Origin of the sequence: Rhodococcoides kyotonense, assembly GCF_001645385.1 — a bacterium.
GTDB lineage: Bacteria > Actinomycetota > Actinomycetes > Mycobacteriales > Mycobacteriaceae > Rhodococcoides > Rhodococcoides kyotonensis_B.
Genome location: NZ_LVHI01000002.1, coordinates 1 through 57,671 on the forward strand (window position 1 = coordinate 1; position 57,671 = coordinate 57,671).

Annotated in this window: 45 protein-coding genes, 2 tRNA genes and 1 rRNA gene (1 of these 48 running past the window's edge); 26 read left to right on the forward strand and 22 right to left on the reverse strand. The window is 65.0% G+C overall.

Going from position 1 to position 57,671, the window contains the following annotated elements; all coding sequences use genetic code 11:
• Positions 1 to 46 precede the first annotated feature (46 nt).
• Positions 47 to 160: ribosomal RNA gene (gene rrf, locus A3K89_RS01695) — 5S ribosomal RNA — on the forward strand.
• A gap of 1,144 nt (positions 161 to 1,304) precedes the next feature.
• Positions 1,305 to 2,288: a glycoside hydrolase family 19 protein gene (locus A3K89_RS01700; protein ID WP_068420986.1), complete on the forward strand. Its 984-nt coding sequence runs from the start codon at positions 1,305 to 1,307 to the stop codon at positions 2,286 to 2,288.
• A 31-nt stretch (positions 2,289 to 2,319) separates the two neighbouring features.
• Here the strand turns inward: A3K89_RS01700 and A3K89_RS01705 are convergent, their stop codons facing one another.
• The gene (locus A3K89_RS01705; protein WP_068420987.1) at positions 2,320 to 3,873 is read right to left on the reverse strand and encodes an adenylate/guanylate cyclase domain-containing protein; all 1,554 of its coding nucleotides are present in this window, start codon (positions 3,871 to 3,873) and stop codon (positions 2,320 to 2,322) included.
• A 42-nt stretch (positions 3,874 to 3,915) separates the two neighbouring features.
• Between A3K89_RS01705 and nucS the strand changes: the two genes are divergently transcribed.
• Positions 3,916 to 4,587, forward strand: a complete 672-nt coding sequence (nucS, locus tag A3K89_RS01710) for an endonuclease NucS (RefSeq protein ID WP_068420989.1) — start codon at positions 3,916 to 3,918, stop codon at positions 4,585 to 4,587.
• A 23-nt stretch (positions 4,588 to 4,610) separates the two neighbouring features.
• Entirely contained in the window at positions 4,611 to 4,937 is a 327-nt protein-coding gene (locus A3K89_RS01715) for an ATP/GTP-binding protein (RefSeq protein WP_068420991.1), read from the forward strand.
• A gap of 19 nt (positions 4,938 to 4,956) precedes the next feature.
• Here the strand turns inward: A3K89_RS01715 and A3K89_RS01720 are convergent, their stop codons facing one another.
• Together A3K89_RS01720 and mce are read right to left on the reverse strand one after the other, a co-directional pair.
• Positions 4,957 to 5,904, reverse strand: a complete 948-nt coding sequence (locus A3K89_RS01720; protein ID WP_068420993.1) for a hypothetical protein — start codon at positions 5,902 to 5,904, stop codon at positions 4,957 to 4,959.
• A 45-nt stretch (positions 5,905 to 5,949) separates the two neighbouring features.
• Positions 5,950 to 6,429, reverse strand: a complete 480-nt coding sequence (gene mce / locus A3K89_RS01725; protein WP_068420995.1) for a methylmalonyl-CoA epimerase — start codon at positions 6,427 to 6,429, stop codon at positions 5,950 to 5,952.
• Between the two features lie 91 nt (positions 6,430 to 6,520).
• On the opposite strand from mce, the gene A3K89_RS01730 reads away from it, so the two are divergent.
• Positions 6,521 to 6,895: a DUF3817 domain-containing protein gene (locus A3K89_RS01730; protein ID WP_174551342.1), complete on the forward strand. Its 375-nt coding sequence runs from the start codon at positions 6,521 to 6,523 to the stop codon at positions 6,893 to 6,895.
• Positions 6,896 to 6,944: 49 nt separating this feature from the next.
• Positions 6,945 to 7,889, forward strand: a complete 945-nt coding sequence (locus tag A3K89_RS01735; protein WP_254303375.1) for a tetratricopeptide repeat protein — start codon at positions 6,945 to 6,947, stop codon at positions 7,887 to 7,889.
• Between the two features lie 3 nt (positions 7,890 to 7,892).
• On the opposite strand, the gene A3K89_RS01740 is transcribed toward A3K89_RS01735, so the two are convergent.
• The 3 genes from A3K89_RS01740 to A3K89_RS01750 are packed head-to-tail and all read right to left on the reverse strand — an operon-like array spanning position 7,893 to position 13,569.
• Positions 7,893 to 9,350: a metallopeptidase gene (locus tag A3K89_RS01740; protein ID WP_068420999.1), complete on the reverse strand. Its 1,458-nt coding sequence runs from the start codon at positions 9,348 to 9,350 to the stop codon at positions 7,893 to 7,895.
• Positions 9,351 to 11,546 carry a 1,4-alpha-glucan branching protein GlgB gene (glgB, locus tag A3K89_RS01745; protein ID WP_068421000.1) on the reverse strand — a complete coding sequence of 732 codons (2,196 nt, stop codon included), beginning with the start codon at positions 11,544 to 11,546 and terminating at the stop codon, positions 9,351 to 9,353.
• A 13-nt stretch (positions 11,547 to 11,559) separates the two neighbouring features.
• Entirely contained in the window at positions 11,560 to 13,569 is a 2,010-nt protein-coding gene (locus tag A3K89_RS01750) for a maltotransferase domain-containing protein (protein WP_068421001.1), read from the reverse strand.
• Between the two features lie 195 nt (positions 13,570 to 13,764).
• Between A3K89_RS01750 and glgP the strand changes: the two genes are divergently transcribed.
• Positions 13,765 to 16,347: an alpha-glucan family phosphorylase gene (glgP, locus tag A3K89_RS01755; RefSeq protein WP_068421003.1), complete on the forward strand. Its 2,583-nt coding sequence runs from the start codon at positions 13,765 to 13,767 to the stop codon at positions 16,345 to 16,347.
• A gap of 94 nt (positions 16,348 to 16,441) precedes the next feature.
• Here the strand turns inward: glgP and A3K89_RS01760 are convergent, their stop codons facing one another.
• Together A3K89_RS01760 and A3K89_RS01765 are read right to left on the reverse strand one after the other, a co-directional pair.
• Positions 16,442 to 18,493, reverse strand: coding sequence for an ATP-dependent DNA helicase (locus A3K89_RS01760; protein ID WP_068421004.1), 2,052 nt, complete (start codon positions 18,491 to 18,493; stop codon positions 16,442 to 16,444).
• 94 nt (positions 18,494 to 18,587) lie between these two features.
• Positions 18,588 to 20,024 carry a nicotinate phosphoribosyltransferase gene (locus A3K89_RS01765; protein WP_261768822.1) on the reverse strand — a complete coding sequence of 479 codons (1,437 nt, stop codon included), beginning with the start codon at positions 20,022 to 20,024 and terminating at the stop codon, positions 18,588 to 18,590.
• On the opposite strand from A3K89_RS01765, the gene clpS reads away from it, so the two are divergent.
• From clpS to rdgB, 7 genes are all read left to right on the forward strand, one after another.
• On the forward strand, positions 19,990 to 20,340 hold the full coding sequence (gene clpS, locus A3K89_RS01770; protein ID WP_174551339.1) for an ATP-dependent Clp protease adapter ClpS: 351 nt from the start codon (positions 19,990 to 19,992) through the stop codon (positions 20,338 to 20,340). The two genes, A3K89_RS01765 and clpS, sit on opposite strands and share 35 nt — an antisense overlap.
• A 54-nt stretch (positions 20,341 to 20,394) precedes the next feature.
• On the forward strand, positions 20,395 to 20,958 hold the full coding sequence (gene aosR / locus A3K89_RS01775) for an oxidative stress transcriptional regulator AosR (RefSeq protein ID WP_068421005.1): 564 nt from the start codon (positions 20,395 to 20,397) through the stop codon (positions 20,956 to 20,958).
• Positions 20,959 to 20,967: 9 nt separating this feature from the next.
• Positions 20,968 to 22,029 (forward strand): P1 family peptidase, encoded by a 1,062-nt coding sequence (locus A3K89_RS01780; protein ID WP_068421006.1) that lies wholly within the window; start codon positions 20,968 to 20,970, stop codon positions 22,027 to 22,029.
• A 67-nt stretch (positions 22,030 to 22,096) separates the two neighbouring features.
• Positions 22,097 to 22,714, forward strand: a complete 618-nt coding sequence (locus tag A3K89_RS01785; RefSeq protein WP_068421007.1) for a rhomboid family intramembrane serine protease — start codon at positions 22,097 to 22,099, stop codon at positions 22,712 to 22,714.
• Positions 22,715 to 22,842: 128 nt separating this feature from the next.
• Positions 22,843 to 23,601, forward strand: coding sequence for a cyclic nucleotide-degrading phosphodiesterase (locus A3K89_RS01790; RefSeq protein WP_174551340.1), 759 nt, complete (start codon positions 22,843 to 22,845; stop codon positions 23,599 to 23,601).
• Positions 23,602 to 23,681: 80 nt separating this feature from the next.
• Positions 23,682 to 24,467, forward strand: a complete 786-nt coding sequence (rph, locus tag A3K89_RS01795) for a ribonuclease PH (protein ID WP_068421010.1) — start codon at positions 23,682 to 23,684, stop codon at positions 24,465 to 24,467.
• Positions 24,460 to 25,071, forward strand: coding sequence for an RdgB/HAM1 family non-canonical purine NTP pyrophosphatase (rdgB, locus tag A3K89_RS01800; protein WP_068421013.1), 612 nt, complete (start codon positions 24,460 to 24,462; stop codon positions 25,069 to 25,071). Before rph ends, rdgB begins: the two co-directional genes overlap by 8 nt.
• A 42-nt stretch (positions 25,072 to 25,113) precedes the next feature.
• Here the strand turns inward: rdgB and A3K89_RS01805 are convergent, their stop codons facing one another.
• The 3 genes from A3K89_RS01805 to A3K89_RS01815 all read right to left on the reverse strand — a co-directional run bounded on the left by A3K89_RS01805 (position 25,114) and on the right by A3K89_RS01815 (position 26,008).
• Positions 25,114 to 25,464 carry a DUF3817 domain-containing protein gene (locus A3K89_RS01805; protein WP_068421014.1) on the reverse strand — a complete coding sequence of 117 codons (351 nt, stop codon included), beginning with the start codon at positions 25,462 to 25,464 and terminating at the stop codon, positions 25,114 to 25,116.
• Entirely contained in the window at positions 25,461 to 25,868 is a 408-nt protein-coding gene (locus A3K89_RS01810) for a transcriptional regulator (protein ID WP_068421015.1), read from the reverse strand. The genes A3K89_RS01805 and A3K89_RS01810 overlap by 4 nt, the downstream gene beginning before the upstream one ends.
• Positions 25,869 to 25,926: 58 nt before the next feature.
• Positions 25,927 to 26,008 (reverse strand) — tRNA-Leu (locus A3K89_RS01815).
• Positions 26,009 to 26,102: 94 nt separating this feature from the next.
• On the opposite strand from A3K89_RS01815, the gene A3K89_RS01820 reads away from it, so the two are divergent.
• The gene (locus tag A3K89_RS01820) at positions 26,103 to 26,864 is read left to right on the forward strand and encodes a TetR/AcrR family transcriptional regulator (protein ID WP_068421234.1); all 762 of its coding nucleotides are present in this window, start codon (positions 26,103 to 26,105) and stop codon (positions 26,862 to 26,864) included.
• On the opposite strand, the gene A3K89_RS01825 is transcribed toward A3K89_RS01820, so the two are convergent.
• On the reverse strand, positions 26,861 to 27,586 hold the full coding sequence (locus A3K89_RS01825; protein WP_068421017.1) for a hypothetical protein: 726 nt from the start codon (positions 27,584 to 27,586) through the stop codon (positions 26,861 to 26,863). The genes A3K89_RS01820 and A3K89_RS01825 overlap by 4 nt on opposite strands.
• Positions 27,587 to 28,015: 429 nt before the next feature.
• Here A3K89_RS01825 and A3K89_RS01830 point away from each other — a divergent pair, with 429 nt between their 5' ends.
• Complete coding sequence (locus A3K89_RS01830) at positions 28,016 to 37,297, forward strand: type I polyketide synthase (protein WP_068421019.1); 9,282 nt, start codon at positions 28,016 to 28,018, stop codon at positions 37,295 to 37,297.
• On the forward strand, positions 37,298 to 37,690 hold the full coding sequence (gene acpS, locus A3K89_RS01835) for a holo-ACP synthase AcpS (protein WP_068421023.1): 393 nt from the start codon (positions 37,298 to 37,300) through the stop codon (positions 37,688 to 37,690).
• A 276-nt stretch (positions 37,691 to 37,966) separates the two neighbouring features.
• Here the strand turns inward: acpS and A3K89_RS01840 are convergent, their stop codons facing one another.
• On the reverse strand, positions 37,967 to 38,596 hold the full coding sequence (locus A3K89_RS01840; protein WP_084423531.1) for a TetR/AcrR family transcriptional regulator: 630 nt from the start codon (positions 38,594 to 38,596) through the stop codon (positions 37,967 to 37,969).
• Between the two features lie 350 nt (positions 38,597 to 38,946).
• On the opposite strand from A3K89_RS01840, the gene A3K89_RS01845 reads away from it, so the two are divergent.
• A complete protein-coding gene (locus tag A3K89_RS01845) occupies positions 38,947 to 40,269 on the forward strand; it encodes a hypothetical protein (protein ID WP_254303376.1) in 1,323 nt (440 codons plus the stop codon).
• Between the two features lie 60 nt (positions 40,270 to 40,329).
• Positions 40,330 to 41,676, forward strand: a complete 1,347-nt coding sequence (locus A3K89_RS01850; RefSeq protein ID WP_068421029.1) for a dipeptidase — start codon at positions 40,330 to 40,332, stop codon at positions 41,674 to 41,676.
• On the opposite strand, the gene bcp is transcribed toward A3K89_RS01850, so the two are convergent.
• The gene (gene bcp / locus A3K89_RS01855) at positions 41,665 to 42,138 is read right to left on the reverse strand and encodes a thioredoxin-dependent thiol peroxidase (RefSeq protein ID WP_068421031.1); all 474 of its coding nucleotides are present in this window, start codon (positions 42,136 to 42,138) and stop codon (positions 41,665 to 41,667) included. The genes A3K89_RS01850 and bcp overlap by 12 nt on opposite strands.
• Positions 42,139 to 42,215: 77 nt before the next feature.
• On the opposite strand from bcp, the gene A3K89_RS01860 reads away from it, so the two are divergent.
• The gene (locus tag A3K89_RS01860) at positions 42,216 to 42,437 is read left to right on the forward strand and encodes a DUF3618 domain-containing protein (protein ID WP_068421038.1); all 222 of its coding nucleotides are present in this window, start codon (positions 42,216 to 42,218) and stop codon (positions 42,435 to 42,437) included.
• A 92-nt stretch (positions 42,438 to 42,529) separates the two neighbouring features.
• A tRNA-Lys gene (locus A3K89_RS01865) sits at positions 42,530 to 42,603 on the forward strand.
• A gap of 32 nt (positions 42,604 to 42,635) precedes the next feature.
• Here A3K89_RS01865 and A3K89_RS01870 read toward each other — a convergent pair.
• The 6 genes from A3K89_RS01870 to A3K89_RS01905 form a co-directional block, all read right to left on the reverse strand.
• Positions 42,636 to 43,673: an SDR family NAD(P)-dependent oxidoreductase gene (locus A3K89_RS01870; RefSeq protein WP_084423532.1), complete on the reverse strand. Its 1,038-nt coding sequence runs from the start codon at positions 43,671 to 43,673 to the stop codon at positions 42,636 to 42,638.
• Positions 43,674 to 44,720: 1,047 nt separating this feature from the next.
• Complete coding sequence (locus tag A3K89_RS01885) at positions 44,721 to 46,337, reverse strand: tannase/feruloyl esterase family alpha/beta hydrolase (RefSeq protein WP_167674215.1); 1,617 nt, start codon at positions 46,335 to 46,337, stop codon at positions 44,721 to 44,723.
• A gap of 96 nt (positions 46,338 to 46,433) precedes the next feature.
• Complete coding sequence (locus tag A3K89_RS01890; RefSeq protein ID WP_084423522.1) at positions 46,434 to 47,801, reverse strand: MFS transporter; 1,368 nt, start codon at positions 47,799 to 47,801, stop codon at positions 46,434 to 46,436.
• A gap of 215 nt (positions 47,802 to 48,016) precedes the next feature.
• On the reverse strand, positions 48,017 to 48,781 hold the full coding sequence (locus A3K89_RS01895) for an enoyl-CoA hydratase-related protein (protein ID WP_068421046.1): 765 nt from the start codon (positions 48,779 to 48,781) through the stop codon (positions 48,017 to 48,019).
• Entirely contained in the window at positions 48,778 to 49,482 is a 705-nt protein-coding gene (locus A3K89_RS01900) for a nitroreductase (protein WP_068421049.1), read from the reverse strand. The genes A3K89_RS01895 and A3K89_RS01900 overlap by 4 nt, the downstream gene beginning before the upstream one ends.
• Positions 49,479 to 50,639, reverse strand: a complete 1,161-nt coding sequence (locus A3K89_RS01905; RefSeq protein WP_068421242.1) for an acyl-CoA dehydrogenase family protein — start codon at positions 50,637 to 50,639, stop codon at positions 49,479 to 49,481. Before A3K89_RS01905 ends, A3K89_RS01900 begins: the two co-directional genes overlap by 4 nt.
• Before the next feature lie 164 nt (positions 50,640 to 50,803).
• On the opposite strand from A3K89_RS01905, the gene A3K89_RS01910 reads away from it, so the two are divergent.
• Both A3K89_RS01910 and A3K89_RS01915 read left to right on the forward strand, forming a co-directional pair.
• The gene (locus tag A3K89_RS01910; RefSeq protein WP_068421050.1) at positions 50,804 to 51,790 is read left to right on the forward strand and encodes an NADPH:quinone oxidoreductase family protein; all 987 of its coding nucleotides are present in this window, start codon (positions 50,804 to 50,806) and stop codon (positions 51,788 to 51,790) included.
• A gap of 37 nt (positions 51,791 to 51,827) precedes the next feature.
• Positions 51,828 to 52,469 (forward strand): TetR/AcrR family transcriptional regulator, encoded by a 642-nt coding sequence (locus A3K89_RS01915; protein ID WP_084423523.1) that lies wholly within the window; start codon positions 51,828 to 51,830, stop codon positions 52,467 to 52,469.
• Positions 52,470 to 52,538: 69 nt separating this feature from the next.
• Here the strand turns inward: A3K89_RS01915 and A3K89_RS01920 are convergent, their stop codons facing one another.
• Both A3K89_RS01920 and A3K89_RS01925 read right to left on the reverse strand, forming a co-directional pair.
• Positions 52,539 to 53,024, reverse strand: coding sequence for a MarR family winged helix-turn-helix transcriptional regulator (locus tag A3K89_RS01920; protein WP_068421052.1), 486 nt, complete (start codon positions 53,022 to 53,024; stop codon positions 52,539 to 52,541).
• Positions 53,025 to 53,049: 25 nt separating this feature from the next.
• Positions 53,050 to 54,597 carry an acyl-CoA synthetase gene (locus A3K89_RS01925; protein WP_068421053.1) on the reverse strand — a complete coding sequence of 516 codons (1,548 nt, stop codon included), beginning with the start codon at positions 54,595 to 54,597 and terminating at the stop codon, positions 53,050 to 53,052.
• Positions 54,598 to 54,862: 265 nt separating this feature from the next.
• Between A3K89_RS01925 and A3K89_RS01930 the strand changes: the two genes are divergently transcribed.
• The 3 genes in view from A3K89_RS01930 to A3K89_RS01940 are tightly spaced (at most 36 nt apart) and all read left to right on the forward strand, a layout consistent with a single transcriptional unit that may run on beyond the window.
• Complete coding sequence (locus A3K89_RS01930) at positions 54,863 to 56,260, forward strand: 4-hydroxyphenylacetate 3-hydroxylase N-terminal domain-containing protein (protein ID WP_068421055.1); 1,398 nt, start codon at positions 54,863 to 54,865, stop codon at positions 56,258 to 56,260.
• Positions 56,261 to 56,296: 36 nt separating this feature from the next.
• Positions 56,297 to 57,487 carry a thiolase family protein gene (locus A3K89_RS01935; protein WP_068421057.1) on the forward strand — a complete coding sequence of 397 codons (1,191 nt, stop codon included), beginning with the start codon at positions 56,297 to 56,299 and terminating at the stop codon, positions 57,485 to 57,487.
• Positions 57,488 to 57,501: 14 nt separating this feature from the next.
• Positions 57,502 to 57,671 carry the start of an SDR family oxidoreductase gene (locus A3K89_RS01940; RefSeq protein WP_068421061.1) on the forward strand. 661 nt of this gene lie beyond the right edge of the window, so 170 of the gene's 831 nt are visible here — the first part of the coding sequence; it begins with the start codon at positions 57,502 to 57,504; its stop codon lies off the right edge, out of view.

Sequence of the window (57,671 nt, forward strand, 5' to 3'; positions counted from 1 at the left end):
CGGAGGGGAAACGCCCGGTCCCATTCCGAACCCGGAAGCTAAGCCCTCCAGCGCCGACGGAGGGGAAACGCCCGGTCCCATTCCGAACCCGGAAGCTAAGCCCTCCAGCGCCGATGGTACTGCACCCGACAGGGTGTGGGAGAGTAGGACACCGCCGTGCACAACATCACAGAACACCCCGCAACCCACGGTTGCGGGGTGTTCTGTATTCCACACCCAAACACAAAACCTGCCGGCGAACGGCATCAATGAACCATCCACGCTGACAGATCGTATGAATGCACCATTCACGCGAACACCCCCGCCGGCGAACGGCATGAATGAACCATCCACCCCGTCTACCCGCTGCCACGGACCATCGATGCGCGACTTCGGTTGCGCTGCAGAGCAATCGGCGAGCAAACCTCGTTCTGCATCTCCTCCGAGCGCCTTTTGCAACAACTCGTCGACCGTGTTCTTATATCTCTGGTAATTCGACCGTCAGGTCTCGTAGCGAGTACGGGGAGCGATCGTGTTCCCCTCCACGCGCGCAAGATCTGCTGTGCCGCAACGAATTCAAGTTGCTTGCTGCGGGTTTGCCGCGTCGGTTTCAAGTCGGCCCGTCCGTCGTACACACGTTTGTCGACCGAGTTCGGCAACACTGAGGGTCGCCGGTTCCGGGAGAGCGAACTTTCAGCATCCGGCATCGGCATGAATGGACCATCCAACCTGTCCAGAGGCTCCTGCGGGCCATCGATGCCTAAATCCGCTAACTTCCGACGCCGTAAAGGCTCCATAACGTCGAACCACCACGTCACGAAGCCTCGTGATCCAAACGTGATCTGTGCCATCTCGGCCAGGTGATCCCGCACTTATTTTCGGCGGCACACGACCGTCTTCGGACCCTGTGTCTCCGGTCCGCGTGGTCCGTCCCTGAGTCTCTACGGGCCGTGCTACCGGGGCTGTGTGCGCACATCGCGACACCAGCAGTGTGGCGAAATACCGTTGCGGCACAGAGGAATTGCGATCTGCTGACAGGTTCGGGGTTCTCCATTCCGATCAACTTGGTACTGCGAGGCGTCCTGGTTCCGGCAGGCGGCGTTGCGGCGTCGGGGAGCTGGTTTCGGTCGTGACTTACATCCATGTTGTTTTCATTAAGTCAACGTGGGGCTGATCACTTCTGCTTGAAACATGTCGAGATGCGCCGTTACCTGGATGTGACCTTTTTGCGACGCGTTGGTGACCACCGCGGGTTTTACCCGACAGCACCCGCATCTCAGTCACGTACGGGCCGAAGACCTCGGCCGAAGTTTTGGAGCAGGACCTTGCACGTTTCCACATATGCACGTCGAGTCGGTTTCGCCGCCACGACGACCACCGCACTCACCTCTACATATGCACAACGAATTCGTTCGGCCGCAGCAGCGACCGGTACGCTCGCGTCGTCGCACGCACGTCGAATCGGTATTGCCGCTGCGACGACGACCGTTCTCGCCACGAGCGTCGTCGGCGTCGCGCAAGCCGGCGACACTACCGCGATCCCCAGAGTCACGACGTCGGCGATCACAGAAGAGGTTGCCAAGAGCTTTCCGGTGGGAACTGTGCGGCTCGACGAGCCTCAGGGTTCGAGTTCCGACGAGCCAGCACAGCAACCACAGGAAGCCGATCAGTCGCAAGCAGCGCACGTCGATGCCCAGACCGTAGCGACCGACGGCAATACCGCCCAGATCCAGGCCGCAGTCGTGCCGGAGGTGGCGGTCGTCCCGCCGCCGCCCCCGACGTTCATCACCGCGGCGCAGCTCGATGCGATCGCCCCACAGGCCCCGGCGGACAAGTTGGCCACCTACGTCGCCCCGCTCAATGCGGCAATGGTCAACGGCGGAATCGACAACCCCATTCGGAAAGCTGCGTTCGTCGCTCAATTGCTCGTCGAGTCCGACGGGTTCCGCACGTTCGAGGAGTATGCGTCGGGTCGCGCCTACGAAGGGCGTTCCGACCTCGGCAACACCCAGCCTGGTGACGGAGTGCGTTATAAAGGCCGCGGCGCCATCCAGGTGACCGGCCGACACAACTACGAGCTCATGAGTCAAGCGACCGGCATCGACTTCGTTGCGAACCCCGACCTGGCGGCAGCGCCGGAGTACGCCTTCACCACCGCGGTCTGGTACTGGTCTTCGCGCAACCTCAACAATGCGGCCGACATCTCGGGGATCGTGCGGGTGTCCGAGCTCGTCAACGGCGGACACAACGGACTCCCGGAGCGCCTTGCTGCCTTCGGCCGTGGTCTGGACGCATTCACGCGGTTGTGACGTCGGGCTGCGGAGACGCGTGAGTTCGAGGTCAGGACTTCGGACAGGCCAGGACGGTTTCCGCCGAACGGCCGCGGAGGGTGACGCTGTCGCCGAACTTCCACCGCGCGGCCTCGGAGGCCGATGCGTGGTCGACGGTGTTCTTGGAGGCGAGGATCGCGCCGGGGGAGTTCTTGGCGAGTTCGGAAAGCCGTGCGGCCTCGTTGACCGGATCTCCGATGACCGTGTATTCGAACCGAGATTTCGCGCCGACGTTGCCGGCCACTGCGCGACCCGACGCCACACCGACGGCCGCGCTGCACTCCGGGACCTCGTCGAGCAACCGAGTGCTGATCGTGCGGGCTGCTGCCAATGCGGATCCGCAGTGGTCCTCGAGGTCGCCGGGTGCACCGAAGATGGCCAGGGCGGCGTCGCCTTCGAACTTGTTGATGAAGCCGCCGTGCTCGTCGACCTCATCGACGACGACGTCGAAGAACCGGTTCAGCAGTTCGACGACCTCGGTCGGTGGACGTGATGCCGCGAGTTCCGTCGACCCCACGAGGTCGATGAAGAACACCGCGATCTCGCGTTCCTCGCCGCCCAGCTCGGGATTCTTGGTCAGTGCGGCCTCGGCGACTTCTTGGCCGACGTGGCGTCCGAACAGGTCGCGAATCTTCTCGCGGTCCCGGACTCCTTCGGCCATGCGATTGAAGCCACTCTGCAGTTCACCGAGCTCCGTCCCGTCGTACACAGCGAGTTGGACGTCGAGGTTGCCCCGTTCGACCTCGGCCATGCCGGATCGAACGTTGTTGATGGGTGCCGTCGTCGCGAAACCGCCCAGCAGGGTCAGCAAGAGCCCGAAGACCAGCGTGATACCGCCGAGCGACAGGATCGCGATTGCCAACTGTGTTCCGTCGGACGCGTACGGGCGGATGAAGCTGAAGATCGCGATGATCATGAGCCCGGAGACAGGTACTCCGGTTCCGAGAATCCACGACAGGATCGATCGCCCCATCACCCCGGCGATGCGGATGCGTCGGGGATCGCCGGCTTCCAGTGCACGCGCAGCTGCCGGCCGAAGAGCGAATTCGCTGAGCAGATAGCTGAAGGCACATACGACGGTTCCGCCTGCGCCGATCGTGAACGCCACTTTGGGGATGGACTGCGGGTCGATGATGCCGTCGATGGTCGTGATGAGGGCAAGACCGCACGTCCACAGCACAATCTGCATCTTGGTCAGCTGCCATGGCATGGACAGGGTCGTGACCTGCTCCTGCCGCGTGGGTGTGCGGTCCTCGATAGCCCATCGAAGTGCGCGCAATGCGCGCGTCGTGCCCCACAGAACACCGACGGCGAACGCGCACGCGACATAAACGGGGATCACGATGAAGTTGACCCACCAATAACGGTCCAGGCGAAGCACATCCGGCCCGGGAACGACGACGGACACGAGCACTCCGACGATCAGAGCACCGATGAGATTCGCGGCGAGCAGAAATATCGTCAGCAGTATCTGAACGCGCACGCGTCGACGACGCGGGGACTCGGATGTGTCGCCGAGAAGGCGTGATCCTAGAGGCGCTACGGATCGACTCAGTTGCGGCATGGTTGTCACAGACTACTGGTCGGTCTGGCTTAGGGTGGGCGAGTGCGTCTCGTAATTGCTCGTTGCCAAGTGGACTATGTCGGCCGTCTGACCGCCCATCTTCCGTCGGCCCGCCGATTGCTCCTCGTCAAGTCCGACGGGTCGGTCAGCGTTCACGCCGACGACCGCGCATACAAGCCGTTGAACTGGATGAGTCCGCCGTGCTGGCTGACCGAGACGACCGACGACGGCACCGTCAACTGGGTCGTGACGAACAAGGCGGGCGAAGAACTCCGCATCACGATCGACGACGTCGAACTGGACTCGAGCCACGAGCTCGGCGTCGACCCGGGTCTGGTGAAGGACGGCGTGGAAGCGCACCTTCAGGAATTGTTGGCCGAACATGTCGAGACGCTCGGGGAGGGGTACACGCTCGTCCGTCGTGAATACATGACGGCGATCGGCCCCGTGGATCTGTTGTGCCGCAACGCAGATGGTGGCACGGTGGCGGTGGAGATCAAGCGTCGCGGGGAGATCGACGGCGTCGAGCAGCTGACGCGCTACTTGGAACTACTCAATCGAGATCCGGTTCTGGCGCCGGTCAGTGGTGTGTTCGCGGCCCAGGTCATCAAGCCACAGGCGAAGACGCTCGCTACCGATCGAGGCATCCGATGCCTCACGTTGGACTACGAAGCCCTGCGCGGAACCGACAGCACCGAGTTCCGTCTGTTCTGATCTTCTCTCCTACACTCGACTACGTGCCCCGACGCAATCACGACCGTAAATCGAGCCGGAAGAACTTCGGTTCGCGTGATTCGCGACCCGATTCGCTGATGGGCGGCGCCCGCGTCGAGAGCGGGCCTGCAGGCTGGTCCGACGAAGAGTTCACGACCAGGACCGTGCCGGGCAATCGCGCGACGAAGACCTATCGCTGCCCGGGCTGTGATCACGAGGTTCGCCCCGGCGTCTCCCACATAGTCGCGTGGCCGACCGCGGATCTGGGTGGACCGGAGAACCGTCGACATTGGCATACGGGGTGCTGGTCCGGTCGAGCGACCCGCGGACTGACGCGGCGCTGGTCGTAGACCAACGCCGCGCCACCCCCTACGACGACGCGTCGGCCTTCTCCTTGTCGAGCACGACGGTGACGTCGGTCGACGAGTCGTCCTTGCTCGGTGCGCCGTTCGACTCGGGTGCATCGAGCAATTCGCTTTCGCGGTTGACCGAGGCAAGCATCGCGGGCACGGAGTCGAGCTGACCACGAATTCCCAAGAGCTGCGCGAGGACACGACTACGCAGCACGCGTAGTTCCTCGGCCAGCTCCTTCGAGTGGGCGATTCGACGTTCGGACTGCTCGGTCGCGGCCTGCAGGCGTCGGGCCGCTTCGGTCGTCGCCTCTTCGATGCGGTGAGCCGCGTCGGCCTTGCTCGACGACTCCAGGTCCTCGAGTGCGGCGAGGATCTTGGTGCGACGCTCGGCCATCGTGATCTCGAAGTCTTCCTGGACCTTCGACCGCTTGGCCTCGGACTCGGCCGCCAACTGGTCGCGCTCGGCCTGTGCTGCCTCGACGATGCGTGCTGCCTCGGTGCGGGCCTGTGCCATCGTCTGCTCGTGCTCGGTCTCGAGTGCGGAGCGACGATCTTCGAGCTCGACGACGAGAGCCTCGTGACGGCCGCGCAGTCGCGCGCTCTCCTGCTCGGCGACCGACACCATTTCCTCGGCCTCGGCGTGAGCCTTTGCGCGGACCTCGGATGCCTCGTCGGAAGCCAGGCGCAGCATGCGAGAGATGCGGTCGCTCATGCCCTCCGCGGTGGTCGGCGGAACCGACAAGCGGTCGATGTCCTTACGGAGCTCGTCGATTTCGTCCCGCGCGTCGTCGAGTTGCTTTGCCAGATCGCGAGCCTGGGCCGCGGCGGCGTCACGATCGGCGGTGGTCAGCCGAAGCTCGGCGTCGAACCGCTCGAAATAGTTCGTGACCTCGTCACGGTCGAATCCTTTTCGGACTACGGAAAAGGGAAGTTGCACCCCGGTGCGCTCTTGCTCGTTGGCCATGGCGGTCAATTTACCGGTGCGTAGGTAGGAGAGCCATATGACAAGTCAGTGAATCGAGTTCGCAGCCGGCTCCACGAGTTCGACGAGCACACCACCTGCGTCTTTCGGGTGGATGAAGTTGATACGAGAGTCGGCGGTGCCGCGTCGGGGAGCGTCGTACAGCAGTCGGACGCCGCGGCCGCGAAGTTCGGACGAGATCTCGTCGATGTCGGTGACCCGGTAGGCGAGCTGCTGCAGACCGGGCCCGTTGCGGTCGATGAACTTGGCGATCGTCGACGACTGGTTCAGAGGTGCCAACAACTGAAGGGCAGCGGCGTCGGACGACGCGCCGGGCAGCGACAGCATTGCCTCGCGAACACCTTGTTCCTCGTTGACTTCCTCGTGCGTCGACACCATTCCCAGGTGCTCGGTGTACCAGGCGATTGCGGCGTCGAGGTCCGGCACCGCGATGCCGACGTGATCGATGGCAGTGACGAGGTCGGACCGCAGGGAAGGTCCGGCAGGAGCAGGCGTGGTGGAGGTCATACGACGACGTTAGCGTCAGCTGCATCTCGTCGCGCAGCGGCCCTGGCAGTGAGACCAGAGCCACTACGCCGCGTCGTAGATCTCGGGCACAATAGTCGCCATGCTGAACTTCTTCGACCTGAGCACGACGGCCAAGCGTTTTCGATTCGTCGCGGTTCTCGAGGCCTTCACCTGGCTGGGACTGCTGATCGGAATGGCGTTCAAGTACATCCCCGCCGACGGCAACGAGATCGGCGTGAAGATCTTCGGACCGATCCACGGTGCGGTTTTCGTGATCTATGTTCTCATCGCGATCGTCACCGCCGTCAAGCTGAAGTGGAACGTCGTGACGACGCTGCTCGCGCTGGTTGCGAGCATCCCGCCCTTCGGCACCGTCGTGTTCGAGGTGTGGGCCGCACGGACGGGCCGCCTGGCCGAATCGATCACGTCGCAGCCCGCGATCTCGAAGGGTGCGGGAGTCGCATAGCCGACCTCGCCGGTAGTGACCGAACCGGGTTAGTGACAAACTGTAGGACGTGACTCGACCCGGTTCCCGCTCGTCAGCCCGTCCGCCTGCAGCCGTACCGGCCTCCATCGCCGGCGCCGTCGATCTCTCGGGACTGAAGGATCGTCCCGCACCGCCGCCCACGGCCGACAACACCGATGGTGGGAGCGGACTGGCTCCCATCGTCGACGTGACCGCCGCGACGTTCGAGGCAGAAGTTCTGCAACGTTCCATGCAGGTTCCGGTCGTCGTCGACCTGGGTTCTTCTCGCTCACCGCAGTCGGTGGCGCTGACGCGTCAGCTCGGGCAATTGGCCGTCGAAGCGAACGGCACGTGGGTGCATGCCCGCGTCGACGTCGACAGCACCCCACAGGTCGCGCAGGCGTTCGGCGTCCAGGCCATTCCGACGGTCGTCGCCGTGGCAGGTGGGCAGCCGCTCGCCGATTTCCAGGGTTCGCAGCCGGAGGAACAACTGCGCCGGTGGCTCGACGCCATTCTGCAGGCCACGGAAGGCAAGCTCAGCGGACCTCCCGGAGCGACGTCCGAGGAGGACGAACCCGAGCCCGAGGATCCCCGCTTCGTCGCAGCCGAGAAAGCGCTCGACGAGGGCGATTTCGACAAGGCGATCGCCGCGTATCAGGCGATCGTCGACGCCGAGCCGTCGAACACCGACGCGAAAGCTGCACTGCGTCAGGTGAAATTCCTGGCTCGGGTGCAGCACCTCGACGCCGATGCGGTCACCAAGGCCGACGCCGACCCGTCGGACGTGGCTGCGCAGATCGAGGCCGCGGACGTCGAGCTGTCCGAGCAGAACGCCGAGGCGGCGTTCGACCGGTTGATCGCCGGCATCAAGCGGACCGCGGGCGACGAGCGCACGCAGTTGCGGACGCGTCTGCTGGAGCTGTTCGAACTGTTCGACTCGGGTGATGCCGTCGTGGTCTCGGCGCGCCGGAAGTTGGCCGCCGCGCTGTACTGATGCTCAGCGGTAGCGGACGTTGCACGCCTCGCGTCCGCCGAGGACTCCCGAGCGAAACGCGTCGACTCGGGAGAAGCCGCTCGGCAGCGTGACGCCGTCGATGTCACTGGCGGTCAGGCCGTCGCTCAGCAGACCCGACACTGCCTCGTCGAGGTCGCCCGGGGAAAGCCACACTTCGAGATCCGTCGCCGCGTCGATGTTCTCGGCGCTGAGACCCGCGGTGATGACGCCGGACAAGCACGCGGAACGCAGTGCCGTCTGCGGGTTGTCCAGAGGTTGTCCGGCCTCTTTCTGCACCGCAAGGGTGTAGCGCGACGCGAAGAGTACGTACGCGCTGTAGTCGCCCGACACGTTGAGTGGGATGACGTCGCCCCGCCGCGGCCGCTCGGCGGTGCCGACTTCGGCCAGCGCATCGACGTCGACGCCGATCGTGTTGGTCGACGCGCAGTACGACACCGGCTCAGTCGTCGTACCCTCGGGACAGCCGGTGTCGGTGCCGTCGTAGTCGACCATCGGCGGGTTCTGCAACGCGAGCAGCTTCTCGAACGACCGCACGAACGCTTGCAGCGTCTCGGTCGTGACCGGCAGTTCGCCGTCGTCGTCGGTGTTGCTGAACTTCTGCGGCAGGTCGGCTCGCCGCGCGTCGATCTCGGCCTCGTCGATCGCGGTGCACGCCGCGGCACCGTCGGTGAATCCGATCTGAACCGCGGTCACACGCTCGAATGCCGATCCGTGCACGGAATCCGGATCGTTGGGGTCGACGTCGCGCACGGCCACTGTCGCCGCGAGGACTCCGTTCAGGCCGTCGGACGTATTGATCGTGAAGTGCGGAGCATCGTTCTCGGCGACGTGCCGGATGAACGCGCCGGCGAAACAGTCGGCTTGCTGCTCGGCGACGATGGTCGGAGTGTCGTCCCCGACGAGAGCCGACTGGTACTGAATGGCGTGGCCGTACTCGTGCGCGATGACCATGACGACCGACATCGGGCCGAACGCGTCGATCAACGCAGGAAGCAGAATGGTGCGATCCCACCCGATGGTGCGGTCGCGTGAGCAGTACGCCGCATTGGGCACACCGCCGGTTCGCGTTCCACAGAACCGTAGGCCGCTGCCCTCGTCCTCACTCGCGTCCCATGAAATCAGTTGGGACACCGGAGTGAACTTCTGGCCCTGGAACAACTCGGGATAGGTGTCGGTCCAGTAGCGCTGGATGTCGTCGATGGCGTTGGTGGCGATGAGATCGGAGTCGGTGCCCTCCGAGCCTCGGACCTCGAGCGTCGAGTCGGGTACTCCGGGACGCGGACCGCTGGGGCCGTCGGTGACCGGCAGACCGGCGACGGTGAACGGATTCTCGTAGATGGAGACCGCTCGGCCGTCGACGGATTGGCTGCACCCGGTGACGAGTGCAAGAGCTACGAGGGCGGTCGCCCACAGTGTGTGTCGGGTGCGACCGCCACTCATCTAACGCTCCAGTTTGATCCAGATCGCGCCGTTGGCGGGAAGCGCGACCTGTGCAGACGACGGTCGGCCATGCCACGAGTGCGATGTAGCCGTTACCTCTCCGAGATTGCCCACACCCGAACCGCCGTACGAGGTTGCATCGGTGTTCAAGATCTCGATCCAACGACCGGGCTCGGGTAGACCGACACGATAGTTGTCGTGTGTGACACCCGAGAAGTTGAAGATACACGCGACGACGGAACCATCCGTTCCGTACCTCAAGAAGCTGAGAACGTTGTTCTCCGTGTCGTTGGCATCGATCCACGAGTAGCCGCTCGGCGACGTGTCGAGCGTCCACAGTGACGGGTGCTCGCGGTAGACGGCATTGAGGTCACTGACCAATGTCAGCACGCCGCGGTGCAGTGGACCTTCGTCGAGTTGGTGCCAGTCGAGACTGCGCTCCTCCGACCACTCCCTGGTCTGCCCGAACTCCTGGCCCATGAACAACAACTGCTTGCCGGGGTGCGCCCACATGTAGGCGAGCATGCCGCGCATGCCTGCCGCCTTGGCGTGGTCGTCGCCCGGCATACGGGTCCACAACGTGCCTTTGCCGTGGACGACCTCGTCGTGACTGATCGGCAGGACGTAGTTCTCACTCCACGCGTACACCAGCGAGAACGTGATCTCGTGGTGGTGGAAGCTTCGGTGAATCGGATCGCGTCCGAGGAATCCCAGGGTGTCGTGCATCCACCCCATGTTCCATTTCATGTTGAATCCGAGTCCGCCGACGTTGGTAGGACGTGTGACGCCGGGCCACGCCGTCGACTCCTCGGCGACGGTGACGACGCCCTGGAACTTCTTGTGGACCGTCGCGTTCATCTCCTGCAGGAACGACACGGCCTCGAGGTTCTCGCGGCCACCGTAGATGTTGGGAGTCCAGCCGCCTTCCGGGCGTGAGTAGTCCAGGTAGAGCATCGAGGCCACCGCGTCGACGCGCAGACCGTCGATGTGGAACTCGTCGAGCCAGTAGAGCGCGTTGGCGACGAGGAAGTTGCGTACCTCCCGGCGACCGAAGTCGAAAACCAGTGTGCCCCAGTCGAGTTGCTCACCGCGTCGAGGATCGCCGTGTTCGTAGAGCGGCCCGCCGTCGAACCGCGCGAGCGCCCACTCGTCCTTGGGGAAATGCGCGGGCACCCAGTCGACGATGACGCCGATGCCCTTGTCGTGCAGATGGTCGACGAAGTAACGAAAGTCGTCGGGACTGCCGAAGCGCGACGTCGGCGCATAGTACGACGTCACCTGATAACCCCACGACCCACCGAACGGGTGCTCGGCGACAGGGAGTAGTTCGACGTGGGTGAAGCCGGTCTCGAGCACGTAGTCGGCCAACTGCTCGGCCATTTCGCGGTATCCGAGTCCGGCACGCCACGACCCGAGATGCACCTCGTACACCGACATCGGGGCCTGCGTGGGTTCGATTCCGGCGCGGGTGTCCAGCCACTCGTCGTCGGACCATTCGAACGTCGAACTCGTCACGACCGAGGCGGTTGCAGGCGGAATCTCCGTGGCGAATGCCATCGGATCGGCCTTGTCACGGACGACGCCGTCCGAGCCGTGCACGCGGTACTTGTAGATCGTGCCGGGGCCGATGTCGGGAACGAACAGCTCCCACACGCCGGTCGAACCGAGTGCGCGCATCGGGAAGCTCTGTCCGGTCCAGCCGTCGAAGTCACCGATCACGGTGACGCCCGAGGCGGCAGGCGCCCACACCGCGAACGACGTGCCGCTGACGTCGCCGTCGGGCGTCGTGTAGTTCTGCTGGTGCGCGCCGAGGATGTCCCACAGGCGTTCGTGACGGCCTTCGCCGAACAGGTGCAGATCCAGCTCACCCAGGGTGGGGAGGAAGCGGTAGCCGTCCGCCGATTCCGTCACGTGACCGCCAGGCCACGTGACGACGAGCCGATAGTCCATCAAGTTCTCGAACGGCACGAGGACGCTGAAGACTCCGTGGGCGACGTGCGTCAGCGGGTGGTCGACGCCACCGATGCGCGCGACGACGGATTCGGCGTTCGGTTTGAGCGCGCGAATGGCGGTGCCGCCCGGAACCGCGTGCGCACCGAGAATCGAATGCGGATCGTAGTGCCGCCCTTGGGCGATCAGCTCGAGATCGCCTGTGTCGGGAGGTGCGATGTCTGGATTCGTCGGATTGTCGGTCATGTAGGCTCCCCACTCATTTCCGGTTGCCGCGGTATGCCAGCTCGAGTCGCGCCGGGTAGGGGATGGGCGGAAGCGTCAATATGTGCGCCACCGCCTTCCATGGCTCCAACCTGACGAAATTCGTTTGCCCCCAGTTGAACTGCTGGCCGCTGACCTCGTCGGTGACGGTCATCGTGTCGTGCCAGTCGTGTCCGAGCTGCGGCATGTCGAGCCAGATCGTTCCCTCTTCCGGGCCGAACGGATTCAGGTTGACGACGACGAGAACCGAATCGCCCGTGCCCGGATCGAACTTGGAGTAGGCGATGAGGGCGTCGTTGTCGACGGCGTGAAAGTGGATGTTGCGCAACTGTTGTAGCGCTGGATGCGCCCGTCGGATGGCGTTCAGCGAGGTGAGCCACGGCTCGAGCGATTCACCTCGGGCCAACGCTCCTTCGAAGTCACGCGGACGCAGTTGGTATTTCTCGGAGTCGAGGTACTCCTCGCTGCCGGGGCGCACCGCCTGATGCTCGAACAGTTCGTATCCGGAGTACACACCCCACGTCGGCGACAGTGTCGCAGCGAGTGCGGCCCGCAGCGCGAACATGCCGGGACCGCCGTGCTGCAGACTCTCGTGCAGGATGTCCGGGGTGTTGACGAACAGGTTGGGCCGGGCGTCGTCGGCGCGTCGTGCATGCTCCTGCGCGAACTCGGTCAGTTCCCACTTCGCGGTCCGCCACGTGAAATACGTGTAGGACTGGGTGAATCCGCGCATCGCCAAGCCGTACATACGAGCCGGTCTCGTGAACGCCTCGGCCAGGAAGAGAACGTCGGGATCGCTCTTCTTGACCTCGGCGATCAGCCACTCCCAGAAGTCCGGTGGCTTCGTGTGTGGATTGTCGACTCGAAAGACCTTGACTCCCAACGAGATCCAGTACCTGACGACGCGAAGAACCTCGTTGTAGATCCCTCGGCGGTCGTTGTCGAAGTTGACAGGGTAGATGTCCTGGTACTTCTTCGGTGGGTTCTCCGCGTAGGCGATGGTGCCGTCGGGCAGAACGGTGAACCACTCGGGATGCTTCGCAGCCCAGGGATGATCGGGAGCCGCCTGCAACGCCAAGTCCAATGCGACCTCGAGATCCAGCCCCCGTGCTGCGTCGACGAACGCGCGGAAGTCGGCTTCGGTACCCAACTCCGGGTGGATGGCGTCGTGCCCACCGTCCTTCGACCCGATGGCCCACGGTGAGCCGACATCCTCCGGGCCCGGGGTCAGAGTGTTGTTCGGACCCTTGCGGTTGACGGTGCCGATCGGGTGGATCGGCGGCAGGTAGACGATGTCGAAGCCCATTCGCGCGATGCGGGGCAACTGCTCGATCGAGGTCGCGAACGTGCCGTGACGCGGACTGCCGTCCTCGTTCCATCCGCCGGTCGAGCGGGGGAAGAACTCGTACCACGAGCCGTTGAGTGCGCGGGCACGATCGACCCAGATATTGATGGCGTTCGAGCGCGTGATCAGTTCGCGAAGGGGATACTCGTGCAGTAATTCGACGACACCGGGCGCGAACGCGGGGGCGACGCGTGCCGGCAACTGACGGTCGGTATCGCGCAACGCCGCGGACACATCCTGCAGCAGGGACCTGTCCCCGCGCGGAACACCTTTCGCGGCACGCTCGAAGATCTGAGCGCCGACCTCGAGATCGTTCGCGAGATCCGCGGCGCTCTGGCCGACGCCCAGTTTCGCTTCCACCGCGTGCCGCCATGTGGCGACGGGATCGCTCCACGCCTCGATGCGACAGATCCAGTAACCGGGTGTCGTGGGTGTGAACACCGCATCGAACGTGTCGGGCTCCCGGCCGGGCGTCATCGTGATGCGCAGGGGAGTGCGTATCCCCGGCCCGCGCACGGCAAGCGTTGCCGCCACCGCGTCGTGGCCTTCTCTCCATACGTCCGCCGACACCGGAAATGCTTCGCCTACCACCGCTTTCGCGGGGTACTTTCCGGTAGTCGTGTCCGGAAGGACATTGTCGATACCGAGTCGACCTGTCACTTCACGCTCCGTTCTTGGCTAGGGGCTGAGCCACACTCGGTGCGGCCGTTCGAGTAACTGTTGGTCGGCGTGTTCTCAGAGACAACCGTAGTGCAGTGACCTCGCCTTCGCTCTCGTCGCACGGACAGGCCGACCGTGCAAAGAGGCGTCGACAAGTCGGTGCACGGTCGCCTCGGGGTGGGTAGGGTTCGACCCGTGAAAGCTTTGCGTCGGTTCACTGTCCGAGCCCACCTGCCCGAGCGCCTGAATGCCCTGGCCGAGTTGTCGACAAACCTTCGCTGGTCATGGCACCCGCCGACGCAGCGGCTGTTCGAGGACATCGACCCGAAGCTGTGGTCCGAGCTGGATCGCGATCCCGTCGGGCTGCTGGGTGCCGTCGGACCGTCGAGGCTGGAGGAACTGGCGTCGGACGCGGAGTTCGTCGAGCGACTCGGTGCATTGGACGCCGACTTGCGTGACTACCTCTCGCGTCCGCTCTGGTATCAGAAACTGCAGCAGTCCGACGCGTCGATGCCGTCGAGTATCGGCTACTTCTCCATGGAGTTCGGCGTCAGCGAAGTGCTGCCCAATTATTCGGGTGGACTCGGCATCCTTGCGGGTGATCATCTCAAGGCTGCGTCGGATCTCGGCCTTCCGCTCATCGGTGTCGGTCTGCTGTATCGCTCGGGATATTTCCGTCAATCCCTGACGGCGGACGGTTGGCAGGCCGAGCGGTATCCGTCGCTCGATCCGCAGGGGCTGCCCTTGCGATTGCTGACCGATGCGTCGGATGCGCCGGTTCTGATCCACGTATCGATGCCGGGTGGACGCGTGCTCCGGGCGCGAGTCTGGATCGCCCAGGTCGGTCGAGTCCCGCTGCTGCTGCTCGACTCCGACATCGCCGACAACGACCCGGAGTTGCGAGGAGTGACCGACCGTCTGTACGGCGGCGACCAGGACCACCGCATCAAGCAGGAGATTCTCGCCGGGATCGGCGGCGTGCGCGCTATCCGCGCCTACACGAACGCACACGGGCTGCCCGATCCCGAGGTGTTCCACATGAACGAGGGACACGCAGGCTTCCTCGGTGCCGAACGCATCCGCGAACTCGTCACCGGTGGAGGGCTCGATTTCGACGCGGCGCTGGCGTCGGTGCGGGCAGGGACCGTGTTCACGACGCATACTCCCGTCCCGGCCGGCATCGACCGGTTCCCGGCCGACCTCGTGCGTCACTATTTCGGCAGCGACGACGGCAGCGCGGAGTCGGCTCTGCTGCCCGGGCTGCCGATGGATCGCATTCTCGCGCTGGGCGCCGAGGCGGACCGTTCGGTCTTCAACATGGCGCACATGGGGCTGCGGCTCGGCCAGCGCGCCAACGGTGTGTCGAAGCTGCACGGCATCGTCAGCCGCGAGATGTTCAACGATCTGTGGCGCGGATTCGACGCTGTCGAGGTGCCGATCGGTTCGGTCACCAACGGTGTCCATGCGCCGACGTGGGCCGCGCGGGAATGGCTCGAACTCGCGCAGGAGACGGTCGGGGAGCAAGCCCTGCAGGAGGCGCGCGGCTGGGAACAGCTCGAGAACGTGTCGTCGGCAACGCTGTGGAACACGCGGAATGCGTTGCGCGCTCAGCTCGTCGACGAGGTGCGTCGACGCGTCCGCCGTTCGGCGCTCGAACGAGGATCGACCGAGGCCGAAATAGGCTGGACCGCAGGTGTTTTCGATCCCGATGTGTTGACGGTCGGCTTCGCCCGACGGGTGCCGACCTACAAGCGGCTGACGCTCATGCTGCGCGAGCCCGAGCGGCTGCGCCGGTTGCTTCTCGACCCCGACCGCCCGGTTCAGCTCGTCGTGGCCGGCAAGTCGCACCCGGCCGACGACGGCGGCAAGGCTCTCATCCAACAGATCGTCCGCTTCGCCGACCAGCACGACGTTCGTCATCGCATCGTGTTCCTGCCGGACTACGACATGTCGATGGCCAAGTTCCTGTACTGGGGATGCGACGTCTGGCTCAACAACCCGCTGCGTCCGCTCGAGGCGTGCGGCACGTCGGGGATGAAGTCCGCGCTCAACGGTGGGCTGAACCTGTCCATCCGCGACGGGTGGTGGGACGAGATGTACGACGGCGAGAACGGTTGGGCCATACCGACTGCCGACGGCGTCACCGACGAGAACCGTCGCGACGACCTCGAAGCCGCCGCGCTGTACGAACTGCTCGAGCAGTCGGTGTTGCCGAAGTTCTACGACCGTACCGACGGCATCCCGACGCGGTGGATCGAGATGGTGCGTCACACGCTGGAACATCTCGGACCGCAGGTGTTGGCCTCGCGTATGGTGCGCGACTACACGCTCGGGTACTACGGACCTGCCGCGCGTGCGGCGCGCACCGTCGACGCCGACGGGCACGTGGGTGCGAAAGACGTTGCGGCATACCGTCGTCGCGTGGAAGCGGAATGGGATGCGGTCGACGTCGTTCAGGTGGACAGCGAGGGGCTGCCGGACACGCCGGTGATCGGTGCGAAACTCACTCTGCGAGCGTACGTTCGGCTCGGCGCGCTCGAGCCGTCGGACGTCGTGGTGCAGGCCGCGATCGGCTGCGTCGACGCCGAGGACGAACTCACCGACGTACGGTACGTGGAGATGGTGCACACCGGTACCGATGCGCTCGGCGAGGCCTTCACGGTCGACACCGAGCTGCCACTGAGTGGTGCCGTCGGCTACACCGTCCGGGTTCTGCCGCACCACGAGCTACTGGCGAGCGACTCCGAACTCGGCCTCGTGAATTCGGCTCGGCCCTGACGGGCCGTTCCTGATGGGTCGTTCCTGCAGGCTCCACTCCCGGCCCTGACGGGCCTTTCCTGATGGGTCGTTCCTGCAGGCTCCACTCCCGGCATCAACGGCTTTGGGCCAGCCGGGTCAGAGCCCTGCGCACCACCTCGGGGTCCGACGTCTCCCAGAACGGTGGGAGCGAGGCCCTGAGGTAACCGCCGTAGCGGGCGGTGACGAGGCGTGAATCGAGCATCGCGACGACGCCTCGGTCGTCGACGCTGCGCAGCAGTCGACCCACACCCTGGGCGAGCAGCAATGCGGCATGATTCGCGGCGACCGCGAGAAAGCCGTTGCCGCCACGGGATTGGACGGCTTGCTGCCGCGCCACGAGCAGGGGGTCGTCGGGCCGCGGGAACGGAATGCGGTCGAGGATGACCAGGCTCAGTGACGGACCGGGCACGTCGACGCCCTGCCAGAGCGACAGCGTGCCGAACAGCGACGTGGCTTCGTCGTCCGCGAACTTCTTCACGAGCGCGCCCGTCGAGTCGTCGCCCTGACACAGCACCGGGGTGTCGAGGCGTTCGCGCATCTCCTCGGCTGCTGCTTTCGCCGCGCGCATCGACGAGAACAGCCCGAGCGTCCGGCCACCGGCTGCGGTGACGAGTTGTTCGATCTCGTCGAGGTACTGCGGTGACAGGCCGTCACGCCCGGGTGGCGAAAGATGTTGCGCCACATATAGAATTCCGGCTTTCGCGTGGTCGAACGGAGAGCCGACGTCGAGTGAGTTCCAATGGATCGACCCCGTGTCCGACGGCGCCTCGGTGCCCGTCGCCGTCGCCGTGTCGCTGCGTCCGGAGTTCTCGGCGGGTAGCCCCCAGTTGACGGCCAGGCCGTCGAAGGAACCGCCGACGGTGAGCGTCGCCGACGTCAGGACGACGGTGGATTCCGCGAACAGGCGGCTGCGCAACAACCCGCCCACGGACAGCGGCGCCATGCGCACGGTCCGTTTGACCGACCCGCGAAAGTCGTCGACCGCGTGCCAGACGACGTCCTTGCGCTTGGCCGGATCCGGCTCGTCGAATGCGGTGAGTACGCGCACGGCGCTGTCGTGCACCTCGTCGACGGCCACCAGTGCCGCGTTGCGAGCCGCGGCTGCCTCGGGATCCATCGTGGCCTGTCCACCGCGGCTCGGGCCGATCGCCGTCCGCACTGCCCACGCCGAGTCGCGAATCGATGCGAGCGCTGCGTCGACGCCCTCCGGCAGCGCCGCCCACCGTCCGGGTGGCATGTCCTCGAGTACGGCAGCCCAGTTCTCGGCAGCCCCCTCGAGCGCGTCAACGATCTCTTCCTCGATCAGCTTGTTGCTGCGGCGGGCCGCGGCGGTGATGGTAGAGGCGGACAGTTCGGACGTGGCGACTCCGGTGACACGGTCGACGAGTTCGTGTGCCTCGTCGATGACCACGACGTCGTGCTCGGGGAGTATCTGGATGCCGGTGATGGCGTCGATGGCCAGAAGCGCGTGATTCGTGACGACCACATCGACCTGCGACGCCTCGGCGCGGGCGCGTTCGGCGAAGCAGTCCTCGCCGACCGGACACCGGGATTTGCCGAGGCATTCGCGTGCGCTGACGCTGACCTGCCGCCACGCTTGGTCGCTGACGCCCGGAGTCAGATCGTCACGGTCCCCGGTGTCGGTGTTCGACGACCACTCGGTCAACCGGACGACTTCACGGCTGAGCCGCGACACGGCGAACGCGTCGAACAGTTCGGCTTCCGGTGCTTCCTCGGACGCGCCGGTGTGAATCTTGTTCATGCACAGATAGTTGTTGCGGCCCTTGAGGATCGCGAACCTCGGCCGGCGTCCGACGGCGTCCTTCAACGCGTCGGCGAGCCGGGGGAGGTCGCGGTCGACGAGCTGACGCTGCAGCGCGATCGTCGCCGTCGAGACCACGACGGTGCGTCCCGACTCGACCGCGTGTCGAATGCTCGGCACCAGATACGCGAGCGACTTGCCCGTGCCCGTGCCTGCCTGCACCGCGAGATGTTGCCCGGTGTCGATGGAATGCGCGACGGCCGACGCCATCGTCAGCTGGTTGGTCCGCTCCTTGCCTCCCAGCGCGTGCACCGCGGTCTTCAGCAATGCGGGCACGGTGGGGAGTTCGGTCGAAGACGGCACCGGAGCAGACTACTGCCCCACGAGTGCGGCTGCGCCGCCCGTGCGTGCATAGTTGGACCCTGGCCCAACTATGCACGCACGGGCGCGAAGCGCATCAGACGAACCGCGTCGGCAGCGCCGGTTCTCCCTGCGACAGCTTCAAGCCCTCCCACGGCAGGCTGACGAGACGTCCGGCCAGCAGTTCGCGAGACTCCTTCAGCGTGGGCCGGTCCGCGACGAGTTCACCGCCGCGCACCATCGGCACGCTCAGTTCGACGGCCGTCAATCCGGCGTCGACGGTCGGCGCGCTGCCGAGTGGATGCACGATCTCTTCGACGGCGGTGCCCGTGTCGCGGGTCGTGCGCGTGGCGGCCTTTCTACCCCCGCGTGATTCCTTGTGGCTGCTGCGCTTGGCGACGGGACGGTCGTCGACCGCGACGAGCTTGTAGACCATGCCCGCGGTGGGCGCGCCAGAACCCGTCACGAGGGAGGTTCCGACGCCGTAGCTGTCGACGGGTTCGGCGCGCAGGGCTGCGATGGCGTACTCGTCGAGGTCGCCGGAGACGACGATCTTCGTACGGGTCGCCCCGAGATCGTCGAGTTGCTGGCGCACCTGACGGGCGAGGACGCCGAGATCACCGGAGTCGATGCGGACGCCGCCGAGTTCGGGTCCTGCGACGGCGATGGCGTTGGCGACGCCCTGCGTGATGTCGTAGGTGTCGACCAACAGCGTCGTGCCGACCCCGAGGGTGCGGACCTGGGCTGCGAACGCGGCCTTCTCGTCGGGTCCGTCGGGGCCGGTGTGCAGCAACGTGAACGCGTGCGCCGACGTACCTGCCCCCGGAACGCCGTGTCGGCGAACGGCTTCGAGGTTCGACGTCGCGGAGAAGCCGGCAAGATACGCCGCCCGCGACGACGCGACGGCCGCCTCCTCGTGGGTGCGCCGCGATCCCATCTCGATGAGCGGTCGGTCTCCGGCGGAGGTGACCATGCGCGCGGCCGCTGAGGCGATGGCGCTGTCGTGATTGAGGATCGACAGTGCGAGCGTTTCGAGTACGACGCACTCGGCGAAGGTTCCGCGCACGGACAGCACGGGTGAGCCGGGGAAGTAGAGATCGCCTTCGCGGTAGCCGTCGATGTCGCCGGTGAAGCGGTAGGACGACAGCCAGTCCAGTGTCGTGCGATCGAGGAACGACGACACGGTGTCGAGTTCCTCCTCGCCGAATCGGAAGCGACTCAGCGCACTCAGAAACCGGCCCGTTCCGGCAACGACGCCGTAGCGGCGGCCACCGGGCAGGCGCCTCGCGAAGACTTCGAAGCTGCACGGCGTATTCGCCGAACCGTCGGCGAGGGCCGCCGACAGCATCGTCAGCTCGTACTGGTCGGTGAACAGCGCGGTACTACGCACCGTGCCCGTATTGTCGGATTCGTCCGTCGAGGGTTGAGACACAGGGACAACAGTACGAGGCGCGGGGGTGAGGGTGTGTACTTCGTGCATCGCGTCGTACGCTGTTCCCATGGCTTCATCGACGGCACGAGTGACCGTGGGCAGGGTGGGCGCATCGCCGACGCTGGCCGCTTCACCCCAGGCGGTACCCGCCGAGACCGAGGCCGTGGCGAGGGACGAGGCGCAGGATGTGCCCTGGGTGACCATCGTCTGGGACGACCCGGTGAACCTGATGCACTACGTCACCTTCATCTTCCAGAAGCTGTTCGGCTACAGCAAAGCCAAGGCCACCGAGCTCATGATGCAGGTGCACTCCGAGGGCAAGGCAGTCGTGTCGAGCGGTGAACGCGACAAGATGGAGAACGACGTGCGCAGGCTCCACGCGGCAGGTCTCTGGGCGACGATGCAGCAGGACAAGTAGCGCGAATCCGAACGCGGATTCCTTCGATGCACCAGAGACGGGGTTCCAACAGCTGTGCGCACGTGGAGTAGGAAGAATTCACTCGGCGGACTCAAGATTCGTTCGGAGATGGATGCGCGCGAGGCAACCGTGCTGCGCTCGCTCGTCGAATCCGTCCTCGGGTTGTTGAGCGAACGTTCCAAGAACGCACCGACCGACGAACTCGCGCAGCTGACCGGTCTGCGCACCGGGCACAGCACGCCGCCCGACGACGCGGCGCTCGCACGTCTGCTGCCCGATTTCCACCGCGGCGACGACGAATCCGCCGACACCGCCGATCTCAACGGTGCGTTGCGTGGCCTGCACGAGCCGGAGATCATCGACGAGAAGCTCGCCGCGGGAGCCGTCATACTCCGCACCCTGCCTGCCGACGGCGGGAAGATCGCGCTGACACACGAGCAAGCAGACGCGTGGCTGATGGGACTCAACGACGTACGATTGGCCCTCGGAACGACTCTGGGTATCGACGCCGACACCCCGGAAGTTCTCGACGAGGGCGATCCGCGAGCTCCGCACCTCGACGTGTACCACTGGCTGACCTGGATGCAGGATTCTCTGGTGCAGGTCCTCACTCCGTAGGAGCACCTCTTGGGGGCAGGCCCGAAGGATTCACTGACCGACGTCGCCGGCCTGCTCGTCGGGCACCATCACGAGATCGATCCCGACGCGCAGCTCGGCTCGGGGGCGGCAACAGGGTGTACCGTCGTGCGCGCGCTGGGAGGCGCGGTGGCCGCGGTCGACGTGCGTGGCGGCGGACCAGGAACTCGTGAAACCGATCTGCTCGATCCGAGTCATTCTGTTCAGCAAGTCAACTCGGTGTTGCTGACCGGCGGCAGTGCGTACGGACTCGCCGCGGCCGACGGTGTCATGCGGTGGCTGGAGGAGCACGGTCACGGCATCGCGATGGGCAGTCCCGACCAAGTCGTGCCCATCGTTCCTGCGGCCGTCGTCTTCGATCTTCCGGTGGGGGACTGGGCCGTTCGACCGACGGCCGAGTTCGGCTATCGGGCCGCCGCGGCTGCCGCGGAGGATTTCGCCACCGGCTCGGTCGGCGCGGGCACCGGCGCACGCGCCGGCGTACTCAAGGGCGGCGTGGGCACGGCGAGTATCGTCGTCGAGGGTGGGCCGGCGGACGGCGTCACCGTCGGTGCGCTGATCGTCACCAATCCGGTCGGCTCGGTGTTCGACCCGCGCACCGGATTGCCCTGGGGAGTCGGTTCGCAGGGGGCCAAGGCATTCGGCATGCGCAAGCCCGACGTGCACGAGCTGTGGAACGCGAACGCTCTCGCACCGAAGGGAACCGCACTCAACACGACGATCGGCGTCGTTGCAACCGACGTGGATCTGTCGGCGTCGGCGTGCAAACGCGTCGCAGTCGCCGCGCACGACGGGCTCGCCCGTGCGATCAGGCCGGCTCACTCGCCGCTGGACGGTGACACGATCTTCGCGTTGTCGACCGGGACCAGGTCGGTGGTCAGCGAGACGTCGATGCCGACGGCGTTCATGCAGGATCTGCCGGTGCTCGACGCGGTCACGGCGGTTGCCGCCGACGTCGTCGAACGTGCCATCGTGCGTGCGTTGCTCGACGCGACGACGATCGCCGGTATCCCGACGTACCGTCAGATCTTCCCGTCCGCGTTCGAGTCCTGACCGGCAGGCGGCTCACGTCGGTAGGCTGAACCGGAGACCTGGTCGACATGGACGAAAGGCCCGTCGTATGACCGCGAACCCGTATCTGCCTGCCCCGACGCCGAAGCGCCCGGTGTGGCAACAGGCCGCGATGGTCGTCGGCGGATTCGTCGTATTGCTGTGGATCATCGAGCTGATCGATGTCGCGTCGGGAAGTCGTGTCGAGGATGCGGGGATCAACCCTCGCACCGTCGACGGCCTGTGGGGCATTCTGTTCGCGCCTGTGCTGCACGACGACTGGACGCATCTGATCGCGAACACCGTGCCCGTTCTCGTCCTCGGGTTTCTGGTGTTGCTCTCCGGAATCGGTCGTGGACTCACGGCCACCGGCATCATCTGGGTTCTCGGAGGCGTCGGAACGTGGTTGACGGCGGGAGCGGGCACCAACCACATCGGTGCGTCGATTCTGATCTTCGGGTGGATCACCTATCTGCTGACGCGCGGCATCTTCGCCCGTAACCTCGGTCAACTCGCCATCGGTGTCGTGGTTTTCGTCATCTACGGCGGCGCCCTGTGGGGTGTGTTACCGACCGATGCCTTCGTCTCGTGGCAGGGGCACTTGTTCGGCGCCGTCGGCGGAGTGGTTGCCGCGTGGACGTTGTCGGCGGACGCACGTCAGGCACGCAGGCAGAACTCTTTGTCCTGACTCGTAGCCACGGTGTCGCGGACGGACGTTCGATCGTGGTGGCCGCCCGAGAACGAAGCGTCGAATTCACGCTGTGAAAACTCGCCGATCGTTTCGGCGCCGGGCAAAGTCGTGGCAGCATGACAGACATGCGAATTACCGTCCTGGGATGTTCCGGGAGTGTGTCGGGACCAGACTCTCCGGCGTCGGGCTATCTTCTCGACGAACCGGAAACGTCACCGGTGGTTCTCGACTTCGGCCCCGGCGTTCTCGGCGCATTGCAGCGGTACGCAGATCCCGGCGACGTCAGCGTTTTCCTGTCGCATCTGCATGCAGATCATTGCCTCGACGTTCCTGGTCTTCTCGTGTGGCGTCGATACCATCCGAATCCGCCCGAGGGTCGCGCTGTCGTCTACGGCCCGAAGGACACTGCGTTCCGGCTCGGCGTCGCATCCGCCGAGTGCGGCGGCCAGATCGACGACATGTCGGACACTCTGGATCTTCGCCGTTGGGCCGACGGGCGCACCATCCAGCACGGCCGACTGACCGTCCACACCCGGCAGGTGTACCACCCGCCGGAGTCCTACGGAATGCGCATCACCACCGGCGAGGGAAAGATCCTTGCCTACACCGGCGACACCGGAATGTGTCAGGCGGTGCGCGACGTCGCCCAGGGCGCGGACGTGCTGCTGTCGGAGGCGTCGTGGACGCATGCCGCAGATCGTCCCGTGGGAGTGCACCTCTCGGGTACCGAGGCAGGCCAGCTCGCGCGTGAGGCGGGAGTCGGTGAGCTCCTGCTGACACACATTCCGCCGTGGACGTCGCGCGAGGACGTCATCGCGGAAGCGAAAGCGGAATTCAGCGGACCGGTGCACGCCGTCCTGCCGGGGGATGTCTTCACCGTCTAGGCAGGCGGGCAGGCGGGCAGGCAGGCGGGAGTGGAGCCTGCGGAATGACCCAGGTTGCAGCAATCGCTAGGGTGGCAAGCGTGTCGAGACGAGAAGACGGAAGAGCGGACGACGAACTCCGCCCCATCAAGATCACCCGCGGTTTCACCAGCAACCCTGCAGGTTCGGTGCTGGTCGAATTCGGCAACACGAGAGTGATGTGCACGGCCAGCGTCGAGGAAGGTGTTCCGCGGTGGCGTAAGGGCTCGGGCCTCGGCTGGCTCACCGCCGAGTACGCGATGCTGCCCGCCGCGACTCACACGCGCAGCGGCCGCGAGTCCGTCAAAGGCAAGGTCGGCGGTCGCACCCAGGAGATCTCGCGGCTCGTGGGGCGTTCGCTGCGCGCGTGCATCGATCTCGCGGCCATCGGCGAGAACACGATCGCGTTGGACTGCGACGTTCTGCAGGCCGACGGTGGTACCCGCACGGCCGCGATCACCGGCGCGTTCGTCGCTCTGTCCGACGCCGTGACGTACCTGCGGGCTGCGGGCCGTCTCGCGGATCCGCAGCCGATCTCGTGTGCCATCGCCGCGGTGAGCGTCGGTGTCGTCGACGGGCGAGTGCGTCTCGACCTCCCCTACGAGGAGGATTCGCGCGCCGAGGTCGACATGAACGTCGTCGCCACGGACACGGGGACGCTCGTCGAGATCCAGGGCACCGGCGAGGGTGCGACGTTCCCGCGTTCGACGCTGGACAAGCTGCTCGACTCGGCACTCGCGGGCACCGAGAAGCTTTTCGAGGTGCAGAAGGCCGCGCTGGCCGAGCCGTACCCCGGTGTTCTGCCCGAGCCCGTCGCCGAGACGTCGAAGAAGAAATTCGGTGCCTGACGTGAAGCTGCTCGTCGCGAGCCGCAACGCGAAGAAATTACGCGAGTTGCGGCGCGTTCTCGACGCCGAGGGAATCTCCGGCATCGAACTCGTCGGATTGAACGAGGTGCCCGAGTTCCCGGAGGCGCCCGAGACCGGTGCGACATTCGAGGAGAATGCGCTCGCCAAGGCCCGCGACGGTGCCGCGGCGACCGGGATGCCCTGCGTCGCAGACGATTCCGGAATCGAAGTGGATGCGCTGAACGGGATGCCCGGGGTGCTGTCCGCGCGGTGGTCGGGTGCGCACGGCGACGACGACGCCAACACTGCTCTGCTGCTCGCTCAATTGCGGGATGTGCCCGACGAACGCAGGGGAGCGGGGTTCGTGTCCGCGTGTGCCCTGGCGGTTCCCGGGGGTGACGAAAGTGTCGTGCGAGGGGAGTGGCGAGGCGTGATCGCTCGTACTCCGCTGGGGGAGAACGGTTTCGGCTACGACCCGGTGTTCGTGCCCGAGGGCGACGGCCGATCCGCAGCCGAGCTCGGTCCCGAGGAGAAGGACGCCGCGTCGCACCGCGGTAGGGCGCTTCGATTGCTGGCACCCGCACTGCAGGCGCTGACGAAGTGATGTGCCGTCGCCGACGGTGAATTACCGTCGGCGACAACAGGTTCAGACGCCGAAGTCGCGCTTGACCTGCTTGGTGCGGATGTGCTCCACGTAGAACGACAGGAACGGAATGGTGCCGGCGAGCAGCGTGCCGATGGTGCGCGGCGCCGCCCACCGAACCTTGATCGCGAGATCGATCGTCAGGATGAGGTAGACGAGGTAGACCCAGCCGTGTACGACGGCGATCCAGCTCGGAACATTCTCGACCTTGAAAATGTACTTCGCGACCATCTCGCCGGTCAGCACGAGCAGCCAGATGCCCGTGACGTAGGCGAGAACCCGGTAACGCAGCAGCGCCGACGCGATCTTCTTGGTCCTGTCGGTGGATGCGGACTTCTCCGGTGCCGTGCTCACGTAGTACTCCTGTCGTGACGTTCGGAGCGATCGAGCTCCGCGAGATAGCTGTTGTACTCGCGCAGTTGGCGAGCCTCGGGGTCGCTCGGGTCGGACTCGACGCTGGGGGCCGGGCGCTGGGGAAGGAGGTCGGCGGGTATCTCACGCACGACGTCCTCGGTGACCGCCGCGTCGACGGTGTCGTCGTCGGCCTTGTCCTCTTCCAGCCGGACGAACTGCCGGTAGGCGTACACGACGAACGCAGCGAACAGCGGCCACTGGAAGGCGTACCCGAGGTTCTGGCCGTCACCACCGACCGATTCGAAGCGTTCCCATTGCCACCATCCGAGCGCAAGGCATCCCAACGCCGACACGACGACCAACACGATCAGTGCAGGCCGGTGATGAGAGCGGGATTTTGCCACACCCCGACGGTACCCGAGGGGCTACTACATCGGGTAGTTCGGTGGCGAGAGCAACAAGTGCGCGAGGGGGGACTTGAACCCCCACGTCCTGAGACACTGGAACCTAAATCCAGCGCGTCTGCCAATTCCGCCACTCGCGCGAGTGCTCGGCAAGTCTACAACGCCATCTCGGCGCGAACGCACGTGCAGTTGCCGGAGGGATGGGGCGGTCGACGTACGGCGTACTGTGCAGACGTGGTGAGCAAGAAGGAGTCCGCGTTCGATCCCGCGCGTTCACTCGAACTGTTGTGGCGGACGAACGAGAAGCCGAGCCGGTCCGGGCTGACCGTCGATTCGATCGTTGCCGCGGGGATCGAACTCGCCGACGCCGAGGGACTCGACGCAGTTTCCATGCGTCGGCTTGCGGACGCGCTCGGTGTGGGCGCGATGTCGCTCTACACCCACGTCCCCGGAAAGGCCGAGTTGACCGACCTCATGGTCGACAGCGCGCTCGGCTCGCTGTATTCGACGGTCGACGAACCGAAGGCTGCAACCGAGGGGTGGCGCGAGGGTCTTCGATTCGTCGCCGAGCGCAATTGGACTCTGTATCAACGTCATTCGTGGTTACTCGACGCTCAGGGGCCACGTGCCGTTCTCGGGCCGCACACGATCGAGAAGTACGAGGCCGAGCTCCGCGTCATCGACGGCGTCGGTTTGTCCGACGTCGACATGGATTCGGTGCTGGCCCTCGTTCTCACTCACGTGACGGGTACCGCCCGAGCACTCGCCCGGTTCAACCGTGTGCGTGAGGAGTCCGGCATGACCGACGCGCAGTGGTGGGAATCGACCTCGCCGGTGCTCGAACGAGTCATGGGCGACGACCGTTATCCGTTGGCGTCTCGTGTCGGAACCGCCGCGGCGACGTCCTACGACGCCGCGAGCGATCCCGTCCACGAGTACGAGTTCGGAGTCGAACGAATTCTCGACGGTGTAGCCGCGTTGATCGACCGCGCTTAGGCGCTCACCTTCTTTCGGGGTGCGGGTCTGCGCAACACCCTCCAGAGGGCGTGTTCCACGCTTGCCGCGTCGGTGTCGAGCGTTGCTGCGGCGTCGCCGATCAGCTTCAGCATGGCGCAATCGTCGACGTCGTGGCCGACGGCCGACGAGACGAAGCTCGTCAGCAGCTCGAAATCCTGTTGCCTGCGTCGACCGGTGAGAAACAGAAGGCAATCCCAGGTCTTGGTGCCGATGCCTGTGATCGAGGTGAACGCGTCGTGTTGTTCGTCGTATTGTTCGGCGCGCTGTTCGTCCCACGGATCCACGAGGTCGTCGGTCCGCGTCGCACCTGCTGCGATCAATGCGGCCGCCGCGCGTGCGGCTGCCTCGGCCTTCGTCGTCGCGTTGCCCGCAACGCGCTGGCGGTTACCGAGAATGTTCGCGAGAGCATCCGGATCATCGACAAACGAGGCGAGCATGCCGAGATCGTCCAGCGACCCACCCCCGCGATGCGCTCGCCACTGCGCGACGACACGACGGACCCCGCTGTTCTCGCCGCCGTACGAGGCGCGAGCCGAATAGACGGCGTCGAGCAATGCCGCTTCGATCTCCTGTGGCCACCCCGGGAACCAGAACGGCGTTGTAGCGCGCGGCGCGAGTTTCTCGACGCGTGACGCGACCGCCTCGACCACCGACCGGTAGTCGTTCCGACGCGAATCGATATGTGTTACTGGCGAATACATGAACCCCCCTGTTGGTTGTGTGGCGCGGAAGCTACAAGAGGGCACCGACAAGTTCGGCGATCGGCCGACAAGGACGTTCCGGTGTGGCGAGCTTCACATAACGAAACAATAACGAAAAATCCGAGGGTTTCCTCATGTTCGTCGGCGTTCGATCTGCGCTGTGCCTGCGCCGATGGTGGTTACCGGCGAGTCGGTTCAACGCACGGTAAAGGCGTCGCGAAACGCTTACTCGCGGGTAGCAGTTGGACGTCAAACGAAACGTGAGGATTTCCTCATGATTTTGTGCCAACCTGGTTTCACGCGGATGGAGCCACTCGTTGCCAGCGGGTCTCGCTCGAGAAGCATGTCGCTGTTCTGCGCGCCGGTCACGGCACCACCCGACGAAGCAACCTCGACCCCCCGAGTTGCTCACGAGAGGAATCTTCCACCTTGACGATCAACGAGAGCACGCCTTCACACGGACAGGGCGCGGGCAGATCACCCAGGAGCGGTGGAACCCCTCGTACCCTCGCCGATCGCTTCGCGGCCGGCGAACCCTATGCCCTCGCATTCGGCGGTCAGGGGTCGCCGTGGCTGAGCTCCCTCGAGGAACTCGCTCGTGACTCCGCACTCGAACCCGAGCTCACCGATCTCGTCAACGAATCCGCAGCCATCCTGGCTCCCGTCGCCGACGATCTCCTCGTCGTGCGCTCGGTCGGATTCGACCCGATCGGGTGGATGCTCGAGCAGGATCTCGCCGACGACGAAGAGAGCGTCGCCTCCTTCGGTCCCTCCGAGGCTGCGCTGACGTCCGCTGCCGTCTCGCTGCCCGGCGTCTTCCTCACGCAGGTCGCTGCGCTGCGCGCGCTGAAGCTGCAGGGTCTCGATCCCGCTGCGGCACCTCCGGTGTCCGTCATCGGCCACTCTCAGGGCCTCATCGCCGCGGAGTCGGTCGCGAGCCACGGCGGCGAGGACGCGCGTCTTCTCGCGGTTGCGCAGCTGATCGGTGCCGCGGCGAGTCTCGTCGCCCGTCGTCGCGGCATCATCGGTGCCGCCGACCGCGCACCCATGGTGTCGGTTTCGGGCGTCGAGCCGGAGCGTCTGCAGGCCATCGTCGACGAGCTGGCCGTCGACGGTGCCCCCGAGCGTTCGGCTGTTCTCGCCATCCGCAACGGACGCCGCCGCGTCGTCCTCGCCGGACCGCCCGCACAGCTCGCCCGCGTTCAGGAACGCTGCGAGCAGATCGCCGCGCAGGAAGAGCGCGAGCGTGAAGCGAAGAAGCGTGGCGGTTCCACGTTCGCGCCGGTCTTCGAACCGCTCCCGGTCGAGGTCGGATTCCACCATCCCGCTCTGGCCGACGCCGTCGACCTCGTCGCCGCCTGGGCGCAGCGCACCGGTCTCGACGTCGAGGTCGCGCGCAGCCTCGCGCAGCGCATTCTCGTCGACCCCGTCGACTGGGTCACCGAGATCGACGGAGTGATCGACGCAGGCGCCGAGTGGATTCTCGACCTCGGCCCCAGTGACATCCTCACCCGCATGACGGTGCCCGGCCTGCGCGGCCAGGGCGTCGGAATCATCGCGGCGTCCACTCGCGGCGGCCACCGCAACCTGCTCACCCCGGGCGCCGCTCCCGAGGTTCAGCCGGCATGGTCCGAGTTCGCGCCGAAGCCGGTCACCCTGCCGGACGGCCGCGTCGTCGTCGAGACCTCGTTCACGAAGCTGACCGGCCGTTCGCCGATCCTCCTCGCAGGCATGACGCCGACGACGGTCGATCCCGCGATCGTCGCAGCCGCAGCCAACGCAGGCCACTGGGCAGAACTCGCAGGTGGCGGCCAGGTCACCGAGCAGATCTTCGCCGATCACGTCGCGAAGCTCGAAGGACTGCTCGAGCCGGGCCGCGGCGTGCAGTTCAACTCGATGTTCCTCGACCCGTACCTGTGGAAGCTGCACGTCGGTGGCAAGCGTCTCGTTCCGCGTGCCCGCGCTGCCGGTGCTCCGTTCGACGGCGTCGTCGTCACCGCCGGTATCCCGGAGCTCGAGGAAGCCGTCACGATCATCGACGAGCTGACCGAGGCCGGCTTCAGCTACGTCGCGTTCAAGCCGGGTACCGTCGCGCAGATTCGTGCGGTCATCCGTATCGCGAGCGAGGTCCCGTCCTTCCCGGTCATCGCCCACATCGAGGGTGGCCGCGCGGGTGGACACCACTCGTGGGAGGACCTCGACGACCTGCTTCTGTCGACCTACGCGGAGCTGCGTTCGCGCCCCAACCTCGTCATCTGCGTCGGTGGCGGCATCGGAACGCCCGAGCGTGCGGCCGAATACCTGACGGGCCGTTGGTCGCTCGGCGCCGGATACCCGAAGATGCCGCTCGACGGCATCCTCGTCGGCACCGCGGCGATGGCCGCTCTGGAAGCCACGACGGCTCCCGAGGTCAAGCAGCTTCTCGTCGACACCCCCGGAACCCCCGACTGGGTCGGCGCGGGTACCGCGAACGGCGGAATGGCCTCCGGCCGTAGCCAGCTCGGCGCGGACATCCACGAGATCGACAACGCGGCATCGCGATGCGGTCGCCTGCTCGACGAGGTCGCCGGCGACGGTGACGCGGTCGCCAAGCGTCGCGACGAGATCATCGCAGCGCTCGACGGCACCGCGAAGCCGTATTTCGGCGACGTCGCGGAGATGACGTACGCGCAGTGGCTCGAGCGGTACCTCGATCTCGCGATCGGCGCCGACGTCCACCGTGAATTCGACTGCGGTGGTGAGTTCACCGACGCCATCGACGAGGCGACCGAGTCCGTCTGGATCGACGTCACGTGGCGCACCCGCTTCCTCGAGATGCTGCAGCGTGCCGAGGCTCGCCTGCACCCGGTCGATCGCGGACCCATCCCGACGCTGTTCTCCGACGTCGACACCCTCGAGCGTCCTCGCGCTGCACTGCGCTCCCTGCTCGCGCAATTCGCCGACGCGAACGAGGTGGTTCTTCACCCCGCAGACGTCACGTTCTTCACCGCGCTGTGCCGGATGCCGGGCAAGCCCGTCAACTTCGTGCCCGTCGTCGATGGTGACGTGCGTCGTTGGTGGCGCAGCGACTCGCTGTGGCAGGCACACGATCCGCGCTACTCCGCCGATCAGGTCTGCATCATTCCGGGCACCGTCGCCGTCGCGGGCATCACGCGCGTCGACGAGCCGGTCGGTGACCTGCTGAACCGTTTCGAGAAGGCTGCCGCCGACGAACTCGTCGCCGAGGGAGCCGAAGCACTGTCCGTCGCGAGCCGTCGTCACGCCGACATCGCACCGGGGCTGCTCGGTATCGTCCTGGCCGCACCCGACGTCAACTGGGCCTCGCGCATGACGCAGAACCCCGTTGCGCGGCTGGGTAATCCGGCCGAATGGGTCGTCGACTCCGATACCGTCGCATCGCACCCGCAGACCGGGTCGACTCTGACGGTCCTGGATTCGGATCACGTCGAGCTGACGGTTCCGCTCGCACCGGGCAAGGAGGTGCGCATCCGCCTCACCGTCCCCGCGTCGACGATCGACGGCGGCGCACCCGTCGTCACGGCCGAGGACGCGCAGTCCTCGATGTCCGATCTGCTGGGAGTCGCTGCAGGACAGGAACTTCCGAAGGTCAAGAACGGCGTCGCCTTCCTCAATCTCGCGTGGATCCCCGACTTGGTCGCCGACCACGCAGGCGTGACCGGATCGGGACTGCCCGAATCGCTTGCGGTCAGCGGCAAGGCTGTTCCCGATGTGCTCGTCGGCGCTTGCTGGCCTGCTGTCTTCGCCGTCCTCGGCGCCACGAAGACGCAGAGCGGCGTGGACGTCATCGAGGGCATGCTCGATCTCGTTCACCTCGACCACACGGTGAACCTCGTCGGCACGCTGCCCGAAGACCCGTCCATCCTCGTCGTCAAGGCCGCGGCCGGTGACGTACTGGACACCGACATGGGCCGCGTCGTCGAGGTCCGCGTCGAGATCGGTGCGGCACTGGGCGAAGGTCTGGACGCACCGGCCGTCGCAACCCTGGTGGAGCGCTTCGCTATTCGCGGACGTACCGGCAAGGGCGAGCTCGCGGATCCGGCTCCTGCCGGTGGTTCGGTCTCGGCGGAGGCCAAGGACACCCCGCGTCGCCGTCGTCGCCAGACCACGATTCTCGCGCCGCGGAACATGGCTGCGTTCGCGCAGGTCTCCGGTGACCACAACCCGATTCACACGTCCGACCCGGCCGCGCTGCTCGCCGGGCTCGGGAGCCCGATCGTGCACGGCATGTGGCTTTCGGCTGCTGCCCAGCAGGTCGTCACCGCAATCGACTACGCGGACACCAAGATTCCGCCGCGTCGTCTGACGGCATGGACCACGCGCTTCATGGGCATGGTTCGCCCGGGAGCGGAGATCGACGTGCGCGTCGACCGCACCGGATTCGACCAGGGTGCCGAGATCGTCGAGGTGTCCTGCCGCGTCGCAGGCGACCTCGTCATGGTCGCCACCGGACGGACCGCGGCACCGAAGACCGTCTACGCGTTCCCCGGCCAGGGCATCCAGCGTCAGGGCATGGGCCTCGACGCTCGTTCGCGGTCGAAGGCCGCCCGTGAGGTCTGGGAGCGTGCCGACAAGCACACCCGCAAGGCTCTCGGATTCTCGATCCTCGCTGTCGTGCGCGACAACCCGACGACGCTCAAGGCACGCGGCGTCACGCACAAGCACCCCGACGGTGTTCTGCACCTGACCCAGTTCACGCAGGTCGCCATGGCGGTCCTCGGCGTGGCACAGGTGGCCGAGCTCCGTGAAGCCGGTGTGTTCGTGGAGAACTCGATCCTCGCCGGACACTCGGTGGGCGAGTACAACGCACTTTCGGCAGTCGCCGGTGTGCTTCCGCTCGAAGCTGTTCTGGAGGTCGTCTTCCAGCGCGGCTCGGCGATGCACGCACTCGTGCCTCGCGACGCGGCAGGTCGAAGCAACTACCGCATGGCCGCGATCCGGCCGTCGCAGATCGGTCTCGCCGACGACGACGTGCAGGCGTTCGTCGCCGGTGTCGCCGAGGAGACCGGCGAGTTCCTCGAGATCGTCAACCTGAACCTGCGCGGCTCGCAGTACGCCATCGCAGGCACGGTCGCCGGCCTCGACGTGCTCGAGGAGAAGATCGCGATCCGTCGCGCCGAGTTCGGTGGCAAGGCAGCGTTCATCCTCGTTCCCGGCATCGACGTGCCGTTCCACTCGACGGTTCTGCGCGGTGGCGTCGCGGACTTCCGCAGCCGCCTGCAGGCGCTGCTGCCGGAGGACCTCGATCCCGAGATCCTGATCGGCCGCTACATCCCGAACCTGGTTCCGAAGCCGTTCTCGCTCGAGCGCGACTTCATTCAGGAGATCGCGGATCTGGTTCCGTCCGAGCCGCTCGCGGAGGTCCTCGCGGACTTCGACTCGTGGGCAGACCGCACGCACGACCTGTGCCGCGTCGTGCTGACCGAACTGCTCGCATGGCAGTTCGCCAGCCCGGTGCGGTGGATCGAGACCCAGGATCTGCTGTTCGCCGACGAGTCCGAGGGCGGACTCGGTGTCGAGCGATTCGTCGAGATCGGTCTCAGCGCAACGCCGACCGTCGCCAACCTCGCGTCGCAGACGCTGAAGTTGCCGGGACGCTTCGGCTTCCCCGTCGAGGTTCTCAACGTCGAGCGTGAAGCTGCAATCGTCTACGGCACCGACACCGATCCGGCGCCGGTCGAGGAAGACGAGGTCGCACCGGTCGAAACGGCAAGTGCCGCGCCGGCTGCTGCTCCCGCCGCCGCTCCGGCGCCGGCCGCGGCGCCGTCCGGTGGACCGCGTCCCGACGACATCGCCTTCAGTGCGGCGGATGCCACGAAGATCCTGATCGGTCTGTGGACCAAGCTGCAGCTCGATCAGATCGGCCCCGCCGACACCATCGAGGCTCTGTGCGACGGTGTCTCCTCGCGACGTAACCAGCTGCTCGTCGACCTCGGATCCGAGCTCTCGCTCGGTGCGATCGACGGTGCCGCCGATGCCGACATGGGCGCACTCTCGGGCACGGTCAACAAGTTGGCTCGTACTTACAAGCCGTTCGGCCCCGTGCTGAGCGACTCGATCAACGACCACCTGCGCAAGGTGTTCGGACCGTCGGGACGTCGTCCGGCCTCCATCGCGGACCGTGTCAAGAAGACCTGGGAACTCGGCGACGGCTGGGCATCGCACGTCACCGCCGAGGTTGCCCTCGGCACCCGTGACGGTGCGTCGGTGCGAGGCGGAGCGCTCGGTGGTCTCGCCGACGGACCTCTCGCAGACGGCAACGCGGTCGACGCGGTCATCGACTCGGCAGTCGCCGCGGTCGCCGCACGACGCGGCGTCGCAGTGTCGCTTCCGGCGGCAGGCGGCGGAGGCGGCGGAACCGTCGACGCGGCTGCTCTCGGTGAGTTCACCGAACACATCACCGGTCGCGACGGTGTGTTGGCCTCGGCCGCTCGCTTGGTGCTCGAACAGCTCGGCCTGTCGGAGGCGCCCAACGCCGTCGTAGCCGAGAATGCCGACGCGGAACTCGTCGATCTCGTTGCAGCAGAGCTCGGTTCGGACTGGCCGCGCCTCGTCGCACCGGCGTTCGACTCTCGCCGTGCAGTCCTGATCGACGACCGCTGGGCCACCGCCCGCGAGGACCTCGCGCGTCTGTGGCTCGGTACCGCAGGTGACCTGGCAGTCGAAAGCTTCGCCGGCGCAGGCAAAGCCGTTGCAGCGCAGGCGCACTGGTGGAAGGCCAAGGCGGACGGCGACGGCAAGGCCGTTCTGTCCGAGGTGTACGGCCGCATCGCCGATATCGCAGTGGCCGCCGACGAGAAGGGCCAGTGGTCCGACGAGGTCGCCGTGATCACCGGTGGCAGCAAGGGATCCATTGCTGCCTCGGTCGCAGCCAAGCTGCTGGCCGGGGGAGCGACGGTCTTCGTCACGACATCGCGTCTCGACGACGAGCGACTCGGCTTCTACCGCAGCCTCTACCGGGCGAATGCCCGCGCCGGAGCGTCGCTGTGGGTCGTGCCCGCGAACATCGCGTCGTACACCGACGTCGATGCGCTCATCGAGTGGATCGGTAGTGACCAGGTCGACAGTGCCGGTGGCGCAAAGACTCTCGTCAAGGCAGGTATCACCCCGACGATGCTGTTCCCGTTCGCCGCGCCTCGCGTCGTCGGTGAACTGACCGATGCCGGTGGCCGCGCCGAGATGGAGATGCGCGTGCTTCTCTGGTCGGTCGAGCGCCTGATCGGTGGACTGTCGAAGATCGGCTACGACAGCGACATCGACACGCACCTGCACGTCGTGCTGCCCGGTTCGCCGAACCGCGGCATGTTCGGTGGAGACGGTGCGTACGGAGAGTCCAAGGCTGCCCTCGACGCCATCGCTGCGAAGTGGGGATCCGAGAAGAACTGGGCCGAGCGTGTTTCCATTGCTCACGCCCACATCGGATGGGTTCGTGGAACGGGCCTCATGGGCGGCAACGACCCCATCGTCGAGGCCGTCGAAGCCGAAGGTGTTCGCACCTGGTCGACGGACGAGATGGCAACCGAGCTGCTGAAGCTCTGCGAGGCACCGGCTCGTCGTCAGGCTGCCCAGGCTCCGGTCGTCGCCGACCTGACCGGCGGACTGGCGAACACGAAGCTGAACCTCGTCGAGCTGGCTCGCGAAGCTGCTGCCGCTGCGGCGGACAAGACGGAGGAGGTACTCGACAGTTCGGTGATCGCCGCACTGCCCGCACCGCCGCGTCTCGCTGCGACGACGGCTCCCGCATGGCCTGCGCTCGACGTCGACCCGAAGGATCTGGTCGTCATCGTCGGCGCCGGTGAGCTCGGACCGTACGGTTCGGCGCGTACCCGCTTCGAGATGGAGGTCGACGAACAGCTCTCTGCTGCAGGCGTTCTCGAGCTCGCATGGAACACCGGTCTGATCGCGTGGGAGAACGATCCCAAGCCCGGCTGGTACGACATCGAGTCCGGCGACCTCGTCCCCGAAGAGGAGATCGCCGATCGCTACCACGACATCGTGGTCGAGCGGTGTGGCATTCGCACCTACGGCGACGACGGCGCCATGGTCGGCAACACCGCACCGCTGATGACCTCGATCTTCCTCGACAACGACCTGACGTTCGTGGTCGGAAGCGAGATCGACGCACGGTCCTTCGCGGCAGCCGATCCCGAGCACACGCTGATCACGCCGGTCCCGGATTCCGGCGACTGGCAGGTGACGCGCAAGGCGGGTACCGAGATTCGCGTTCCGCGCAAGATGAAGCTCACCCGCACCGTGGGTGGACAGATTCCGACCGGATTCGATCCCACCAAGTGGGGCATCTCGGCCGACATGGCCAGCTCGATCGACCGCGTCGCGCTGTGGAACATCGTCTGCACGGTCGACGCGTTCATCTCCTCGGGCTTCAACCCGTCGGAGCTGATGCGGTGGACGCACCCGACGCTGGTCGCCAACACACAGGGCACCGGCATGGGCGGCATGGAGTCGATGCGCTCGCTGTACATCGACACCCTGCTCGGCGATGCTCGTGCGAACGACATCCTGCAGGAAGCACTGCCGAACGTCGTTGCCGCGCACGTGGTTCAGTCCTACGTCGGTAGCTACGGCGCGATGGTTCACCCCGTCGCCGCGTGCGCTACCGCGGCCGTCTCGGTCGAGGAAGGCGTCGACAAGATCAAGCTGGGCAAGGCGCAGCTGGTCGTGGCAGGCGGTTTCGACGACCTGAGCACCGAAGGCATCATCGGCTTCGGCGACATGTCCGCCACCGCGGACTCGGCTGCCATGTCCGCCAAGGGGATCAGCGATCGCCGCTTCTCGCGGGCCAACGACCGCAGGCGTGGCGGATTCGTCGAGTCGCAGGGTGGTGGCACCATCCTGCTGGCACGTGGTGACCTCGCGCTCGAGATGGGCCTGCCGGTCCTCGGTGTGGTCGCGTACGCACAGTCCTTCGGCGACGGTGTGCACACCTCCATCCCGGCTCCCGGGCTCGGTGCGCTCAGTGCCGGTATCGGCGGCAGGGACAGCGCGTTCGCATTGTCGCTGAATGCTCTGGGCGTCAACGCCGACGAGGTCGCCGTGATCTCCAAGCACGACACCTCGACGGCCGCCAACGACCCGAACGAAGCCGAACTGCACACCCGTCTCGCCAAGGCCATCGGCCGTAGCGACGGTGCACCGCTGTTCGTCGTCTCGCAGAAGAGCCTGACCGGACACTCGAAGGGTGGAGCCGCAGCCTTCCAGCTGATCGGCCTCTGCCAGGTGCTCGCGAACGGCGTCATCCCGCCGAACCGCAGCCTCGACTGCGTCGACGACAAGATGACCGAGTTCGAACATCTCGTCTGGGCGCGCGAACCGCTGAAGTTCGGCGATTCGGTGCCGCTGAAGGCGGGTCTGCTCACCTCGCTCGGCTTCGGTCACGTCTCCGGACTGATCGCCGTGGTCCACCCGCAGGCGTTCCTCGAATCGGTTCCTGCCGATCGGCGTGATGCCTATGTGGCCAAGGCCAACGAGCGACGCGTCGCCGGTCAGCGCAGGCTGATTTCGGCGATGGTCGGCGGCGACGCCCTCTACGAGCGTCCCGACGACCGCAGGCTCGGGCACGACGGGACGCCTGCCACGGCGTCGCGCCAGCTCGAAGCGGACGTACTGCTGACCGAGGCCGCACGCCTCGGCGACGACAACGTCTACCGTTCCGGCCTGCCGGGGTGCAAGTAGATGGCGATCCTGGGGGTCGGCTTCGACCTGGTGACGGTGTCCGACTTCGCCGAGCAGATGGAAAAAGTCGGAACGACGATGATCCGCGACAGCTTCACCGCAGGTGAGCGTCGACATGCGGCGACGAAGTCCTCCGATCCGGCCCGCCACTATGCAGCACGGTGGGCCGCGAAGGAGGCGGTCCTCAAGGCCTGGGCGACGTCCAGGTTCGCGAGGCCGCCTCAGATCGGCGACAACCCGTACCCGCTGATCGAGGTCGTCAACGACGCATGGGGTCGCCCGTCGATCAAGCTGCACGGCATGGCACTCGAATTCCTGCCTACGGTGAAAATCCACCTGTCGCTGACGCACGACGGTGACATCGCCGCAGCCGTCGCGATTCTGGAGGAGTGACGCAGTAACGCAGAACGCCGGTCCACCCGAGGGTGGGCCGGCGTTCTGCGTTTACCCCCTGCCGCCGGACCGAAGGTGACATCCGGTCACTCGAAGTGACCGAGGGCGTCCTTCGGTCACCTGGGGCCGTACGACGGATCCGGACCGAGGGCGTCCTTCGGTCACTCTGAGTAAGCGAGGGCGTCCTTCGGTCACCTGGGGCCGTACGACGGATCCGGACCGAAGGTGACATCCGGTCACTCGGAGTGAGCGAGGGCGTCCTTCGGTCACCTGGGGTCAGTTCGTGGTGGGCAGACCCGACCGCCGGGACTCCTTCTCGGCGACGAGCAGGTATGCCGCCATGATGCGCTTGAGTTCGGCGACGGCGTCCTCGTGGCTCTGCCCGTCCTGGACGGAGAAGTTGAGCATCGAGTAGACGACGTGCACGAGCACCTGCGCCATGAGGTTGCGTCGCGCACGAGGTGTGCGCGGCGTCAGAGGCCCGAGCATCTTCGCGACCTGGTCGGCGAATTCGCGTTCGTGGATGACGCCGGTGGCACGCGTCGACGGCGTGGACTGCATCGCGAGCCAGACTTCGCGGCGTGATGGGTCGGACATCCAGAGTCCGGCCATGTGGTCGACGAACTTGTTGAGGAACCGCAACCAGTCGAGTGACGGAACCTCGCCGTTGAATTCGGCGAGCTCCTGCTGCACACCGACGAGATCCTGCCGGTTCAGCTCGCAGACGATGACGTACTTGTTCGCGAAGAACTGGTAGAGGGTCCCGATGGGTAGCTCGGCGCGGGCCGCGACCTCTTCGCACGTGAACGACTCGAAGCCGACGTCGCTGAGCAGCTCCCGAGATGCGGTGAGCAGGGCGTCGAACTTGCGCTTGCTGCGTTCTTGGGTGGGACGCCGACGCGGCATGAGCTCCTGAGTCTCGGCCGTCGATTCGAGCGCAGCGTCGAGACGTCTCGCAGACTGGGCGCTAGCAGAGGAATCCACCTGCTCAGGCTAGCGGCCTAGGGCGCTTTCGTTCCACAACGCGCGAAAGTCTCTCTTCGACAGAACGGGCAGTCTGTAGCGAAGCCGGCCGTCGACCTGCGGCGCCGGAGTAAGAGCTGGTGACAAGTCATAGGTTGTTTTCTGGTCAAAGAAACGGTCTTTCGGTATGGTTCACAACACCAGGTTACGTATTCGTGCAGGGTGAGCGTCGTCGATCGCGCGTCGGAGACGTTCATGTCGGGAGCCTCACCCCTCAGGCACAGGAGAAGCGCGTGGCAACCATTGGACTGTCCTTGGAGTCCGGCTCGATGTATGCCGTCCTGTTCGACCCACGGGCGGATGCCGTCGTCGCCAACAGAATGACGCCGCTCGACGGTGGCGTCGCCGAAACTCTGCCTGCCGCACTCGACGGCATGCACGCCGCCGCCAGGCGCCGGAAGCTGACCGTCGATGCGGTCGGCGTCGTGTACTCCTCCGACGCGGAACGCACCGCACTGCAGAAAGTCCTCGACGACTGCACGACGCTGGACGTGTCGATGGTTTCCGCGTCGTCGTCCTTCCTCGGCTGGCTGGGCCGCTCGTCGGATTTTGCCTACGCGCACCGCGTCCTCCTCTATTACGTGGGTGACGCGGGGGTGTCGATCTCGTTGGCGGACATTCCCGGTGCGACGCTCACGCCCGCCAAGACGGCCACTCTGGCATCGATCGAACCCGAGAAGATCGGCAGCACGGTTCCCCTGGCGTGGGAGGTGCTCGACGAGGCCGGCGTCGAGGCCGATTCGGTCGCGTTGTTCGGAGATCGGTCCGAAAGTCGCGATCTCGTCGACATTCTGTCGCTGGGCCTCGAGTTGCCTGTCATCCGAGTGTCCGATCCGGACCAGGTGGCCGCGCGGGGTGCCGCGTTGCATGCGGCCGCGTCGAAGCCGGTGAAGCCGGTCGATCTCCGCAAAGCTGCGCCGACTCCGGCCGCCGTCGAGGCCGAGCCCGAGAAAAAAACAAGGGCGGAAGCCGAGGCCGAGCCTGCCGCATCGCAGGCTGCGACAACCATTTCTTCTTCCTTGAGACGAACTCCACCATCGCGCAGGAAGATCGTTCTCGCCGCCGCGCTTCTGGCCGCGGTGTTCTCGGGAGGCGTCGCGCTCGCGTCGACACTTCCCGGTGAGCCCGAACAGGCCGCTGCGCCGACGACGGCCCCGTCCCACGATGCAACCGAGATCGATACCAGTCTTGCGGGGGCCACGTCGTCGGTCGTGATCGCGGCGCCGCCGGAGACGACGACTCCCGCTCCCGCCGCGCCGGAGACGGTCGACGAGCAACCGGTGTACGTCGAACCGGTACCCGTCACGTGGGAGTCCGTCGACCCGACCGTTCCGGTTCCGTGGACCGGGACGGTCGAGACCATCACTCCTATTCCGGCGCAAGCCATTCCGCCGAATGCAGCAGCAGTTCCCACCACGGTCGATCCGCCTCAGTTCACCATCCCGCCGGTCATTCCCGAGCCGGGCAAGTCTCAGGAGCAGCTGGAGCAGGAAGCATGGGATCGTCACTGGCAGCACACCGCAGAGTGGTTGGAGCAGGAGATCGTCGGTAACTGAAGCGGTGCCCGGTGACAGAATGGGCGAGAAAGCGTCGCCGATTGCTCGTCAGGAGAACCGATGTCGGATGTTCGATCGATTGTTGCTGCCGACATGCCGCGAGCGCGGCGTGAACTCGCAGAATTGGTGGCCTTCCGGTCGGTGCACGACGAACGTCAGTTCCCGCGCGAGGAGTGCGTCGCGGCGGCCGAATGGGTTCGGGCGGCGTTCCTCGATGCAGGCATCGACTCCGTCGACCTGATCGAGACGACCGACGGTTCGCTCGCTGTCGTGGGCCGTACGCCTGCACCCGTAGGCGCGCCGACGGTTCTGCTGTACTCGCACTACGACGTCCAACCGCCCGGTGAGCACGCACTGTGGGACAGCGAGCCCTTCGAACTGACCGAACGCGACGGCCGCTGGTACGGCCGCGGCGCTGCGGATTGCAAGGGCAATCTGATCATGCATCTGCTCGCGTTACGGGCGCTCGGCGGCAACCCGGGAGTCGGCATCACCGTCGTGGCCGAGGGGTCGGAGGAGGTGGGGACCGGGGGACTGGAGGCACTCGTCGAACAGCGCCCCGAGTTGTTCGACGCCAACGTCATCGTGATCGCCGACACCGGCAACGCAGCCGTCGGCCAACCCACGGTGACGACGACTCTGCGCGGCATCGCCAACGTCGTCGTTCGCGTCGACACGCTGGAAGGCGAGGTGCATTCAGGAATGTACGGAGGGCCGGCACCGGACGCACTGGCGGCTCTCGTGCAGCTGTTGGCGACGTTGCGACACGAGAACGGCGACACCGTCGTCGACGGTCTGGAATCGACGCAAACGTGGGACGGCATCGATTATCCTGCGAATCGATTCCGTTCGGATGCAGGCGTTCTGGAGGGTGTCGGGCTGGCCGGATCGTCGTCGGTTGCCGACGCGGTTTGGGCTCGCCCGGCGTTGACGATTCTGGGTATCGATTGCGCACCGGTCGTCGGTTCGGCAGCAGCGATATCGCCGACGGCGTCTGCCCGCCTGAATCTGCGTGTGCCGCCCGGAATCGACGCGCAGGAGGCGCAGGACGCGTTGGTGGCTCATCTGGAATCTCACGTGCCGTGGGGCGCGCGCATCACGATCGAGCGCGAGGCCATCGGGTCGCCGTTTCGTGCCCGAACCGACGGTCCTGGTTATGCCGCGTTGTCGGACGCGTTGAGCGAGGCGTTCGGCGCGCCCGTCGCAACCGCGGGGCAGGGTGGGTCGATCCCGTTGTGCAACGCACTCGCCGAGGCGTTTCCAACTGCAGAGATCGTGTTGATGGGCGTCGAGGAGCCTCAGTGCCGCATTCACGCCCCGAACGAGAGCGTCGACCCCAGCGAGATCGAGAATCTCGCCGTGGCCGAGGCTCTGTTCCTGCGGACGCTGGCTGCGTCAGACCGATAGGTCGCGACGAAGCTTGGCGACGTGGCCGGTGGCGCGAACGTTGTACTGGGCCACCTCGATCTTGCCCTCCTCGTCGACGAGGAAGGTGGATCGGATGACGCCCTCGTACACCTTGCCGTAGTTCTTTTTCTCGCCGAACGCGCCCCACGCCTTCAGCGTTGTCTTCTCGACGTCGGACAGCAGCGGGAAGTTCAAGCCCTCGTTGTCGCGGAACTTCGCGAGCTTTGCTTCCTTGTCCGGAGAGATGCCGACCACCTCGAGGCCTTCGCCGTTCAACTCGGCCAGGCTGTCCCGGAAGTCGCATGCCTGCTTCGTGCAGCCGGGTGTGCTGGCGGCTGGGTAGAAGTACACGATCACCTTCTTGCCCGCGTAGTCCGACAGCGAGACGGTGTTGCCGTCTGCGTCGGGCAATGAGAACGCCGGGGCGGTGTCGCCGGGCTCGAGCTTCTTGTTGTCGGTCACGTGACGAGAGTATCGAAATGGGCCCGTGCTCTAGGCTCGACTCCGACAGACATGGTTTGCGACACGTTGGAGGACAAGTGGCCAGGGACACCGACAAGATCGAGCGCGAGATCGAGGCCGCTCGTAATCAGCTCGCCAGCACCCTCGACGAGCTGAGCGTTCGTGCCAGCCCGAAGCGGATCGTGGAGAGCACGAAGCAGTCGCTGGTCTCGAAGCTGAACGAGCCTCCGGTCAAGTACACCCTCGTGGGCGTCGGCGCAGTGGTGGCCGTTCTGGTCGTCCGGAAGATCTTCAGCTGACGCGACAGCCGGTCTGACCAGGCGATTTCACATCTGGCGGTTTGTGCTGTTAATGTTTCTTCCGCACCGCAGAGAACACGCGGTGCGGATCGGCGCCATTAGCTCAGTTGGTTAGAGCAGCTGACTCTTAATCAGCGGGTCCGGGGTTCGAGTCCCTGATGGCGCACACCAAGTGCCCCTGAACAGCGTTTACGCTGTTCAGGGGCACTTTTCGTTGTGCGAGTCAGATCTACCCGTCACATCGAGGCTTCGAATGCCAGGCTCGGCCCGCTCGTCGACAGTGAGGTTCGAGCCACGCTGATCGGGCGCGGCAGTGCCCGCCTGTTTCACGGCGGGTTGGGAGCTGAAGACGTTGCCGACCGAGTTGTCCTTCGGGTGTCGCGCGATGCCCAATCGCCACAGCAACGGCGCGGCGAGGATGTCGAATACGGCTGGCAGGACTGTGAACGCTGCTGTGGCGCTCTTGTTGACGAGACCGAAGAGGGCGTCGGCGTCGCGTTCGCGACGAGGGTTGCGTACTACCTTCAAGACCGCGGCGGCGACGACGTCGGGGGAGGCGACGGGCGGGGGCGGCGATCCTGCGCGGCCGATGTAAGTCGCGGCCCGCTCGTAGATGGGGGTGCGGACGGCGCCCGGTGCGACGGAGCTGACGGAAACACCGGGATAGCGTCGCGCCTCTTGCCGCAAAACGCGAGTCAGGCCTCGAAGCCCCCATTTCGACGTGACGTAGGAGCTCATCCACGGTGTCGCGATGCGGCCCAACAGCGACCCGATGATGATCAGGTGACCCGACCGTTGACGTCGGAACACGGTCAACGTCGAACGTGCCACGTTCGCGGCGCCGAGAAGGTCGACGCCGACGGTCGCGTCGAAGACGTCGGCGGGGGTATCGAGGAAGGCGCCGTACGACATCACAGCCGCTGAGTGCACGCAGATGTCGAGACCGTCGTACCGGTCGATCATCTCGTGAACGACGTGATCCACCTCGTCTCGGTGGGATACGTCGACGGGCTGGACCGACACTTCTTCGGCACCGAGGTCGGTGCATTCGGCGGTAACGGCGTGCAGGTCGACGCGGCCGCGTGCGCACAGGACCAGCCGGGCGCCGTCGCGGGCGAATCGGTGAGCTGTTGCACGTCCGATACCGCTCGACGCGCCGGTGATCATCACCACCGGTGAGGACGAGCGGATGCGGTTTGTGGAGGGGGCAGTGCGGTGGTTGTCAGAGTCTGGCATGAGGATCTGCACCTCGAAATCAGGGAACGACGAAGGTAGACGAGCAGCCGACGGCTTTCGAGTGTGGCGCGGTACCAACTGCCCGGTGGTGCGGAGCTGATTCCACGGTACTCCGTTCCGAATCCGACACCAGGGTGTCGGGAATGTGGCCGGTGTCCAGGGACACGTTGCAGGCCAGAATCTGTTGCGTCGATAGCGAGGCGAACTGCGTGCTCTTCACGCGTCGACAGTGGACGTGATCGGTGGTGCTCGGTTATGGTTCGAAAGTCGGTGGAATGAACAGCCGCTGACCACCACCACCTCAGCAGAGCTTGCTCGGCGACATCAATTCTGGCGGGATCTCATCTCGACGTGACCGTTCGGCGAGTCGGTTCGTGAAGTCTGGAGTAGCAATGGGCAACGACCTGTTGACCCCGGTTCAGAGCTCACCCGTGGACGGGCATGTCGCTCCGCCGCCGGGAACGTGCAAACAATGGCCGATAACACTGCGGCACAAACCATTTCGGGTGACTGTGTCCTCGTCGTTCGGCTATGAGGTGGTATACGTCCTGGGTGACGTCGATGCCGGGACCGTCGACGAGTTCAGTCGTGCTCTCGACCGAGCGTCGGGGTCGAGCCGGCCTGTTCTGCTCGACATTACTTCTGTCGAATTCATGTGTGCCGCAGGCTATGCCGCGATAACAGCCTCGTGCGGTGCCAACTCACGCTGGGCGACACGGTGTGTCGTTCTGGGTCATCGCGGGCACCTCCGCCACATGACACTGTTCGGACTCGGCGATCGAACCGCGATCACCACCTGCCGTCATGTGGCCATGGGAATGCTCGACGCGGGTTGAACCGGATCCGGTCGCACTTGCGCTGATGTCGTGATGGCGTGGACAGATTCGCGCTACCGTCCAGTTGTGAGTCCAGCTGGGGCGAGTACCGATGGCGCAAACGAAAAGACCCCGCCCTCAACGAAAGTCGCAGGCGGGGTGTTCTCGTTTCGATTTCTAGCTCGCAGTGACGACTAGGCGCTGCGGCGTGGCTGCCGCAGCAGCTGACCGACTAGGGCGTGGTGGCGCATTCGAAGCTGCCGGCTTCGTTGGCCGGTCCAGTACCCGTGTATCTCGGCCAGCCGGGATATTCGCACAACGGGCGCGCTCGATCGCCGTTCTCGCGTGCGATTTGTTCCGTCGGCGCGACGCCATCCGCTACCCACGTCTGCAACGCGCCGAGAGAATCCCACACCAAATCGAATTCACCGTTGCCGTGACCGTACCCGGGAACCGTGTAGTACTTGACGCTCTGGTCCAAGTCGCTTCTGCCGTACTTCGATACCAGATTTTCGTAGTAGTTGGACGTCGCCTGCTGGGGCACGAGCATGTCCGTGTCACCTTGCACCAGGATCAACTTGCCGCCCTTGTCGACGAAGCTGTCGAGGTCGGTGCTGGTGGCGTCGAATTGCTGCGAGAACGCTTCGACTCGGTCCCTGTACTTCATGTAATCGAACTCCACGGGATTTTCCGTCGAGTCCTGAGCAATGAAGTACTTCTGCACACCTTCGACGAACCGGTCGTAGTTCGACGTGTCCTCGTCCGTCATCCATATCGACAAGTCGGCCCCGGCCAGCACCGGATACGGTCCGACGGTGTCGACACCGTTGGCAAGCGGATACGGCAGACGCTGCGGCTCGCTCGCAAAGGTGATTTCGTCCGCCTGAGCCGGTGTCAGGCAAGGCGTCGACGTCGAGTCACACAGCAGAGTCGAGACATCGAAGGACTCGGAACATCCTCGTACATCCGAGACGATGCCGTCTTCGATGCCGTCCAGGTCGTCGCATGCGCCGATCACGGCGTCCGTGACGAACTGCCTGTGCTCGGGATCCAGGTAGTTGCCGGGAACGTCGTAGGCAACGTCCACCATGCCCGACCAACCAGCTACGAATGCCTGGTTCTGCGCGGCGGGGTAGTACGCAATGACGCCGTCGTAGTCGTCGGGGTAGCGCTGTGCGGCAACGAGGCTTTCGTGGCCCCCTTTCGATCCGCCGACATGAAACTGCAGATCGGGCGTCGACCCGTAGAACTGCTCGACCACAGCGATGGCGGCGTCACGGGTTCTCTTGACGGATTCGCCTGCATAGTTGGCCAGCGCGGTCGGGTTCAGCGCGAAACTACCGGGTGCGTTCTCGCCGACGTCCGTTCCACCGTCGCTGCCGAAAGTTACGTAACCTTGGTCGATCGGCGGGAGGGGAACATCCGTGGACGGACTTGCGTCCGAAGCGTCCGGGTCGGCGTCGCCCGTGCCGGGTACGTTGTCGAGTCCGGTCACGACGGTGCCGTTGTAGCCTCCGCCGCCCATCTGAACGGTTGTACCGTTCCACTCGACCGGAAGATTCACCTGAAATCGGATCGGGGGTGCTGCTGGATCGACGGCGTCGATCGCGCCGGTGACCTGGCAGTAATCTCGCTCCTCCACAGGGGATTTCGCGATTGTTGCCTCCGTCAGGTGTGCGCCCGACGTCGGCAACGCGATGCGCGATGCGTCGAGTTCGAAACCGGACAACGCAGTGCAGGAAGCGACGGCGTCACTGACAACGCGTTGCGTTGTCGGCGTGGTGGCGCCGGAACTTTCGTTGCTGCCGTTGGCGCATGCGGAGGTCAGCGCAACCACAGCAACTGTCACGACGGTCATCGTGTGTCTCAAGAAGCCTCATTTCCATTGTGCAGCAAAGAACACTCACCGACTTCGGGCATGCGCCAGGCGAGGGTCAGGCGAGGGTCAGCGAGTGGCCCGAGCCGGAACCGGGTGCGTCTCTGCCGCTCGGTCGGTCCGCCGTGCCCGCAGCGAGAGAACCAAGAGGCACACCAGAGCGACCACTGCCAGGGCGGTGATCATCAAACCCACACGCCAGATGTTCGACACGTGGCCGTTCACGAGAGCAACCATCGCCATCGGTGCCATGCCGCCGAGAATCGCTGCGGCCTGATATCCCAGCGAAGCACCCGAATAGCGAATTTCAGCCGGGAACAGCTCTGCGAACAGGGCAGCCTGGGGACCGGTCTGGAACGACATGACGAAACACGACACGATCAAGGCAATAGCGAAGGGCCAGATCTTGCCGGAGCCCGAGGATTGAATCAGCATCCACATCGGAATAGCCCACAGGCCCATGCCGGCAATGCCGATTCCGTAGATGAGGCGACGCCCGTAGACGTCCGAGAGATGAGCCGTGAACGGCACCATGGGAATCAGGACTGCGGCGCCGACCATGATGATCCACAGGACGTCAGCTCGCGCCATCCCCAGGTTGGTCGTCGCGACCTGGATGGAACCGGTGATCGTGATGTAGAACATTGCAATACCGACCAGATAGGTCCCCCCGGCGAGGAGGACCGTGCTGAGGTTTCGTCGAAGAACTTGGAAAACCGGCGATTTCTGCTGGGCCGGCGTGGTAGCCAGCTTCTCTTCGACCTTCTGGAATTCCGGAGTCTCCTCCAAATACTTGTGGATTCCGAAAGCAACTAAGATCATGACCAAGCTGATCCAGAACGGCACTCTCCAACCCCACGACATGAATGCCTCGGGTGAGACCAGCCATGCGACGACAAGAAATATGCCGTTACCCAGAACAACGCCGATCGGAATACCGAGTTGTGCGAAGCTGCCGAAGAATCCGCGACGGTTGGCCGGCGCGTATTCCGTTGCCAACAGGACTGCGCCGCCCCATTGAGCGCCCACCGCGAGACCTTGGCAGATGCGGAGTGTGACGAGCAGTACCGGTGCAAGCCAGACGATTTCCGTGTTGGGCACGAAACCGATCAACGCAGTGGCAATGCCCATCAACAGTGTTGCGAACACCAGTACGGGTTTGCGCCCGATCCTGTCGCCGAAGTGGCCGGAGATGATCCCACCGACCGGGCGGGCGATGAAGCCGATGGCAACCGTGGCAAACGCGTTGAGAGCTGCTACGACCTCGTTGTCCGTGGCGAAGAATGTCTTGCTGAAAACGAGTGCAGCTGCAGTGCCGTAAATGTAGAAGTCGTACCACTCGAGAGAGGTGGCCAGAGCGGCGGCGAAAGCTGCCTTTCTCGCGGCCTTCTGTTGTGACGCCGGCGGTGCGGCCGGGGTGTCGGGCGACACTGACATGACTGCCCTCTTTCTGGTTTGTGGCGGATTTGCCGATGGTCGAGAAATGACCGAAACCTTGAACAATGTCTCGCGCCGAAGCGTAAGTGATGTTCGCCACTAATGTCAATGATCGATTTGCTTCGAAAATCAGGAATATTTCGACGGCGAATAGCCCAGTGGAAACCGCGTGGTATACGCGAAATCGACTGGGCTACTTGCCTTTTTCGGGTAAGTCAGTTGCCTTTCCATACGGGGGTGCGACGTTCCAGGAATGCGGCTAGTCCCTCGTCGGAATCGCGTGATGCGAGAACGCTTTTCTCGGCGATTGCCGTCACCTCCCATCCATGCGGGTCGTCGCGTCCTACCACTGCTTCGACCGCAGCAAGCGTCTCACGCACGGCAACCGGAGCATTCTCTGCAATGACCGCGGCCAATCGAAGTGCGTTCGCTACTGCGGTTCCGTCGTCGACGACGTCGTTGGCAAGGCCGAGAGCGAACGCGCGTTCTGCCGAAATCGGTTGCCCGGTAAGGAGAAGCTGTTTGGCAACATGAAGGGGTAGCGCCCGGTGGGTACGGAACAGCGCGCCGCAGTTGGCAACGAGCCCGTGGGTGACTTCGGGGAGGCCGAACCGTGCCGAACGTCCGGCGACGACGAGATCGCACGCCAGCGCAATCTCCATGCCGCCACCGAGCGCAAAACCCTCTACGGCAGCGATGAGCGGGGTTGTGCGGCTACGTCCTGCGATGCCGTACTTTCCGCCGCGTTCGGTCGGATCGCCCGGTCCGGTCGCAAGATCCGTTCCAGCGCAGAATATTTCGGGTCCGCCGGTCAGAATTCCGCACCTGAGATCAGGGTCGTCGTCCAGCATATCGAGCGCGTTGTCGAGCGCCTGCGTCATGTCGGCGTCCACCGCGTTCTTCTTGGCCGGACGGTCCATCGTGATCAGCAGAACGTGCCCTGTGCGTTCGGTGGTGACGCGTAGGTTGTCGGTTCTCATCGGTCGATCCAATCCACGACGTCGTCCACTACCGCACGCGATGTGCGGTAACCGTTGATCGGGTGCGAGGTGTCGGCATAGCCGAAGGAAATTCCGCAGACGATTCTGCGGTCTTCCGACAACCCCAATTCACGACGCAGGACATTGGGATAGACGGCCAAGGCAGCCTGGGCGATGGTGGACACACCGAGAGATGTTGCGGCAAGCAGAAAGTTGCTGACGTAGGCACCGCAGTCGACCGCCCCGTACGCACCCAAGGCTTCGTCGGTATGAAGGATGGCGACATGCGGCGCGCCGAAGAAGCGGAAGTTTTCGAGGGTCTGTTCACGTTGCCTCGTTCGGTCGCCGCGTTCGATGTTCACTGCGTTGTACAGCTGGAAGCCGCTCTCGCGCCGCCTCTGTTTGTGCACGCCCCGGTATTCACGGGGAAACGCGATGTCGGTCTCCTCCACGACGTCGGCCGAGGCCGCCGAATGCAGAGCTTTGCGTAAACGTTCGGTGCCCTCGCCTCGGGTGATCGCAAGGTGCCACGATTGGCTGTTGCACCACGACGCCGTGCGCTGAGCCATCGTCAGAATTTCGCGAATCGTGCCGTCGGAAACCGGTTCCGACGTGAAAGCTCGACAACTGACGCGGGATTCGAGCAGATCGCGCAAGGTGTCGTGCGGTTCGCTCGGACGCCTGCCGTTCGCGGCGGTCATCGGACTGCCCCTGCCGCGATGTCGCGTCCGATAATTTCCTTCATCACTTCGGTGGTGCCACCGAAGATCGTCTGTACACGTTGGTCGACGAATGCTCGACCCACGGGATACTCCATCATGTATCCGTAGCCGCCGTGCAATTGGACGCATCGATCGACGACTCGCTTGTGCAGCTCGGAACTCCACCACTTGGCCTTCGCGGAGTCGACGGCGGTGAGTTCGCCGCTGTTCAGTGCCAGAACGCAACGGTCGACGTGGGATTCGGTGACCTCGATTTCCGTCAGCATGTCGGCGAGCACGAAGCGTGTGTTCTGCAGGTCGCCGATCTTCGTGCCGAAAGCGCTGCGATCGAAAACGTACGCTTTCGTCCATTCGTACGTGGCGCGCGCACCGGCGATGGCGGCTACGGCAATGGACAGCCGTTCGAGAGGTAGCCGTTCCATGAGATGAAGAAAGCCGCGGCCTTCGACGCCGAGGAGATTGCTGTGCGGTACCCGAACGTCGGTGAAGACCAGTTCGGCGGTGTCCTGGGCCGCGAGCCCGACCTTGGTCAATTTGCGGCCACGAGTGAAACCAGGCGTGTCACGTTCGACGACGAAGAGAGACAAGCCGCGGGAGCCGGCGTTCGGATCCGTACGCGCGACGACGATGACCAGATCGCAGTGAATTCCGTTGGTGATGAACGTTTTCTGGCCGTTGATGACCCAGTCGTCACCCTCGCGCACGGCTGTTGTCTTGATCGCCTGCAGGTCGCTGCCGGTTCCCGGTTCCGTCATGGCGATCGCGCCGATCAGATCACCGCTCGCCATCCCCGGGAGCCAGCGCAGACGCTGTTCGTCGGTCCCGAGGTCCGACAAGTACGGAATGATGATGTCGTCCTGGCAGCTGAGTCCCGCGCCGAACGACGTGGTGGCGGTTTTGGCGATCTCTTCGGCGACCACCTGCCGGAAGCGGTAATCGGTGACGTCGGAGCCGCCATACGACTCCGGCACCGACAACCCGAGGATCCCGGATTTGCCGGCTGCGAGCCATGCCGAGCGTGGGACCAGCCGGTCGCTTTCCCACTCCTCGTAGAAGGGTTGCACCTCGCGAGCGAGGAACGACTGCACGGTGTCGCGATACGCGTCGTGGTCGTGGTCGAAATGAATGCGTTTCATCGGTGTCTCCTGCGCCATCTGCGATTGCTCTTTATTTCTAGCGCTCGCTACATTGTGTAGTCTGGACCGCAATTCGTCAACGGGCCGAATCGGACCCGAATAAGGCCGGGGGCCGAGTCGACCTCGGAGCCGTCGAGCCGCATACATGGGCAGGAGCGCGCAAGATGCAGGCAGTGCAATTGGTCGAGGCAGTCGGACCGCAGGGAGTCGCGATCACCGAGGTGCCGGAACCTGTGGCGTCCGACGGGCAGGTCGTGGTCGATCTGCACGCAGCGGGCGTGTCATTTCCCGACCTACTGCAGACGTCCGGTAGCTATCAGATGGTCGCGTCGCTCCCGGCTGTACTCGGTGCGGAGGGCGCAGGTGTCGTTCGGTCCGCCCCGCTGGGAAGTGGATTGACCGAGGGGCAGAAGGTTGCGGTTCTCGCACTGGACGGCGCGTGGCAACAGACTGTCGTTCTCGATCCGCGCTTCGTGTTCCCTTTGCCGGAGTCGGTGTCGTTGACAGCAGGATCGGGATTCCTGATGAACTACCTCACGGTGCACTTCGCGCTCGACGAACGCGCGAGGAGTCGAGCCGGGGAGACGGTCCTGGTCCACGGCGCCGCCGGAGGAATCGGGACCGCAGCGCTGCAGGTTGCAGCTGCACTGGGAATGGAGACCATCGCGGTCGTGAGCAGCGACGAGAAGGCGAAGGTCGCAGCCGCGAACCGCGCGACCCACACGGTCATGGTCGACGGCTTCAAGGATCGAGTACTCGAACTCACCGACGGACGGGGCGTCGACGTCGTGCTCGATCCTGTCGGAGGGGATCGATTCCTCGACAGCATCCGATCGCTCGCCCCGAACGGTCGACTGGTGGTGCTCGGTTTCACGGGTGGGGAGATCCCGACGGTCAAGGTCAACCGGTTGCTTCTGAAGAACGTATCCGTCGTCGGTGCTGGATGGGGCGAATACATCCGAGCGTTCCCCGACTACACCGCGCGGCAGTGGGCAGGCCTGGTACCACGCCTGAAAGATGGTTCCTTGATCGTCGAAGAGCCGAAGGTCGTTCCCATGGAGGCGGCTGTCGGTGCGTTGGAATCGCTGGCCGATCGCACCGCGACCGGCAAAGTGTCGTTGTCACTGCGGCCGGACGCCGTCGTCGAGTGACGAAAGTATGCTGTCGTGAGGACGAGCTTGCGTATGCGTGAACGAAGGGTACGACATGATGACGATCGGCACCGCGCACCGCGCAGACGACGATTGGCGTGTGTATCGGCCCCTTCCGCTCACGCCCATTCTCGCGGCGGCGTTGTCCTTGTTCCAGGCGAAGGGATATCACGGCACCACGATTCGTGACATCGCTGCACGGGCCGAGATAACGATGCCGTCTCTCTACTACCACTATGGCAACAAAGAGGGAATTCTCGCGGCGCTGCTGAACGTCGGAATGGACGACCTGGCCGCCCACATTGCTGGAGCGCTCAGCGAAGCAGGTGAGTCGACGACCGAGCGACTGCGGCACTTCGTCACCGCCGTCAGTTTGCACGAGACGTGCAGACGGGACATCGCGCGAATTCATCCGGAATCACGCTTTCTCGGTCCCGAAGCGCGTTCTCACTACGTCGCCCGTCGAAATACCGTCACGGACAACATGATCGAGCTGCTCGAGACGGGCCGGGCGGAAGGCGTGTTCCAGATCGACGATACCCATTTCATCGCACGGAGTATCTTTGCGATGCTGCAGGGAACACCTCAGTGGTATCGCGACGACGGACCGGATGACCCCCACGATATTGCAGCGAAGTATTTGCAGTCGATTTTTCGGATGATCACCGACTCGGTTTGAACCACGCGATCGGAGCATGCCCGGACGTCGGTTCTCCACGCCCGGGCATACTCGTCTCGTCTGTGCGTTTCACTGCAGCAGGCGAGGTTGCGTCCATGTGCGTTCGAGCCGCCTCAGCGCTTCGAGTGCTGTGGGGTACTCGTCAGCCGCTTCCTGTGGTATCGCGTTGCGGTGCAACGCTTTTTCGGCTCGCGTAACTGCTCGACGGCCCGATTCCGTCGCTTCCACGAGCAGCCGCTGCGGCCACTTCCAATCCGAGGATCGTGTCACGTGACCCGATTCTTCGAGCGCAGCCACCGTGCTTTTGATACTGGTGCGGTGTCGGGCGAGTTCCGCGCCGATTTCACGGTAGGAGCTCGGACCGTTACGGCACAGTAGGGCAAGAACTTCGTAGCGCGCCCAACTCATGCCAGCAGGCTTCAGCGCGTCGCCGAACTGCGTCCTGGCGAGGGTTGCCAGACGTAGAACGGTCGACACGAGTTCGTACTGCGAATCGGCCCGATGCGTGTCGATACAACCGTCGAGTGCCGCGGTACGTCCGTACGAAGGTGACATTTCGTTTCTCCGGCTCACGTCAGCTCTATGTGGCCGCGAGGTAGTCGTACTTTCCCTTGAGACGGCCTTTGACGAGCTTGCCGGTCGGCGTGCGAGGGAGGTCCGCGTCGAACACGATACGGCGCGGAACCTTGAAGCGCGCCAACGATTCTCGTGCGTACGCGAGAATTTCTTCGGCACGCTCGTCGGACGGTTCGACCCCTGGAACGAGTTGTACGACCGCAATCACCTGTTCGCCCATCTCGGGATCGGGGACGCCGATCACCGCGACATCCAGAACGAGCGGATGTACCGCGAGCGCGTTTTCGATCTCCTGAGGGTAGATGTTGACGCCGCCGGAGATGATCATGAAGGTCGCACGGTCGGTGAGGAACAGGTAGCGGTCCTCGTCGAGATATCCGACATCGCCGGTCGTCGACCAGTTGTCGTGCTGCGGGTGCTGCGCCTTCTTCGTCTTCTCGGGGTCGTTGTGGTACGCGAACGGCATCTCGTCGCGCTCGAAGTAGACGTCGCCGATCTGATTCGGCCCCAACACTTCTCCGTCGGGGCCACAGATGCGAACCGTACCCAGTAGACCGTCCTTGCCTACCGAACCGGGCTTCTTCAGCCACTCGTCGGAGTCGATGCTCGTCATTCCGGCAAGTTCGGTGGAGGAGTAGTACTCCTGCAGAATCGGACCCCACCAATCGATCATGGCGCGCTTGACGTCGACCGGACACGGCGCTGCGGCGTGAATGGCAGTGGTGAGCGACGACAGATCGTACGCCTGACGGTTCTCGTCGGGCAGCTTGAGCATGCGGACGAACATCGTCGGTACCCATTGACTGTGCGTCACGCGAAACTGTTCGATGTAGGCCAGGGCGCGTTCGGCGTCGAACTTTCCCATCACGACGACCGTTCCGCCCAGAGCCTGCACAGCTGCTGCCGTCCGGAGGGGTGCGGCGTGGTACAGAGGCGCCGGCGACAGGTAGACGGTGTCGGAGTTCATTTTCCATACGCCGGACGCCAGCCCCACCATCGTGTCACCGGGCTCGTCGATCTGCCGGTTCGGGAGCGAGGGTTCGATGCCCTTCGGCTGGCCGGTAGTCCCGGACGAATACAGCATGTCCGCGCCGCGGGGCTGAGACTCGAGGGGTTCGTCGGAGAGGCCGACGGTCTCCTCGTCCAGATCTGCGAAACCTCGAATCGAGCCACCGAACGCAAGCCGAAGTTCGACGGCGGGCGTCTGGGTTGCAACGAGTTCGGCAACGTCGTGAAGAGTCGCGGCGGCAACGACAGCGCGCGCCCCGCAATCGTTCACGATGTAGGCCATCTCGCCGGCCGTCAGATGGCGGTTGATGGCAGTGAAGTACAGCCCCGATCGCATTGCGGCCCAATAGATCGCAAAGACGCGGGGGTTGTTGTCGCTGATGAGCGCGATGTGATCGCCCTCGCGAAGGCCCGCGTCGCGGAGATATCGGGCGATCCGAATGGACTGCGACTCCAGTTCACCGAAGGTCACTGTCTCACCCGAATCGGCCATGATGACCGCTGGCTTGTTCGGGTGGGTTTTCGAGTGGGCCCCGGGGTACATAGATTGCCTTTCGCTGAACAGTTATCGTGCGATAGATCACCAGCCTAACGCGAAGTGACCGTCTAGGGAAGAACGATTTCCGACGCAACGAATTGTGCTGCATGGCCGCGTGAATAGGGTTTTTCCAGTCGACAGCGCGTGACCGGTTGGCGTTGACATGAGCCGCTACGCTCTGCCAATCTAAACAGCAACCGAACAATTGAACGGTCGCCCGTGTCGCCGACGCCGGTGAGCCGGACCCCGACAACTCGAGAGGTTCCACGAGATGGGCATTCGTACAGCGCGTCAGTACCGGGATGGTTTGAAGGACGGTCGACGAGTCGTCTACCAGGGCCGACGCGTCGACGACGTCACCGAGTTCGCCGAGTTCGACACGGCGATCTCGCATTCCGCACTCGCATACGACATCGCCGAGCTCGAACCCGACCTTGCCGTAGCGGACGACGGCGACGGTCCCTACACAGCGTTCTATCGCGTTCCGCGCACCGCGGACGACATCGCGCGCCGCGGTGAGCTCATCGAGAGTGTCTGCAGACTCGGGACTGGAACGATCGTTCTCAAAGAGGTGGGCAGCGACGCGCTGTTCGGGCTCCTTCGCGCGCTGACGGGCGAGGGTCTCGAGAACGCCAAGGCGTTCTACGACCATTGCTGCGCCAACGACGTCGCGATTGCCGTCGCGCAGACCGACGTCAAAGGCGATCGCTCGCTCGCGCCCCATCAGCAGGCCGACCCGGATCTCTACCTGCACATCGTGGACGAGGACGAGGAGTCCATCACGGTTCGCGGTGCCAAGGTGCACACGTCGTTCTCCGCGAACGCCGACGAAATCCTCGTTCTCCCGACCCGCGCGATGGGTGCATCGGACGCCGACTACGCACTCAGCTTCGCAGTGCCGGTCGATACTCCAGGCCTCACCCTGTACGTCTCGCCGTATCTGCACGGCGACCGTGACGAGTTCTCGCATCCGCTGTCGTCGAAGCACAAGCTGCTCGAGAGTCTGACCGTGTTCGACAACGTCCGCGTCCCCAAGAACAGGGTGTTTCTCGCACGTCAGCCCGAGCTCGCCGGGCCGTTGGCCATTGCATTCGTCGACTATCACCGATACACGGCGATCAACTACAAGCTGCCGCTCCTCGACCTCCTCGTCGGCGCCGCGACCATGGTGGCCGAAGCGAACGGCATCATCAAGGCCGGCCACGTCAAGAGCAAGCTGACAGAGCTGATCTCGTACACCGAAACCGTCCGCGGGTTCGGTCAGCTCGCGGCGCTGCGTTCGACCCAGGGCGACAACGGAGTTCAACTGCCGGATCCTCTCGCCGTGAACATGGCCAAGTATCACTTCGCGCACGGTTTCACTGCCGCGACGACGACCGTGCTGGACTTGGCGGGCGGTCTGGTGGCCACCGGTCCTGGCGGAGGCGACTGGGCGGATCCCGATACCCGCAAGGTTCTCGAAAAGTATTTCGCCGCAGCCGTTCCCGCGGAACAGCGTCTGCGCTTGATCAACTTGATCGGCGACCTCTGCACGGGAAGCTGGGGTGGATATCAGACCGTCCTCGCCACCCACGCCGAAGGTTCGACGGAGGCCGAGAAAATGCAGATCGCGCGGTCGTTCGACCCGACACGAGCGCGCAACTATGTGTCCGAGCTTCTCGGAATCTGAATCTTCTCGACCACCTACGAAAGGAATTCGAACTTCATGACTACCGCAGTGATCGTCGACGTCATCCGAACGCCGTCCGGGAAGGGTAAGCCGGGCGGCTCTCTGTCAGGGGTTCACCCGGCAACCCTGCTTGCGGACCTCCTGGCCGAGCTGGTCCGCAAACACGACCTCGATCCGGCGTTGGTGGACGACGTCATCGCCGGATGCGTGACGCAATCCGGCGAACAGGCAGTCAACATCGCGCGCACCGCCGTTCTGGCGGCAGGCTTCCCGGAGTCGGTTCCTGCGACGACGATCGATCGTCAGTGCGGTTCCAGCCAGCAGGCCGCTGCTTTCGCCGCCCACGGTGTTGCAGCCGGCACGTACGACATCGTCATCGCCTGCGGAGTCGAGTCCATGAGTCGCGCACCCATGTTCTCGAACGTGGGAGACAAGGACCCCAACGTCGGACCCTTGGCCAAGCGCTTCCCGGAAGGCCTGGTGTCCCAGGGCATCGGAGCCGAGCTGATCGCGGCGAGGTGGAAGTTCGGCCGCGAGGAGTTGGACGAATACGCAGCCCGTTCGCATCGTCGTGCATCCGAGGCGGCAGGGCGGCAGCAAGTCGATCAGATCGTTCCCGTCCGTACGGTCGACGGGTCCGGTAACGAAGTCCTCGTCAGCACGGACGAGACAGTGCGGCCCTCGACCACGGCAGAGTCGCTGGGCGGCCTGCGTCCTGTGTTCCAGAGCGAGGCCATGTCGCAGCGATTCCCGGAGATCGAGTGGTCCATCACCGCAGGAAACTCGTCGCCCCTCACGGACGGCGCGTCGGCCGCCTTGATCATGAGCGAGGAGAAGGCTGCTGCGCTCGGGTTGACACCGCGCGCCCGTTTCCACAGCTTCAGCGTGGCGGGAAGTGACCCACTCCTGATGCTGACGGGGCCGATCCCCGCCACCGAGAAGATCCTCGCGCGTACGGGAATGACGCTGGATCAGATCGACGCGTACGAGGTCAACGAAGCGTTCGCTCCGGTTCCGTTGTTGTGGCAGAGCCACTTCGACACCGACCCCGAACGCCTCAACCCGGCCGGTGGCGCCATCGCGCTGGGGCACCCGCTCGGTGCGTCGGGCGGCAGGCTTCTGGCCTCGATGCTGACGTATCTGGAAGCCACCGGTGGTCGATACGGCTTGCAGACCATGTGCGAAGGCGGCGGCATGGCCAACGCCACCATCATCGAGCGACTCTGACGAGAAGGACTGACATGAGCGACCTACGATTCGACGGTATGACAGCGGTGATGTCGGGCGGAAGCCGCGGCATCGGTTTGGCGATCGCCACCGAATTGGCCAGGGGCGGTGCGAATTTGGTGCTGCTCGCGAAGACCGACAATCCCGACCCTCGCTTGCCCGGAACCATTCACACGGCGGTCGA

Bases quoted from the DNA above. Each gene is read 5' to 3' on its own strand.
- glgB (WP_068421000.1), bottom strand. From the start codon at position 11,546: ATGACCGACAATCCGACGAATCCAGACATCGCACCTCCCGACACAGGC.
- A3K89_RS01825 (WP_068421017.1), bottom strand. From the start codon at position 27,586: ATGTATTCGCCAGTAACACATATCGATTCGCGTCGGAACGACTACCGG.
- A3K89_RS01935 (WP_068421057.1), top strand. From the start codon at position 56,297: ATGACTACCGCAGTGATCGTCGACGTCATCCGAACGCCGTCCGGGAAG.
- A3K89_RS01890 (WP_084423522.1), bottom strand. From the start codon at position 47,801: ATGTCAGTGTCGCCCGACACCCCGGCCGCACCGCCGGCGTCACAACAG.
- A3K89_RS01705 (WP_068420987.1), bottom strand. From the start codon at position 3,873: ATGCCGCAACTGAGTCGATCCGTAGCGCCTCTAGGATCACGCCTTCTC.
- mce (WP_068420995.1), bottom strand. From the start codon at position 6,429: ATGACCTCCACCACGCCTGCTCCTGCCGGACCTTCCCTGCGGTCCGAC.
- acpS (WP_068421023.1), top strand. From the start codon at position 37,298: ATGGCGATCCTGGGGGTCGGCTTCGACCTGGTGACGGTGTCCGACTTC.
- A3K89_RS01790 (WP_174551340.1), top strand. From the start codon at position 22,843: ATGCGAATTACCGTCCTGGGATGTTCCGGGAGTGTGTCGGGACCAGAC.
- A3K89_RS01905 (WP_068421242.1), bottom strand. From the start codon at position 50,639: ATGAAACGCATTCATTTCGACCACGACCACGACGCGTATCGCGACACC.
- A3K89_RS01920 (WP_068421052.1), bottom strand. From the start codon at position 53,024: ATGTCACCTTCGTACGGACGTACCGCGGCACTCGACGGTTGTATCGAC.
- A3K89_RS01850 (WP_068421029.1), top strand. From the start codon at position 40,330: ATGTCGGATGTTCGATCGATTGTTGCTGCCGACATGCCGCGAGCGCGG.
- A3K89_RS01900 (WP_068421049.1), bottom strand. From the start codon at position 49,482: ATGACCGCCGCGAACGGCAGGCGTCCGAGCGAACCGCACGACACCTTG.
- A3K89_RS01925 (WP_068421053.1), bottom strand. From the start codon at position 54,597: ATGTACCCCGGGGCCCACTCGAAAACCCACCCGAACAAGCCAGCGGTC.
- A3K89_RS01895 (WP_068421046.1), bottom strand. From the start codon at position 48,781: ATGAGAACCGACAACCTACGCGTCACCACCGAACGCACAGGGCACGTT.
- A3K89_RS01910 (WP_068421050.1), top strand. From the start codon at position 50,804: ATGCAGGCAGTGCAATTGGTCGAGGCAGTCGGACCGCAGGGAGTCGCG.
- clpS (WP_174551339.1), top strand. From the start codon at position 19,990: ATGGCTTCATCGACGGCACGAGTGACCGTGGGCAGGGTGGGCGCATCG.
- A3K89_RS01720 (WP_068420993.1), bottom strand. From the start codon at position 5,904: ATGGCCAACGAGCAAGAGCGCACCGGGGTGCAACTTCCCTTTTCCGTA.
- A3K89_RS01785 (WP_068421007.1), top strand. From the start codon at position 22,097: ATGACCGCGAACCCGTATCTGCCTGCCCCGACGCCGAAGCGCCCGGTG.
- A3K89_RS01870 (WP_084423532.1), bottom strand. From the start codon at position 43,673: ATGCCAGACTCTGACAACCACCGCACTGCCCCCTCCACAAACCGCATC.
- A3K89_RS01930 (WP_068421055.1), top strand. From the start codon at position 54,863: ATGGGCATTCGTACAGCGCGTCAGTACCGGGATGGTTTGAAGGACGGT.
- A3K89_RS01740 (WP_068420999.1), bottom strand. From the start codon at position 9,350: ATGAGTGGCGGTCGCACCCGACACACACTGTGGGCGACCGCCCTCGTA.
- A3K89_RS01840 (WP_084423531.1), bottom strand. From the start codon at position 38,596: ATGCCGCGTCGGCGTCCCACCCAAGAACGCAGCAAGCGCAAGTTCGAC.